This is a genomic window from Lysobacter zhanggongensis (genome assembly GCF_046638635.1).
Lineage (GTDB): Bacteria > Pseudomonadota > Gammaproteobacteria > Xanthomonadales > Xanthomonadaceae > Novilysobacter > Novilysobacter luteus.
On record NZ_JBJXHK010000015.1, the window covers coordinates 1 to 46,510 of the forward strand.

Sequence of the window (46,510 nt, forward strand, 5' to 3'; positions counted from 1 at the left end):
CGCGGCCGGCCGCACCGGCCGCCACCCGCGCCTCGCGCAGCAAGACCGCGGCCAATGGGCAGGACCAGCACTGGCAGGAGTTCTGATCCGGGCCGATGCAAACCACGGGGCGCGCCTTCGACGGCGCGCCCTTTTTGTTGGCAGGCCCGCCGGGACCGCCGCCCTCAAGCCCGGCCCATCGCCGCCGATATACAGGTGACCGGCAAGGTCGCGCGCCAGGCATCGGCGCGCGCCCCCGGGTAACCGCCCAAGGATCCCACATGGCGCAACCGCTGACGCCCGGAAAGAGATTTGCCGAACACGCGGGCGCGCCATGGAGCCGGATCGGCGACGACCTGCCACACGACCCCGGGCTCGGCGGCGAGGAGTTCGTCGACCTGCTGTCGCTGGCGGCCTCGCTGTTCGACGCCCCGATCGCGACGCTGGCGATCGGGCTGGGGGCGGAAGCGCGACTGGTCGCCAGACGTGGCATCGACGCCGCCGACGCCGACGCCAGCCTGTTGTTGCGCGAAGCCGGACCGTCGGTGCGGGTGGTCAATGACACCCACGCCGACCCGCTGCACCGGCAGGACCTGCTCGTGACCGGACCGGTCGGTATCCGCTTCGTGCTGACGCTGCCGGTCAACGGCGCGGACGGTCACGGACTGGGCGTGCTCGCGGTCGCCGATACCGTCGCGCGCGACCGCCTGCCGCCGGCCAGTGAACCGCTGCTGGGCCAGCTCGCACGGCTGGCGGCGCGACTGCTGGAGCGCCACCAGCTGCAGCGCCGCAACCGCATTGCCGCGCAGATCATGCAGGCCGATTTCAGTGCGGTGGTGGTGATCGACGCCAGCGGCGGCGTGGTGTTCGTCAACCACGCGGCCGAAACGCTGTTCGGTGGCCGCGCGCGCGGCATGCGCGGCATGCCGGTTGAGATGCTGTTCCCGCCGCACCTGCAGGCCGACCCCGACCTCGCGCACGCCTGGCTGCACGGCCGCGCGCAGGACACGGTCGAGCGCATGAACCTGCACATCCAGACCAGTGGCCAGCTGCATACGGTGGAAGCGGCGCGTTGTGCGTGGCAGCTCACCCGTGGCGAGGGCGTGGCGCTGGTGCTGCGCGACATCACCGAGCACCTGCGCCAGCGCGACCAGCTGCTGCGGGTGGCGCTATACGATCCGTTGACCGGCCTGCCCAACCGCACGGCACTGCTCGACATGCTTGCCGCGGAACTATCGGCCGGCAGCGATGTCGGCCTGGCGCTGGTCGGGCTGGACAACTTCAAGGCGGTCAACGACACCCTCGGCCACGGCACCGGTGACGCGGTACTGCAGGCCACGGCCGAGCGCCTGCAGGCGGCGTTGCCCGAAGGCGCCCTGCTGGCGCGCTTCGGTGGCGACGAATTCGCCGTGCTCTGCCCAGGCGCCGACGCCGCCGAGCTCGACACACGGCTGGCCGGCGTGCTGCTGCAGATCTCCGAACCCGGCGAGTTCGACGGCCATGCCGTGCACCTGGACGCGAGCATTGGTATCGCGATCGCGCAGGCGGACGAGGCCTGTGGCCCAAGCGAACTGATCGCCCGCGCAGACCTTGCGCTCTACAAAGCCAAGGCCGCTGGCGGCCGCCGCTGTTGCTGGTTCGATGCCGGCATGCGGCAGGAGATCAACAATCGCCGGATGCTCGACCTGGAGCTGCGCCGCGCGCACGCGCAGGGCGAGTTCGAGGTGCACTACCAGCCTCAGATCGACCTCGACACCGGCCGCACCTTCGGCGCCGAGGCGCTGTTGCGGTGGCGCCACCCCGAGCGTGGCCTGCTGCTGCCGGTCGACTTCATCGACGCGCTGGCGGCCAGCCCGGTTGCGGCGGACGTCGGCCGCTGGATCATCCGCCAGGCCTGCCACGACGCCACCCGCTGGCCCCGGATCGACGGCGAACAGCTCGCCATCAGCATCAACCTGTTCCCGGTGCAGGTGAACAACGGCCAGCTGCAGCGCGAGGTCGACCAGGCGCTGGAAGACAGTGGCCTGCCGGCCGAGCGGCTGGAACTGGAGATCACCGAGATCATCGCGCTCAACCCCGGCGACGCGGCGGCGCAGTCACTGGCCGGCCTGCGCAAGCGCGGCGTACGGCTGTCGTTCGACGACTTCGGAACCGGCTATGCCTCGCTGTCGCTGCTGCAGCGGCTGCCGGTGGACCGGGTGAAGATCGACCGCTCGTTCGTGCGCGACATGCTGGCCAACCTCAGCGACGCGGCCATCATCAAGTCGATCCTGCTGATCTCCTCCAACCTGGAGTTGCAGGTGACCGCCGAGGGCGTGGAGAACCACGCCCAGGCCGACCTGCTGCGCGGCCTGGGTTGCCATGGCGCGCAGGGCTTCCTGTACGCGCCAGCGCTTGCGGCCGATGCCTTCGGCGACTGGCTCGAGGCCCGCGTCGCCAGCGATGCGGCGAAGCCGACGGGAGCGGGCCGTGAGTGACGCCGCCGCCGTGGCCCGCGCACGCCAGGTCGACGACGCCGGCGTCCGCGACTTCGATTTCGATGACCGCGACTTCCAGCGGGTGTCGCGGCTGATCCACGCCCGCGCCGGCATCCACCTGAGCGCGCACAAGCGCGACATGGTCTACAGCCGCCTGGCGCGGCGCGTGCGCGCGCTCGGGCTGGAACGCTTCTGCGATTACCTCGACGCGCTGGAGGGCGATGACGGCCCCGAGTGGGAGGCGTTCACCAACGCGCTGACGACCAACCTCACCTCGTTCTTCCGCGAGGCGCATCACTTCGACGAGCTGGTCCGCCACCTGCGCGCGGCGCCGGCCGGGCCGGTCACCCTATGGTGCGCAGCCGCGTCGACCGGCGAGGAGCCGTACTCGATTGCGATCGCCGCATGCGAGGCGTACGACACGCCCACGCCGCCGGTGCGGATCCTCGCCACCGACATCGACACCAACGTGGTGCGCACCGCCGCGGCCGGGGTGTACCCGCTGGAGCGCATCGCAGCGGTATCCGAGCAGCGCCAGCGCGCGTTCTTCCAGCGCGGCAGTGGGCCCAACGCCGGCATGTGCCGGGTCAAGCCGGCGCTGCGCTCGCTGGTGACCTTCCGCCCGCTCAACCTGCTGGACGCCGACTACCGCCTGCGCGGGGGTTTCCAGGCGGTGTTCTGCCGCAACGTCATGATCTACTTCGACAAGCCGACCCAGTACGCGGTGCTGGCGCGGATGGCGCCGCTGCTGGCGCCGGGCGGACTGCTGTTCGCCGGCCACTCCGAGAGCTTCGCCCACGCGCAGGACATCGTCGTACCCTGCGGCCGCACGGTGTACCGCGCCGCGCCGCGCAGCGGGACACGCGCGTGAACGCGGTCGCCCCTGTCGTCGAGGCCGCCGGCGCCCGCTACTACGACCGCACCCTGCAGACCGAGGCGATCAAGCTGCTTCCGGCCGACTACGTCGCGACGGGTGACGCGGTCGCGCTGGTCACCCTTCTCGGATCGTGCGTGGCCGCCTGCCTGTACGACCCGGTGGTGAAGGTCGGAGGAATGAACCACTTCATGCTGCCCGGCGAGGACGGCAAGAGCGTGTGCGCGCGTTACGGCGCGCACGCGATGGAGTTGCTGATCAACGACCTGCTCAAGCGCGGTGCGCGACGCCAGCACTTGCTGGCCAAGGTGTTCGGCGGCGGCAACGTGCTGAGCGGCTTCCACGTCGACCCGATCGGGACGCGCAACGCACGCTTCGTGCTGGAGTACCTCGCGGCCGAACGCATCCCGGTGATGGCGCAGGACCTGGGTGACATCCACCCGCGCAAGGTCTGTTTCTTCGCCCAGACCGGCCGCACCCTGGTCAAGCGCCTGCCGGCGACGCGCGACGACGAGATCGCACGGGCCGAGCGCGCCTACCTGGGCAGCCTGCAGCGCGCGCCGGTCGCCGGCAGCGTCGAGCTGTTCTGACCGGTGGTGGTGGCCATGGAAGTACGGCATTCCCGGCCGGTGCGGGTGCTCGTCATCGACGACTCCGCGCTGGTGCGCAAGCTGATGACCGGGCTGCTGTCGTCCGACCCCCGGATCGAGGTGGTCGGCAGCGCAGCGGACCCCTTCATCGCACGCCAGAAGATCAAGCAGTTGGCGCCCGACGTGCTGACACTCGATGTCGAGATGCCGCGCATGGACGGGCTCACGTTCCTGCAGAACCTCATGCGCCTGCGGCCGATGCCGGTGGTCATGGTGTCGTCGCTGACCGAACGTGGCGCCCAGGTCACCCTGGATGCACTGGCGTTGGGCGCGGTCGACTTCGTGGCCAAGCCCCGCATCGACGTCGCCCGCGGCCTGGCCGGGCACGCCGAGCTGCTGTGCGCCAAGGTGCGCGACGCCGCCGGCGCTCAGGTCAACCGGCTGGTCCCCGGCCATACGCCGGCGCCACGGCCGGGGCCGATCGGCTACCGCACCACCGACCGCCTGTTCGCGATCGGCGCTTCCACCGGCGGCACCGAAGCGATCCGGCTGGTACTGGCCGGCATGCCCGCCGATGCGCCGGCGACGGTGATCGCACAACACATCCCCGCCGCCTTCAGCGGTCCGTTCGCGCAGCGCCTGGACCGCCACAGCCGGATGACGGTGCGCGAAGCCAGCGATGGCGAACAACTGCTGGCCGGCCATGCCTACGTCGCCCCCGGCGGCCGCCACCTGCGGGTACGCCGCAGCGGTGCGCGCTGGTATTGCGAGCTGGGTGACGACGACGCGGTGCGCGGCCACCGGCCCAGCGTCGACGTACTGTTCGAATCGGTGGCCCGCCATGCCGGCGCCAACGCGTCGGCCGCACTGCTGACCGGCATGGGCGATGACGGCGCGCGCGGACTGCTCGCGCTGCGCGAGGCCGGCGCAGCGACCCTGGCGCAGGACCGCGCAAGTAGCGTGATCTGGGGCATGCCCGGCGCCGCGGTGGCATTGGGCGCGGCGCAACGGCAGGTGCCGCTCGAGCAGGTCGCCGAGGCATTGCTGGAAGTCCCGGCGCGCGAATCGGTGGTTCGATAGACGCGACACCGGTCGCGAAATGGTCGCTTGGCGACTCAAGCAACCGCCACCTCCGCCGATACCGGGAGAGACCACCCCGAGAGAGCTCTGATGGACTCCCGCGCAATGATCCGACTGGCAGCACCATTGGTGCTCACCGCCGTCCTGCTGTGTGCCGAACTGATCGGCTGGCCCGCCGCCGTGCGCCTCGGCGCGCTGGTGGCGATGACCGCCGCTTGGCTTGGCTTCGCCTGGTTCACTCTCCGTCCTGGCCAGGCCACGGCCGCGATGCGCGAACAGAGCCGGCTGCTCGAGGAGTTGCGCACCTTCGTCGGTTCCGAGGTCAACGGTTCGCGCACCGAGATCGAGCGCACCCGCGAACTGATCCGCGAGGCGGTCGCCAAGCTCGGCAGCAGTTTCGACGCGGTCAACCGCAAGTCGCGCGAACAGGGCGAGGTGGTCGCCCGGATCATCGACCGCACTGGCAGCGACAACGGCGCCGGCGTGGACATCCAGCAGTTCGCGTTGCAGGCCAGCCAGAAGATGGAACAACTGGTCGAGGCACTCGAAGCCGTCGCCGGCCAGAGCGGCACCACCGTCACCCACATCGACGCGATGGCCGAGCACCTGGACGGCATCTTCGCGCTGCTGGAGGACGTCAAGTCGATCGCCGACCAGACCAACCTGCTGGCCCTCAACGCGGCAATCGAGGCCGCGCGCGCGGGCGAGGCCGGCCGCGGGTTCGCGGTGGTCGCCGACGAGGTACGCAACCTGTCGGAGCGTTCGACCGCCTTCAACGAGCAGATCCGCAAGCTCGCCCACAGCTCCAAGGACGCGATCGCCAAGGTGCGCGACACCGTCACCACGATGGCCTCGCGCGACCTCGACCGCTCGCGCGGTGCGCGCCAGGAGGCGGCGGCCATGCTGGAGCGCGTCGACGGCATCAACCGCGGGCTGGGCAATGGCATGCGCGAAATCGCCGATTGCGGCCGCGCGATCGACGGTTCGGTCGCCGAGGCGGTCCGCTCGCTGCAGTTCGAGGACATCGCCACCCAGGCACTCGGCGCGGCCAACCTGCACCTGGAGCGCCTGAGCGCGATCAACACCGAAGCGACGACCCTGCACGAGCTGCTGCACCGCGACCACCACGACGACGAGGTGCAGGCGGCGCTGAAGCGGCTGGTCCAGCGCATCGGCCAGATGCGTGGCGAGTGGGAGCGCCCGCCGCACAAGCCGGTGATGCAGCAGTCGATGGATGCGGGCAGCGTCGAACTGTTCTGATTGCACCGGGTCGAAGATTCCAATAGCTCCCCGCCCCGTGGCGGGGAGCTGCGTTTCCGGGGGCCGATCATGCGCTTTTGCTTTCCCGGTTTTAGCCGGGGCACACTGGCCCCATGCCAATCGCCTCGTCGTTGCTGTTGATGGTCCTGGTCGCCATGGGCTCGGCGCTGGTGGGCGCGGCGATCTGTTACGAACTGCTGTGTCGACGGACCGTGCGGGGCAACGAAGGCACCGTACGGCGCCAGCGCGCCGAACTGCAGGCACTCACCCGCCGCATCATCACGCTGCAGGAAGACGAGCGGAGCGCGCTGTCGCGCGAGCTGCACGACGACATCGGCCAGGCCATCACCGCGATCAAGCTGTGCGCCCAGGCAGTGGATGACGAGGACGACGATCGTCGTGCCGCGACCGTCGCCGAGATCTCGCAGATCGCCGACCAGACGGTCATGAAGCTGCGCAACCTGTCGCTGCTGCTGCGGCCGCCGCAGCTCGACGCCCTCGGGCTGGAGGCCGCGTTGCGCTGGCAGTCCGGCGCGCTGTTCCGCGGCAAGGCGTCGGAGCTCGTGCTGTCGCTGCAGCCGCTGCCCCGGCGGCCGGCGCCCGAGGTCGAACTGGCGTGTTTCCGGATCGCCCAGGAAGCGCTGACCAACGTGCTGCGCCACGCCGGGGCGACCCGCGTCGAAGTCACCCTGGCGATGGATGACACGCCGATCGACGGGCGACGCCCGGCCATCGACGGCGCGGCGGGCGATGACGTGCTGGAGCTGCTGGTGGAGGACGATGGCACCGGTTTCGATCCGCGCCGCAGCCACGGGCTCGGCCTGGTGACCATGCGTGAGCGTGCCGAACAACTCGGCGGCACGCTGGAGGTGCGGCCCGGTGCGCGTGGTGGCACCTGCGTGTGTGCACGGTTGCCGATGGATTCGGCGCCCGCCGCCTGATTCCCGCTTTGTCTCGCGGTGGCTAGCCGGCCCGGCTCCACCAGGCTGCCAGCAACACCGCCGTCGCCGCAGCCACGTTGAGGCTTTCCACGGCGCCGGTCCCGGGAATCGACACCTGCCGGTCGCACCGCGCGGCCAGGCCGCGGTCCATGCCCTCGCCTTCGGCGCCAAGCACGTACACGAGACGATCCGGCGGCGGCATCGCAAACACGCTGTCGCCACCCTCGACCACCGTCGCAACGGTCGCGAAGCCGGCCTCACCCAACTGGGCCAGCGACGTTGCGTCATCGCCCAGCCGCACCATCGGCACCGCTTCCGCACCGCCCTCGGCAACCCGCGCCGCGGCACCTGACAGCGCAAGGTTCGACGCCTGCGGGAGCAGGATCGCGGCCACCCCGAAGTGCGCGGCTGAGCGCAGGATGGCGCCAAGGTTGTGCGGATTGCCAACGCCATCCAGCCAGATCGCGCACTGCGGGCCGGCCGGCAGGGCGGCCAGCCAGGCATCGAGGGCGACCGGCGGTTCGCGCTGCAGGTCGGCGACGACCCCTTCGTGGTGCGCACTGGCGGCCAGCTTGCGCAGGTCGTCCTCGCCGACCACGCGGTAGCCGACCCGGTTCGCGACGCACCACTTCAGCAGCGGCTGCAATGCCGGAATCCGCGCTTCGGCCAGGTACAGCTTGCGCAGCGCCTCGGGGCGTCGCGCAAAAGCCGCCCGCACCGCGTTGAGCCCGTACAGGCGCAGCTCGCGCGGCGTCTCCTCGCCCGCCGGCGGGCGCCGCGTACCGCGGAAGCGGCCGTAGGGGTCAGCCGCCATGGGGCTTCAGCCTCATCGGCTCAGCGACCATCGGTCGGGTCGGGGGCGCGAGTGGGGTCCGGCAGCACCGGCTCCAGGCCATCCTGCTTGCGCTCCCAGAACTTCGCATTGCGGATGCCGAGCGCCTCCGGATCGAAGGTGAATGCGGTGGTTCCCGCCTTCTTCTGCGCCTCGTAGTCCCGAAGCGCCTTCAGGGCCGGCTTCTGCAGGATCAGGATCGCGACGAGGTTGAGCCATGCCATCAGGCCGACACCGATGTCGCCCAGGGTCCAGGCCATCCCGGCACTGCGCACCGCACCGAACGTCACCGCCGCCAGCAACGCGATGCGCAGCACGAACACCAGCCACGGCCGGTGCACCTTGCGGTTGATGTAGGTGACGTTGGTCTCGGCCATGTAGTAGTAGGCGACGATGGTGGTGAAGGCGAAGAACAGCAGCGCCAGCGCCACGAAGCCGGCGCCGTACCCTGGAAGCACCGACTCGACTGCGCTCTGGGCGAACCCTGGCCCCGCGGCGATCCCGGGCAGCGCCTCCACCAGCATCCCGCCGCCCGCGCCGACCACGTTGTACATGCCGGTGGAGAGGATCATGAAGGCGGTCGCGCTGCATACCAGCAGCGTGTCGACATAGACCGAGAACGCCTGCACGTAGCCCTGCTGCGCAGGATGTTCGACTTCCGCCGCGGCCGCGGCGTGCGGGCCGGTGCCCTGCCCCGCCTCGTTGGAATAGATGCCGCGCTTGACGCCCCACTCCACCGCCAGGCCCAACATCGCGCCGAAGCCGGCGTGCATGCCGAACGCGCTCTCGAACACCAGCGTGAACATCGCCGGCACGCGCTCGATGTTGAGGAACAGGATCACCAGCGCGACCAGCATGTAGGCCAGTGCCATGAAGGGCACCACCAGCTCGGCGAACTTCGCGATCCGCTTGACGCCGCCGAAGATGATGAAGCCCAGCGCGACCACCACTACCGCCGCGGTGACCGCCGGCGGCAGCCCGAACGCGTTGGTCATGCCCTCGGCGATGCCGTTGGCCTGCACGCCCGGCAGCAGGAAGCCGGTGGCGATGATGGTCACCGCGGCGAAGATCCACGCATACCAGCGCTGGCCCATCGCCTTCTCGATGTAATACGCCGGGCCGCCGCGGAAGCGCCCCTGGTCGTCCTTTTCCTTGTAGATCTGCGCCAGGGTCGACTCGACGTAGGCGGTGGAGGCGCCAAGGAAGGCCATCACCCACATCCAGAACACCGCGCCGGGGCCGCCGAACGCGATCGCGGTGGCGACGCCGGCGATGTTGCCGATGCCCACCCGTCCCGACAGCGACATCGCCAATGCCTGGAACGAGGACACGCCCGCCGCGGAGGACTTGTTGGTGAGCATGAGCCGGATCATTTCCGGCACGCCGCGCACCTGCATGAAGCGCGTGCGGATCGAGAAGTACAGGCCGGCGCCGAGGCACAGCACGATCAGCGCGCGGCTCCAGATGATGCCGTTGAGGGAGTTGATCAGGTCTTCCACGTGGCGGTGATCCTTGGGGCGGACAAGCTCCGCACCTTAACCGGATTTGGCGGCGGACCGCAGCCCGCCGCCACCGCCTTACGCGTGGCCGCCCACTTCGGGGGTTTCGGCCTCGAGCCGGTCCAGCTCGTTGCCCACCGCATGCGGGGAGCGGGTGAACCGCGCCAGCAGCACGTAGAACGCCGGGACCACGAACAGCGACAGCAGGGTCGAGAACGCGACACCGGAAATCACCACCACGCCGATGGTCCCGCGACTGGCCGAGCCCGGGCCACCGGCGAGCACCAGCGGCAGGGCGCCGAACGCGGTCGCGACCGAGGTCATCAGGATCGGCCGCAAGCGCACGCCTGCCGACTCGACGATCGCCCGGTGGATGTCGCGGCCCTCGTCGCGCAGCTGGTTGGCGAACTCGACGATCAGGATGCCGTTCTTGGCGGCCAGCCCGACCAGCATGACGATGCCGATCTGGCTGAACAGGTTGAGCGTGCCGCCCGTTGCCGCCAGCCCCACCAGTGCGCCGAACACCGCCAGCGGCACCGTCAGCATGATGATGAACGGGTGCACGAAGCTCTCGAACTGCGCCGCCAGCACCAGGAACACCACCAGCAGCGCCAGGGTGAAGGTGAGCAGCACCGCGCCACCGGCCTTCTGGAACTCGCGAGACTCGCCCTTCCAGTCAAGCTGGGCGTACTCGGGCAACTGCTCGCGGGCGGTGGTCTCGAGGAACTCCAACGCCACGCCCATGCTGTAACCCGGCGTCAGGCCCGCGGTGATGGTGATCGCGCGCAGCCGGTTGAAGCGGTTGAGGCTGCCCGCCTCGGCCAGCTCGGTCAGGGTGACCAGGTTGGACAGCGGCACCAGCTCACCGCTGCCGGCGCGGACACGGATCGCCGCGAGGTCGGCGGGGTCGGCGCGGTCGCCGCGCTCGGCCTGCACGATCACGTCGTACTCCTCGCCGTCCTGCACGAACGTGGTCACCCGGCGGCTGCCCATCATGGTCTCCAGCGCCTGGCCGATGCTCGACACGCTGACGCCGAGGTCGGCGGCGCGCTGGCGGTCGATCTCCACCCGCATCTGCGGGCGGGTCTCCTTGTAGTCGGAGTCGACCGAGAAAAAGCCGGGGTTGGCTTCCATGCGCTCCATCATGATGTCGCGCCAGCCGGCGATCTCGGCGTACTCCGGGCCGCCGAGCACGATCTGGATCGGCTGCCCGCGGCCACCGACCAGGCCGCCACCCACGCGCGGCTGCGCACGGACGCCCGGCAGCGTGGACAGCTCGCGACGCAGCTCCTCGGCCACCTCGGCGGTACTGCGCTCGCGCTGGTCCCAGTCCTGCAGGAAGACGATCACGTTGCCGGTGTGCATTTCCTCGCTGGCGCCCCAGCCGCCGGGCACGCGGGTGTTGTAGCGGCGGATCGCGGTGCCCTCGCCGGTGTTGTCGTCAAAGATCTGTTCGACCTGGCGCATCTGCCCGACCGTGTAGTCGAAGCCCGCCCCTTCCGGCCCGGTCACCGAGACGAAGAAGGACCCGCGGTCTTCGGCCGGGGCCAGCTCGGACGGGACGAAGCGGATCAGGCCGTAGCTCAGCGCGAGCGCGCCCAGCATCACCGCCGCCAGCAGCCAGCGCTTGCCGACGTTGCGTTGCAGCCAGCGCCGGTAGCCGCCGGACAGCGCCTCCAAGCGGCGGTTGATCCACAGATTGAAGCGGTTGGACGTTTCTTCGTTGTGCGGGCGGACCAGCTTGGACGACATCATCGGCGTCAGGGTCAGCGCGACGAAGGCCGACAGCGCCACCGCACCGGCCAGGGCGACCGACAGCTCGCGGAACAGTCGGCCGGTGTTGCCTTCCATGAAGCCCACGGGCAGGAACACCGCCACCAGCACGGTGGTAGTGGCGATGACCGCAAACGCGACCTGCTTGGTCCCGCGCGATGCCGCCACCAGCCGCGGCTCGCCGAGGTCGGCGCGGCGCTGGATGTTCTCCAGCACCACGATCGCGTCGTCCACCACCAGGCCAATCGCCAGCACCAGCGCGAGCAGCGTCAGCAGGTTGATCGAGTAGCCAAACAGGTACAGCGGGATGAACGCCGCGACCAGGCACACCGGCACCGTCACTGCCGGGATCAGCGCGGCGCGGAAGCTGCCCAGGAACGCCCAGATCACGATCAGCACCAGCGCCATCGCCTCGGCCAGCGTCCAGTACACGCGCTTGATCGAGGCGTCGATGAAGACGGTGTCGTCGTAGGCGACGAAGATGTTGGTGCCTTCCGGCAGGGTCTTCTGGATCTCCTCGGCCTGCGCGCGCGCGGCCTTCACCACGTCCAGCGCGTTGGCGGTGGACGTCTTGACGATGCCCAGGCCGACGTTGGTCTCGCCGTTGCTGCGGTAGTACGCGCGGCGCTCGGCCGAGGCCAGCTCGACCCGGGCGATGTCGCCGATGCGCACCACGTAGCCGTCGGCGCCTTCGGTCACCGGGATCTGGGCGAACTGCGCCGGCTCCTGGTACTGGCGCGCCACGCGCAGGGTGAAGTCGCGGTCGGCCGACTCGATGCGCCCGGCCGGCAACTCCACGTTCTCCGCGCGCAGGGCCGATTCGATGTCGCCCGGAGTGATGCCGCGCGCGGCCATTGCCGCGCTGTCGAGCCAGATCCGCATTGCGTACCGCTGGCGGCCGCCGATGCGCACCTGCGCGACGCCATCGAGGCTGGACAGGCGATCGACGATGTAGCGCTCGGCGTAGTCGGACAGTTGCAGCGTGTCCATCGTGGCCGAGCTCATGTTGAGCCACACCACGGTGTCGGAATCGCTGTCGGCCTTCTCCACCTCGGGCGCGTCGGCCTCGTCGGGCAGGCGGTCGGCGACACCGCTGATAGCGTCACGTACATCGTTGGCGGCGGCCTCGATGTCACGTTCGAGGGTGAACTCCAGGGTCACGGCCGAGCGCCCGTTGACGCTGCGCGACTGGATCGTCTCGATGCCCTCGATGCCCGACAACGCGCTCTCCAGCACCTGGGTCACGCGGGTTTCCACCACGGCGGCGGACGCGCCGGGGTAATTGACGTCGACCGACACGATCGGTGGGTCGATCGCGGGCAGCTCGCGCAGGGTCAGCCGCGAGAATGCCATCACGCCCAGCACCATCAGCAGCAGGCTCACCACGGTGGCGAACACCGGGCGGCGGATCGAGAGCTCGGAAATGCCCATGCTCAGCCCGCCGGATCCGCGGCGGCTTCGGACGGTTCGCCCGGCGCTTTGGCGGGGGCTTCGGGTGCCGGGTCGTCGGCCGCACCGTCACTCGCCTCGGCATCGGGTGCGGCGCCCGCAGGCGCGCTTTCGATCTTCATGCCCGGGCGCAGCTTGCCGGTGCCATCGACCACGATCCGCTCACCGCTGGCGAGGCCGGACAGGACCTCGGCCAGGCCATCGCGCCGGGCGCCAATTTCCACGTTGACGCGCTCGACGGTCTCGTCGGCCGTGACCCGGTAGACGAACGAGCTGTTGCCGACCTGCACCACCGCGATCTCCGGCACCAGCAGCGCCTCGCGCTCGGGCCGGATCAGGGTGACCTGCATCAGCATGCCCGGGCGCAACAGGCCGTCCGGGTTGGGGAAGTCGCCGCGTACGGTGACCGCGCGGGTGGCCGGGTCGATCCTGGAGGCGACCGTCGCGACGGTGCCGGTGAACTCGCGTCCCGGGTAGGCCGCACTGGTCGCGGTGAGCGGGCGGCCCGCGGCGACCTGCGCCAGGGCAGTCTCCGGCACCGGGAAGTCGACGTGCACGCGCGCGAGGTCGTCGAGGGTCGCGATCGCGGTGCCGGGGGTCACCAGCGTGCCGGGGCTGACCTGGCGCAGGCCGAGCACGCCGGCGAACGGTGCGCGGATCACGCGGTCGCCGAGCTGGGCACGGATCTGCGCGACCCGCGCGTTGGCGGCATCCCGGGTGGCGCGCTGGGTGTCCAGCGTCGCGCGGGCGATGAGTTGCTGCTCGGCAAGATCGGCCTGGCGGCGGTACAGCCGGTCGGCCTCGTTGGCGGTGGCCTGTGCCTCGGCCAGGGCGGCGTGCTGCTGTCGGCCGCTGAGGGTAACCAGCGGCGCCCCGGCCGCGACCACGTCGCCACTGGCGAAGTGCACCTTCTCCACCGTCTCGCTGACCTTGGCGGTGACCGTCACCGACTCGCGTGCCTGGACCGTCCCCAGCGCGCGCAGCGTGTCGTTCCACGCCTGCATCCGGACCACATCGGTGGTGACCGTCTCGGCAGCGGCGGCGCCGCGTTCGGGCGCAGGGTCGCTGCAACCGGCCAGGGCGAGCGTCATCGCGAGGGCGCAGGCCGCGCCGAGTCGGGTTTTCAGTTGCATGCGGGTGGGATCACGTCGGGGACCGGTGAGTCTAGTCGTCGATGGATAACGGGGGCGTGGGCCGGAGGTTGACAGCAGAAGCGGCAAACCCGATCCGGCAAAGTTTCACCAATGGAATGCCGGCGTTGCGCCAACCGGCACGCCGACGGGCGGGCGCTGTGGCAGGCTGGGCCGACCTCCCCCAAGGACGCTCCCATGCTTTACGACAGCATCGTCGACACCATCGGCCGCACCCCCGTGGTGCGCCTGCACCGGCTCGCTCCCGATCACGTCACGCTCTACGCGAAGGTCGAGTCGTTCAACCCGGGCGGCTCGGTCAAGGACCGGCTGGCGCTGGCGATCATCCTCGACGCCGAGGCCCGCGGCGCGCTCAAGCCCGGCGACACCGTCGTCGAGGCGACCAGCGGCAACACCGGCGTGGCGCTGGCCATGGTCTGCGCGGCCCGCGGCTACCGGTTCGTCGCGGTGATGACCGAGACCTTCTCGATCGAGCGCCGCAAGCTGATGCGGGCCTACGGCGCCAGGGTCATCCTGACCGCCGCCGCCGAGCGCGGCACCGGCATGGTCCGCAAGGCCGAGGAACTGGCCGCCCGGCACGGCTGGTTCCTGGCCCGGCAGTTCCAGAACCCGGCCAACCCGGCCTACCACCGCAACACCACCGGCGCCGAGATCCTGCAGGACTTCGCCGGCCGGCGGCTCGACCATTTCGTCAGCGGCTGGGGGACCGGCGGCACCCTCACCGGGGTCGGTGAAATGCTCAAGCTCGCGCGTCCGGACGTCAGGATCACCGCCTGCGAGCCTGCGGGTGCCTCACTGCTCGCCGGCAAGGAGTGGCAGCCCCACAAGATCCAGGGCTGGACCCCCGACTTCGTGCCCGAGGTGCTCAACCGCGACACCGCCGACGCGGTGCTGCCGGTCGACGACGTGCTGGCCCGCGATACGGCGCGGCGCCTGGCTACCGAGGAAGGCATCTTCGTCGGCATTTCCGCCGGCGCGACCGTTGCCGCCGCGCTCGAGGTGGCCAGGGACGCCGATGCCGGCGCGGTGATCCTGGCCATGTTGCCCGATACCGGTGAGCGCTACCTCAGCACCTTCCTGCTGGAAGGCGTGAACGAGGGTTCCGACGACGAGTGGCTGGCCGGGCTGCCCTAGGCGTCTGCCAGGCTGCCCTTGGCGTCTGCCCGCCTGCGCAATCCCCACGACCACCCGCGGAACGCCCGTCACCCGTAGGAGCGACGTGAGTCGCGACATGTACACGGTTCCGAGCCTTCGACGGGTCGCGACTCACGTCGCTCCTACGGGAACAGGCCACCGGTGTGCGCTTACCATGCCAAAAAAAAACGCCGGCGCGAAGCCGGCGTTTTCTCATTCTGAAGCGGGTCGGAGGAGGCTTACGCCTTCCACTGCCCCAGTGCCGCCAGGCCGTTGTCGCGCGCGCGGGCGAACACGGTTTCCTGCGCCTTTCCGACGTTGCCGACCAGGTCCTGCGACCACAGCTTCAGCGCCGCCGACTGCATCGCGCGACCGTAGGAGAAGCTCAGCGGCCACGGGTTCGGGCCCATGCGGTTCATCGCGTCAAGGTGCGCGGTGGCGTCCTGGTCGGACTGGCCGCCGGACAGGAACACGATCCCCGGGAGGGTGGCCGGCACGGTCGACTTGAGGCACTGCAAGGTCGCCGCGGCGACTTCCTCGACGCTGGCCTTCTCGCCGCTGGTGGTGCCCGGCAGGACCATCGAGGCCTTCAGGATGGTGCCCTCGAGCATCACGTTCTGCTCGTACAGCGAGGCGAACAGCGAGCGCAGGGTGACCTCGGTGACCTGGTAGCACTCGTCGATGTCGTGGCCGCCGTCCATGATCACTTCCGGCTCGACCATCGGCACCAGGCCCTGCTCCTGGCAGAGCGCCGCATAGCGGGCCAGCGCGTGGGCGTTCGCGTCGATGCAGCTGCCCGAGGGGATCGTCTCCCCGATGTTGATCACCGCGCGCCACTTGGCGAAGCGGGCACCCAGCTTGTAGTACTCCTCCAGCCGCGCGCGCAGGCCGTCGAGGCCTTCGGTCACCACCTCGCCCGGGAAGCCGGCCAGGGCATGGGTGCCCTTGTCGACCTTGATGCCCGGGATGATGCCGTTGTCGGTCATGACCTTGGTGAACGGCACGCCGTCACGGGTCGACTGGCGCAGGGTCTCATCGAACAGGATCGCGCCGGAAATGTGCTCACCCAGCCGCGGGGTGGTCAGCAGCATCTCCCGGTAGGCGCGGCGGTTCTCCTCCGTGCACTCGATGCCGACGCCGTCGAAACGCTTCTTGATGGTGGCGTTGGACTCGTCGATCGCGATGATGCCCTTGCCCGGGGCGACCATGGCCTGGGCGGTTTCGGCAAGCTGTTCGATGCTCATTCGTGGACGTCCTGCAGGGAGCGGTGGGAAACCCGGGAGTATAGCCCCCGGGTCTCCGTCCCGCCCGCCGGGCCGCGGTCAGCGGCGAGGGCTGCTGCCCGTGTCGATCGCCACCTGCGGAGCCGGCTCGTAGCGGATATCGACGCGCGGACTGTGGATCGGCGACGCGCCGATGATTCGGTCACGCTCGCGCTCGGCGACGCGACGGCTGCGCTGCTGGTCGCCCCAGCTGGCCGCGACCAGCGCGTGGATATCGACCTGGCAGTGCTCGCGCAGCGCTTCGGGCGCGAGCGGGTCGCCGCCCTGGAACCCGAGCGTCGCCACCGTATAGGTGGTGCCGGCCACATCGACGCCGGGCCTGGGCTCGAACTGCCAGTGGCTGAGCGCGTTCGCACCAGCCTGCGCGAACGCACCCCAGTAACCGGGTACCGGCTCGACGTCGCCGGTGGCGCTGTTCCAGCTGCCGAGCAGGCTGAAATCGGACGTCGTGCCGTCGTCGTTGATGGCGTAGCCCATCGCCAGGCACACGTTGTCGCCGCGATCGGCGAACTCGGTGGGGTAGCCGAGCGGGGCATTGGAGGTGAGCTGGATCCACTGCGTTGCGATCTCGTCCTCACTGGCGACGCGTACGTCTTCGCCTGCGTATGCGGTTCCGATCCCGAGACACAGGGCAATGGCCGATAGAGCGATCGTGCGGGAGACTTCCATGCGAGTTTCTCCTCGGCAGGGGAGGACTGCCGTCGGGACAAACCTAACCCCGCGAGTACCCCATTGACAAATCCGGGAACTCGTCAATCCTGCCCGCTACAGCTCGCCCAGTCCCTCGGCCTCGCCCTGGCGGCCGACCTGCAACAGGCGCAGCACATTGGTGGCGCCGTGCTGTTCCATGTGGTCGCCGCTGGTAAAGATCACCCGCTCGCCCGCAGCCAGCCGGTCGGCGTCGAACAACTGCCGGATCGCGTTGCGCACCGCATCACGGGTGGCGAGGCCGCGGCTGTCGAAGGCTACCGGGACGACGCTGCGCATCAGCGCCATCTGCCGGCGCGCCCCTTCGTGCCGCGACAGCCCGAACACCGGCGCCGGCGAGCGGAAGCGCGACAGGAAGCGCGCGGTACCGCCGGACTCGGTCATCGCGACGATCGCGCGCACCCCGATGTGCTCGGACAGGAACATCGCGGCCATCGCGATCGCCTGGTCGGCGCGCTGCAGGTTGCGGGGCGCCTTCTCGAAGTCGGTGTCGTGGTCGAACTGGCGCTCGGCGCCCAGGCAGATGCGCGCCATGGCCTCGACCGCGCGGACCGGGTAGCGCCCGGCCGCGGACTCGGCCGACAGCATGACCGCATCGGTGCCGTCGATCACGGCGTTGGCCACGTCGAGTACCTCGGCACGCGTGGGGATCGGGCTCTCGACCATCGACTGCAGCATCTGGGTCGCGGTGATCACCACCCGACCGCGGGCGAGCGACTCGCGGATGATTTTCTTCTGCAGGCCCGGCAGCTCGGCATCGCCGATTTCCACCCCGAGGTCGCCACGGGCGACCATCACCACGTCGCTGGCCTCGACGATCTCGACCAGGTTCTCGATCGCCTCGGCACGCTCGATCTTCGAGACCAGCGCGGCGTCGCTGCCGGCCTCGCGGGCTATCCGCCGTGTCTCGTCCATGTCGGCGGCAGTACGGCAGAACGACACGGCGATGAAGTCGGCGCCCAGTTCGGCGGCCACCTTGATCAGCTCGCGGTCGCGTTCGGTCAGCGCGCCCAGCGACAGGCCACCGCCCTGCTTGTTGAGGCCCTTGCGGTCCGACAGCTCGCCGTCGTTGAGCACCCGGGTCGAGATGCGCTCGCCCTCGACCGACTCGACCTGCAACTGGACCATGCCGTCGTCGAGCAGCAGCACGTCGCCGGGCGCGACGTCACCTGGCAGACCGAGGTAGCTCACGCCGACCTCGCTGGCCGACCCCGGTCCGGCCGATGCGGAGGCGACCAGGTCGAAGCGCTCGCCTGCCTTGAGCTGGACCTTGCCATCGGCGAAGCGCTCGACCCGGATCTTCGGCCCCGGCAGGTCGGCAAGGATGCCGACCTCGCGCCCGACGCGGTGGCCGGCCTCGCGTACCGCCTCGGCCCGCGCGATCTGCGAGGCCGGGTCGCCGTGCGAGAAGTTCAGGCGGACCACGTCGACCCCGGCACGCAGGAGCGCGTCGAGCACGCCAGGCGCGTCGGTGGCCGGGCCGAGGGTGGCGAGGATCTTGGTGCGTCGCAGGGTCATCGGCATGGCGGAGTTCGCGGGTTTCAGCGAAGCTAGCACAGCCATTGCGCCCTACGGATTGCATACGAATGCAGGAGTCCGCGCCCCACTCGACCGCACAGCCGCCGCGGCTGCAAACGGCCCGGTTGTGCCTTCGCGGCTTCGTCGAATCCGATTTCGAAGGCCTTTACGCGCTGCACTCCAACCCTCGGGCGATGCGCTACTGGAGCTTCCCGGCCTGGACCGATGCCAGCCAGGCGCAGGGCTACTTCGTTTCGGCGCTGCAGGGGCGTGATCCCGGACGCATGCTGTGCTGGGCCATCACCTTGCGCGGCGCTGACGCCCTCATCGGAACCGCCACGCTGGCGTCGATCGACCGCGGCCAGGGGCGCGCGGAGATCGGCTATGCGCTGCATCCGGACCGGTGGGGCCAGGGGCTCGCACAGGAGGCCGTGCACGCCGTGCTGGGCCACGCGTTTGACGGACTTGGGCTGCGCCGGGTGGAAGCCGACATCGACCCGCGCAACGCGGCGTCGTGTCGGCTCGCCGAGCGGATGGGCTTCATCCGCGAAGGCCTGCTGCGCGAGCGCTGGTGCGTTGCCGGTGAGGTAACCGACAGCGCGATCTACGGAGTGCTGGCCGGCGACTGGCGCGCGGCGACGCGGTAGATTGCGCCGCCGCGTACAACACGGCGGCCTCGCCGGCTAGAACCGTTCGTGCTCAACATACCCCTGGCTCCCCTCGTAGAGCGCCAGGCGCTGCCTGAAGCCTTCCAGGGAGGCTGCGACGTCGTCGACGTCCGCATTGCCGTCGGCTGGCAACTGGACTGCGACCTGCTCGATCGCCAGGGACTGCAGTTCACGCGCACGCTCGAACTCGCCGGCAGCCGCGTGGCACGCCGCCACCGTGTCGACTTCCGCCGGCCCGAGCTCCAGCGGATCGCCCATCGCCATCGCGACTTCCAGACCACGTCGTGCATCGAGAACCTCCGGGTCCGGCGAGGTGCAGCGCGCCCACGCAAGGTTGTTCGACGCCAGCGTGATGCCTTTGGCGTGCGCGTCCTCCCACGTCCGGACGCCCTTCATGCGCGAGCCCGGCGCCTTGTCGACGTAGTACAGCCAGGCACCGTAGTCCACGTACGCCGATGGGGTGTCAGCCGCGATGGCCCGCTCCATCCAGCGGATACCTTCGGCCGTGTCGACGTCACCGAGCTCACCCTGCAAAATCAACGAACCCAGCAACGACTGCGACTCGTGGTCTCCCCGCTCGGCGTCGGCAAGCAGCCATGCGCGGGCCTTTACCGGATCCTTGGGCATGCCCCGTCCGGCAGCCGCCATCGCGGCCAGGCGACGGCGTGCTTCGGCACCCTGCTCACCCTCGTCATTATCGGCAATGGCGGTATAGGCAGCCACCGAGCGCTCCACCGTCCCGACCACACCGGGATAGCCCCACTCGTACACGCCAGCCAGGTCGAAGATTGCGGCGGGGTCGCCGTTCTGCGCCGCATCCAGCAGCCAACCCTCAACCTCCGACCAACGCCCCTGACGCGAGCTCTCATGGGCCAGGTAGCGTTGCGCGCCCGCATTGCCGCCATGGGCGGAGAGCACCATCAGCTCACGCACGCGTGCCCGTCCTGCGTCGGTCTTGTCATTCTCCATCAGTTCGACCGCGAGCAGGAACTGATCTTCGGGATATCCCGCCGCCGCGCCCTTTCTCCTCCACTCCAGGCTCAGGTCCGCCTCGCCGCGATCCTGGTAGTAGTCGGCAAGCAACGAGTACTCGAGCCCGGTCGTGTCCGGTCGCGGTTTTGACAGGTGGGCAATACTGTCCGCCGGAACCACATGGCTCTGGTCATCCGCCGCTCGCTTCAACTGCTCGAACACGAGCAGCGACCGCGCGTTGGGTTCTCCGTCGCGTTCGGCAGCAAGCAACCTGTCGACCAGCGGTGCCGGGATCGTCCCTTCGTTCGCGGTCCGCCACAGCTGCGCGTACTCAACCGATGCGAAACCCTGGTAGGACAGCTCGACGGCCGCATCGAGCAGTGCATCGGCCATGTCCGGATCGGGGCTGGTGCCGATGCCGTGCGCATACGCATACGAGAGCATCACCATTGGAAGCACGTGCTTCTGCTCTGCGTATGGCAACCAGGCATCGACGAACCCCTCGCCGCAGCCCTCCAGGACGTGGATCTCGCACGTCACCAGCCACGCGGCTCCGGAGAGGATCCCGCCCTCGCTGGAAGCCGTCCGCAGCAGGTCACGCTTGGCCTCGGGCGAACTGGCCAGACGGGCCTCCCCGATCGCACGGATGTCGGCCGCGATGGCCTCGCCGCCCTGCGCCTGGCCTTGGATGAAGGCTTCGGCGATCGCGGCGCGCTGGATCGGGTAACCGGAGAACTCGCTGTCCCGATCAAGCCGGTACCCGGTGTCGACGAAATCGAAGGAGAAACGCCTTTCCTTGCCCAACTCGGGATCCCACGCCGCCACGGTCATCGGCAGGTACCTCTCGGGACGATGCGACCCGTAATAGTCGTAGCGGAACTCCAGCCCACTGGCATGCAGCCACGCGTACGCATCGCTCGCCGCCAGTACCCGGATCGGGCGTGCGGCGTTCAGGACAGACACCTGCGACCACGCGTGCCGGGACAGAGCCGCCAGGACGGCCATCTCCACCTCGGCGGTGTCATCGCGTCCGGTCGCTTCCGCGCACAGCATCGCGGCCCGGCGCACCGCGATGCTGACCGGGGCCATTCGCACGGCCGCGTCGAGTTCGCTCGCATGCACTGCGCAAGCCGCAGCGTCCACGCCGTCCGCGTGGTATCCGACCGACGACAGGACGGCGTAGGCGCCGTAGGCGTTGGCATCCCCATGCTGCAGGAACGCCTCCCAGCTGGCGGCCGGGTCGGCAATCAACTGTTCGTCCGTTGGCAGGGTGGTTGTACCGCCCGGAACGGCAGCGATCGCCGGTATTGCCGGTATTGCGGGTGCCAGCAGACAGGCCATCGCGAGCGAGGCAATCCTGGGGTGGTTCATTTCGAGTCTCCGTTCGTCATGACGTCGCGCAACAGCGCTTTCAGCCGCGCGCTTCTTTCCTCCGCTCCCGACGACCCCGGCACGCGGAAGCGCAGCCGGGCGGACAGGCTGTCACGCGCGCGCGCCAGGTCGCGCAGGTGTGCCGGGAGTTGCTCGCCGGCGACATCCTCGACGTGGGTATCCAGCACGTAGTCGACCTCCACGCGTTGCCCGTCGACACGAATGTCCCGCCGGTAGTCGAACGTTGCGGACGCGTGGGCGACCGAATCGCTCCGGAACGTTGGCGACCATCCGTCCGGGGCATCCAACCGGATGCGGTGCTCGAACCGCGCCGGCCGCGAGAACGACACCGGGGCGACACGGCCCAGCCCGTTGGGGAGTTGCATCGCGACGTCGAGCGCCTGCCCGAACACGTCCAGCGCCTGCTGCTGCGGGCCCTCGCTGTCGAACGGCGAATCGAGGCGGTAGCGCTCGGTCACCGTGACGATGTTGCCCTTGCGGTCGTCCTCGACCGCCACGGGTTCCAGGATTGAAAGCTCGCCCAGGCGGCGCTGGTAGTAGTTGGCGAAACGCTGCGATATCTCATTGACCCGCGCATCGACCAGCCTTCCGCGCGCTTCGTCGGCCGAAGGGCCCCGGTAGACAGTGCCAACCTCGAATACCACGCTTCCATCGTCGGTAACGCTGTAGTGCTCGGTCACGCTGACCCCGGAGTCGAATGCGCGTGCGGGTGTGATCCTCTCCAGCGCCTTGACGCCCGCCACCACCGGGAGCGCCACGCCGTATGCCACCATGTCGCTGTCGCGCGGGTCGCCGCCCTGACCGCTGATGGTCGGATCCAGCCACATCACAGTGTCGCCGACGCGGGCGCGCACGATGACGTGGTTGAACGCCGACGCAGAAGGCACGAACTCCAGCAGCGCCCGTCCGCGCTCGGTGGAAACCAGTGCCGGCGCTGCTTCCACGCCCAGCCGTTCGAGGATGGTCACCAGCAGGTAGACCTTGTCCTTGCAGTCACCGTAGCGCCGATCCCAGGTCTCGGCCGGCGGGTGTGGGCGGTGCGTGTTCTCGCCCATTTCGGCACCGAAGTACCGGATCTCGTCCTGTACCGTCCGCAGGGCAGCGCGTATCCGGTCGAACGGATCGTCAAGGCGGGACCATTCAACCAGACGCGCGTCCAGCTCCGCCGGCAGGGTGTCGACCGTTGGATACAGGGGGGTGGCCCAGGCCACGACGTCGGCCCAGCCCTGCGCCCTTGCGACCTGCACGAGAGGATATGGCTGGTACCAGGCGGGATAACCGCCGTCATCCAGCACCGGGGCGGCGCCGTGGACGTGGAACGCCGCCTGGGTGGCGTCCGCCGTGCGGATGATCTGCGCGGCCGGCGCGCCGTTCTCGCGATGGATGGCGAAGTCCGTCCCCGGGTCGCCCAGTACCCGCAGGTGCACATCCAGCACCGGGCTGCCCCAGCCCATGTGGCTCCAGTCCGACATCTGGCCCGCGAGAATCGGGTTGCTGCCGGAGACGGTGTAGCTCACGCGGACCAGGTCGTTGACGCGAACGTCCTCGAGCACGATGAGCGCGGAAACTTCACCGTCGGCGAGGTTGCGCTCGAAATCGCTCTCCCGTCGGGCAAGGGAAATCTTGTCCGGCTGGAGCCGGTCCAGCCAGGCGCCATCCCGACGCACCTCGACCCGGTGTATCCGCAACTGCTGGTACCCGGGGTTGAATCCGACCTGGACGCGACCGGCATCGCCGAGCATCGACGGCGAGATGGGTTCGTAAACGAAGTCGACATGGCGCTCGCTGCGGTCCATTCGGCGGTCGACCTGCATGTCATACAGCCAGTAGCGCCAACGCCCGTCGGCCGCGCCCGGCGCGGCGGGATCCCACTGCGCCGGGATCTCACGTGGCTCGACGAACGCCGGAACCGGCGCAACCGAGAAACCGAACTCGCCGCGGCGGAATTCCACTTCGCCCGCGCGCGCCCACCCCGCTGCCAGCAAGGCCAGCATCCAGAACAGATGTCGTATCAACCCCGTACCCCCGTTTCCCCTGCGTCGCAGGCTACTACAGGGGGGACGTCTACCGCGACGGATCGGCGACGGGTATCACCCCCGCGCAGCAAGCGCGGCGACGGCCGGCAACTCCTTGCCCTCGAGGAACTCCAGGAACGCGCCGCCACCGGTGGAGATGTAGGACACGCCATCCTCGATGCCGTACTTGTCGACGGCGGCCAGGGTGTCGCCGCCACCGGCGATCGAGAAGGCATTGCTCGCCGCGATGGCGCGCGCCAGTGCCTCGGTGCCCTTGCCGAACGCATCGAACTCGAATACCCCGACCGGCCCGTTCCAGACGACGGTCCCCGCTACGGCGATCATCGCGGCGTAGCGCGCCGCGGTATCGGGGCCGATGTCGAGGATCATGTCGTCGGCGCCAACGGCATCGACCGGCTTGACCGTTGCCGGCGCATCGGCGGCAAATGCCGGGGCGACGACGACGTCGGTCGGCACCGGGATCTCCGCCCCACGCGCCTTGGCGTTGGCCATGATCTCCCGCGCGGTCTGGACCAGGTCGGCCTCCACCAGCGATCTGCCGACACCGTGGCCGAGCGCGGCGATGAAGGTGTTGGCGATGCCACCGCCGACGATCAGCTGGTCGACCTTGGACACCAGCGACGACAGCAGCTCGAGCTTGGTGCTGACCTTGGAGCCGGCGACGATGGCCAGCAGCGGCCGCGCCGGCTCGTCGAGCGCCTTGCCCAGCGCATCCAGTTCGGCCATCAGCAGCGGCCCGCCGGCGGCAACGGCCGCGTGGCGGATCACGCCGTGGGTGGACGCCTGCGCGCGGTGGGCGGTGCCGAAAGCGTCCATGACGAACACGTCGCACAGTGCCGCGTAAGCCTTCGCCAGCGCCTCATCGTCCTTCTTCTCGCCGACGTTGACCCGGCAGTTCTCCAGCAACACAAGCTGGCCCGGTTCGACCGGCACGCCGCCGACCCAGTCGCGCACCAGCGGCACCTCGATGCCGAGCAACTCGGACAGCCGCGCCGCCACCGGCGCCAGCGAGTCCTCCGGGCGCCACTCGCCTTCGGTCGGACGGCCGCGGTGCGACATCACCATCACCGCCGCGCCCTTTTCCAGCGCCAGCTTGAGCGTCGGCAGGGCCGCGGTGATGCGCTGCTCCGAGGTGATCCGGCCGTTTGCGTCGATCGGCACGTTCAGGTCCTCGCGGATGAGGACGCGCTTGCCGGAGAGGTCGAGGTCGGTCATGCGGAGGATGGTCATGGTCGCTTCCGTGAGGTGGGTGCGCGTCGGGGAATGGACGGCGGTCAGCCGCCTATTGTCGGCGGGGGGGCATGGTGGGGCAAACCGGGGTGCACTCCTGGTGTGTTGTGGCGAGATGGTGTTCGCGGGGGGCGGGGGCGGGGGCGCGGTGTTGCCGCAAGTCGCTCCCCGATACTCGCTTGGTTGCGACAACACCGCGCCCCCGCCTTCGGATTCATCGCGACCGGAAGAGCAAGAGCAGACGCGTCGCCCGTGTTGGGGGCAATGCCGAAGCCTCAAGCACTGCCCTCGCTTGTTTTCACAAGCGCCCGTGTTCTTCCCAGGCGGCTGCCGGGTGGCCTGGACACCAAGCGAGTATCGGGGAGCGACTGTCCAGGCCACCCGGCAGCCGCCCCTCCGATCCATCCGCCCTTATGTCTGACCGGCCTAAACACCACAACATTTAGCGTTGACAAGCTCCGGTAACCCGATATGTTGTGCATCGTCGGTGTCGCCCTCGCAGGCGGCTGAAAAGGGAAGCCGGTCCAGACCTCGTGTCGACTCCGGCGCTGCCCCGCAGCGGTAGTGGAAACGAACCTCGCCATTGCACTGGGGCCCCGGCCCCGGGAAGCGGCGAACAGTAGGAGGACGGCTCGCCGTCCGCGTCCAGAGCCCGAAGACCTGCCGACAGCCGCGCGAAGCACACCGCGCGGTCACCGGCCAGGGAGTCTTCGGGGGAAGACGGTCGGTGTCGTGCGCTGGCCATCGGGCCGCTGCCGCCCGTCCGGACCGGCCACGACACCCCGTCCATCCGAACCACTCCAGCCCGCGGGGGCTTGGCCGCTCCGGTGCGCCGTCCGGCGCCGGCGCTGCGTGCCTCCGTGCGTCGCCCTCGAGGGAAGGGTGGCGAACCGTGCGCCATGCACCGGAGTCCACCCATGAGCACCGCCCCCGACACCGCGACCGAACCCGTCGTGCCCGATACCGTCGTCCGCGTCACCGCCACCCTGCCCGCCTCTCCCGCCCTCATCCTCACCCCACCCGCCGCCACGCTCGGGATGGGCGTGACCAAGCGCAACGGCGCGCACGAGCCGGTCGACCTCAACAAGATCGTCCGTGCGATCGGCCGCTGCTGCGAAGGCTTGCACGCCGTCGACCCGATGCGCGTCGCCACACGCACCATCTCGGGCCTGTATGACGGGGCCACGACCCGCGAGCTCGATGAACTGTCGATCCGCACCGCCGCACTGCTGACCGCCGAGGAACCCGAATACGGCCGCCTCGCCGCGCGCCTGCTGGCCGGCGTGATCGAAAAGGAAGTCGCCGCGATCGACATCAATGCGTTCTCGCAGTCGGTCCAGCGTGGGCACGAACTCGGGCTGATCAACGCGCGCCTGGTCGGCTTCGTCCAGGCCAATGCGCGCAAGCTCAATGACGCGATCGACGACAGCCTCAACCATCGCTTCGATTACTTCGGCATCCGCACCCTGTACGACCGCTACTTGCTGCGCCACCCGACAGCGCGCACGGTGATCGAAACCCCGCAGCAGTTCTTCCTGCGTGTCGCCTGTGCGCTCAGCGAGGACGTGCCGGAGGCGTTGGCGCTGTACCGGCGCATGGCGCAGCTGGACTACCTCCCGTCGTCGCCGACGCTGTTCAACGCCGGCACCACGCATGAGCAGTTGTCGTCGTGTTTCCTGCTCGACTCACCCGAGGACTCGCTGGAGGGCATCTACCAGCGCTACATGGATGTCGCGAAGCTGAGCAAGTTCAGCGGCGGCATCGGCCTGAGCTACACCCGCATCCGCTCGCGCGGCTCGCTGATCCGTTCGACCAATGGGTTGAGCAACGGCATCGTGCCGTGGCTGAAGACGCTCGACGCCTCGGTTGCGGCGGTCAACCAGGGCGGCAAGCGCAAGGGCGCGGCATGCGTGTACCTGGAGCCGTGGCATGCCGATGTCGAGGAGTTCCTGGAACTGCGCGACAACACCGGAGACGACGCCCGGCGCACCCATAATCTCAACCTCGCCAACTGGATCCCCGACGAGTTCATGCGCCGGGTCGAGGCAGACGCGATGTGGTCGTTGTTCGACCCGGCCACGCTGATGAAAGCCGGGGCACCGCAGCTGACCGATCTGTTCGGTGACGCCTTCGACCGCGCCTACGCCGCCGCCGAGGCCGCCGGGCTCGCCCACAAGCAGGTCAAGGCGCGCGAGCTGTACAGCCGGATGATCCGCACGCTGGCGCAAACCGGCAACGGCTGGATGAACTTCAAGGACAAGTCCAACCGCGCCTGCAACCAGACCGCAAAGGCCGGCAACGTCGTGCACCTGTCGAACCTGTGCACCGAGATCCTGGAGGTCACCTCGCAGGACGAGACCGCGGTGTGCAACCTCGGTTCGATCAACCTGGGCCACCATGTCGAGGTCTTCGCCGATGGCCCACTGCACGGTGAGGCGGGTCGCTTCGATTTCGAACGGTTGGCCGACACGGTTCGTCTCGCGGTGCGCCAGCTGGATCGCGTGATCGACCTGAACTTCTACCCGATCGAGACCGCGCGCCGCGCCAACCTCAAGTGGCGGCCGGTCGGGCTCGGCGCGATGGGGTTGCAGGACGTGTTCTTCAAGCTGCGCTTGCCGTTCGATTCCGAACCCGCGCGGGCACTGTCGAAGAAGATCGCCGAGGAAATCTATTTCCACGCGCTGTCGGCGTCCAACGAGCTGGCGCTCGAGCACGGTGGCCACCCCGCCTTCGCCGATACCCGCGCCGCGAACGGCGAACTGCAGTTCGAAGCCTGGGATGTGCAGCCCGACGATCCCGGGCGCTGGGCCGAGCTGCGTGCGCGTATCGGCAAGCATGGCCTGCGCAACTCACTGCTGGTCGCGATCGCGCCGACCGCGACGATCGCTTCGATCGCCGGTTGCTACGAGTGCATAGAGCCGCAGGTGTCCAACCTGTTCAAGCGCGAGACGCTGTCCGGCGACTTCATCGTGGTCAACCGCTACCTGGTCGAAGAGCTCAAGACGCTCGGCCTGTGGACGCCTGAGCTGCGCGACGCCATCAAGCGCGCCGACGGCTCGATCCAGGGCATCGACGCGATCCCCGAATCATTGCGGCAGGTCTACCGCACCGCCTGGGAACTGCCCATGCGCTCGTTGATCGACATGGCCGCCGACCGTGGCGCCTTCATCGACCAGAGCCAGTCGCTCAACCTGTTCATCGAGAACCCGAACATCGGGCAGCTGTCGTCGATGTACATGTACGCGTGGAAGAAAGGCCTGAAGACGACCTACTACCTGCGTTCGCGCCCGGCGACGCGGATCGCCAAGGCGACCGTCGGGGCCGCTGCGGTGGGTGCGCCGCCGTTGGATGAGGCGATTGCCTGCTCGCTGGAGAACCCGGAGAGCTGCGAAGCCTGTCAGTAACGCCCCGCTCTTGTAGGAGCGGCTTCGGCCGCGATCGGGAACCGGCGCGGGGCGAACCATTCCAGATCGCGGCTGAAGCCGCTCCTACATCCGCACACCCCCGCGTCGTCCAACCGAATCCCAAGGATCCACCATGTCCACCCACCTGCTCGACCCCGGCTTCGACCTCACCCTGCGGCCCATGCGCTACCCGCGCTTCTACGACATGTACCGCGACGCGATCCGCAACACGTGGACGGTCGAAGAAGTCGACTTCTCGCTCGACGTCAACGACCTGCGCGACAAGCTCGGCCCGGCGGAGCGGCACCTGGTCGAACGCCTGGTGGCATTCTTCGCCACCGGCGACTCGATCGTCGCCAACAACCTGGTGCTCAACCTCTACCAGCACATCAACGCTCCCGAGGCGCGCATGTACCTGTCGCGTCAGCTGTACGAGGAAGCCTTGCACGTGCAGTTCTACCTGACCCTGCTCGACACCTACCTGCCGGATCCAGTAGAGCGCGCGAGGGCCTTCGACGCGGTCGAGAACATCCCGTCCATCCGCGCCAAGGCGGAGTTCTGCTTCAGGTGGATCGATTCCATCCAGGGTCTCACGCGCATCGAGACCCGTGAGGCACGCCGCCAGTTCCTGCTCAACCTGGTCTGCTTCGCCTGCTGCATCGAAGGGCTGTTCTTCTTCGCCGCGTTCGCCTACGTCTATTACCTGCGCTCGCGTGGGCTGCTGCATGGCCTGGCGTCGGGCACCAACTGGGTGTTCCGCGACGAGAGCTGCCACATGGCCTTTGCGTTCGAAGTGATCGACACCGTTCGCAAGGAAGAACCGGGCCTGTTCGACAGCGCGTTCCAGGAAGACGTCGTGCGCATGCTCGGCGAAGCGGTCGACTGCGAAATGCGCTTTGCCGAGGACGTGCTGTCCGGGGGCGTTGCCGGATTGTCGCTCAAGGACATGCGCCAGTACCTGGAGTACTGCGCCGACCAGCGCCTGGGCCAGCTTGGATTGCCGCGGCATTTCGGCGCGACCAACCCGTTCGGCTTCATGGACCTGCAGGACGTGCAGGAGGTGACCAACTTCTTCGAGCGCCGGGTGTCGGCCTACCAGGTGGGTGTGTCGGGTGAGGTCGCGTTCGACGCGGCCTTCTGAGCCACGCGCAGCGAGGTCCACGCGAAGGCTGGCGCCGGTGCGGGCGGCGCGAGACTTGCGCCCGCCGCCGTCCTCCGTACAGGCCTGGCCACCGGCCGGAAACGAAGAGGCCCCGCACATGGCGGGGCCTCCGGTTCCGGGCGCGGCGACTTACTTCGCCGCGATCACCTTGGCCATCTCCAGGCACTTGTTGGAGTAGCCCCACTCGTTGTCGTACCAGCTGACCAGCTTGACGAAGCTGTCGTCGAGCGCGATGCCGGCCTCGGCATCGAACACCGACGTGCGGGTCTCGCCGCGGAAATCGGTGGCGACCACCTTGTCCTCGGTGTAGCCCAGCACGCCCTTCAGCGCGCCCTCGGACTGCGCCTTCATCTCCGCGCAGATCTCCTCGTAGGTCGCCGGCTTCTCGAGCTCGACCGTCAGGTCGACCACCGAGACGTCGCTGGTCGGCACGCGGAAGCTCATGCCGGTGAGCTTCTTGTTCAGCTCGGGGATGACCTTGCCGACGGCCTTGGCCGCACCGGTGCTGGACGGAATGATGTTCTCCAGGATGCCGCGGCCACCACGCCAGTCCTTGTTGGAAGGGCCATCGACGGTCTTCTGGGTCGCGGTGGCGGCGTGCACGGTGGTCATCAGGCCACGCTTGATGCCCCACTTGTCGTGGAGCACCTTGGCCACCGGCGCCAGGCAGTTGGTGGTGCAGCTGGCGTTGGAGATGATCGCCTCGCCGGCGTACTTGTCGTCGTTGACGCCGAACACGAACATCGGGGTGTCGTCCTTGGACGGCGCCGACATGATCACCTTCTTCGCACCCGCGTCGATATGCTTCTGCGCGGTTTCCTTGGTCAGGAACAGGCCGGTCGACTCGATCACGACTTCGGCGCCGATCTCGCCCCACTTCAGGTTGGCCGGGTCGCGTTCCTGGGTCAGGCGGATCTTGCGGCCATTGACGACCAGGTCGTTGCCATCGGTGGACACCTCGGCATCGAAGCGGCCGTGCACCGAGTCGTACTTCAGCATGTAGGCCAGGTACTCCGGCTCGAGCAGGTCGTTGATGCCGACGATCTCGATGTCGTTGCCGAAGTTCTGCACGGCCGAACGGAACACGTTGCGTCCGATGCGGCCGAAACCATTGATGCCAACCTTGATCGCCATTGCGAGGAGCTCCTGAGCGGGCGGAGTGAGGGGGAAAACCCCGCCATTTTAGCCCATTGGCCGAGCGGCCGGCCGATGCACGGACCTTTTGCGCGAATGGCCGGCAACGAGTGCGACCCACCCACTCTTTCCGGCCATCGCTATCCTTCCCGGAACCGCCCCACCGCTTCGGACCGCACGATGCCAGATACCCGCTGCTTTGCCCGCCGCTTCCGCGCCCTCCTGATCGGGCTGTTGCTGGTGCCGTCGCTTGCGGCGGCGTGGGGGCCACAGGGCCACCGGCTGGTGGCCGCGCTGGCGTGGGACGAGCTTGACCCGCAGGTGCGCGAACAGATCACCGCGCTGCTGGAAGGCGAAACCGACCCCACCCTACCCGGCATCGCCAACTGGGCCGATGATCTGCGAGGCAACGATCCCGACCTCGGCCGGCGCAGCGCGCGGTGGCACTACGTCAACATCGCCGGCGACGGTTGCGCCTACGATGCCGCTACCGCATGTGCCGGTGGCGATTGCGTGGTGGAGGCGATCCGCACGCAGGCGGCGATCCTTGGCGATCGCGACCAGCCCCTCGAGGCGCGTCGGCAGGCGCTCAAGTTCGTCGTGCACTTCGTCGGCGACGTGCACCAGCCGATGCACGCCGGCCACGGCCACGACAAGGGCGGCAACGACCTCCAGGTCCGCATGCCCGACGGCACCCCCGGCGGCAAGGGCAGCAACCTCCATCGTTTGTGGGACAGCGGCCTGCTCAACACCGCCGGCCTGGACGATGCCACCTACCTGGCGCAGCTGCGCGCGTTGCCGCTGGCAGTACCGGTCGGCACCGATGCCGCGGCCTGGGCCGAGGCGTCGTGCGACATCGTGGTGCGCCCCGGCCTGTACCCCGTGGCCGGTGCGCTGATCGACGATCGCTACGTGAGCGCCTGGCGCCCGGTGGCCGAAGCCCAGTTGCGCCGCGGTGGAGCCAACCTCGCGGCGCTGCTGAACGGCACGCTCGGCGGCTGATAACCGGCCGGCCCGGCCGCCTGGAATCAGCCTTGTGCCGCCGGCGCCTTCCCGTCGGCTTCGAACCGGATCGGAACGCGAACGCGACCCGGCACGTTCCTGCCGCCCTTCATCTCGGGTGTGAAGCGCCATTGCATCGCGGCGTCCATGGCGGCCTGGTCGAACACGCCAGCCGGCTCGGACTTCTCGACCACGACATCCAGCGGCTGCCCGCGCTCGTCGATGGAAACGATCAGCACCACGGTGCCGTCGATGCCCTGTTCGACCGCGCTCTTGGGATAGCGCGGCGGCGGCATGCGGTTGGCCGGTGGCGGAAGTGGTGACATCGGCGGCGGCGGGGGCGGCGGCGCCGCGTTCGGCGCTGGTGGCGGCGGAGGCGCCAGTGCCATCGTCGGTGCGGCCGGTGCTGGCGGTGCTGGCGGTGCATTGGGCGCAGGCGGAACCGGCGGGGCGGGCGGGGGCACCGGCAGCACCCCGTCCGGCGAAACGACCAGCACGGGTTGCTGGCTGGCCGGCTGGGCCGCCCATGCGCTGTAGCCGGTGACCAGAGTCAATGCCACCACTGCGGCGGCGCCAGCGAGCCGGCGGGTGAACGTGGGAACAGGTTGCCTGAGCATCGCGATTCTCTCCTTGAGTGGGTGGCCGTAGCCCCAGTGGCAGCCCAGCGGCAGCGGGATGGCTGCCAACTGCGCCTTGAACATCGCCTCGCCGTAGGCGCGGCGAGCATGCGGGTGGCACGCGATCACGCGCTGGTCGCAGGCCAGTTCCTGGTCGTGGCGGAACTGCCCGGCCGCCAGGTGAAGCAGCGGGTTGAACCAGAACACGCAGCGCGCCGCGACGAAGGCGGCATTGGCCAGCGGGTCGCCATGGCGGACGTGGCTGCGTTCGTGCGCCACCATCAGGACCCGCTGCTCGTCGGTGTAGTCGTGGTCAAACCCCGCCGGCACGACGACGCGGGGCGGCAGCAGCCCCACCGTCGCCGGCAGGCCGCACCGGGCCCCGGCCTGCAACAGCCCGTCGGCACGTGGCCGGACCTGCCCGATCGCGCGATGGAAGCGGCGCTGCTGCAGGGCGAACACGCCGCCGGCAACCGCTGCGCCAGTGCCCCACAGCAACAGCCAGGCAACCGCGTGCCCGTCGGGGGGCGTGGCACCGGATGCAAGCGCCTGCGGCACGGCGTTGCCGATCGCCAACACCATCGAGACCACCGGCGCGGGTGCCGGCGCCGCCGGCAGCAGCACCGCGAGCAGGGCAACCGGTACCAGCGCCCACGTCGCATAACCCACCCCGGCGCCGAACGATCGCCGTAGCAGTGTCCGCAACAGCAGCACCAGTGCGGTGGCGACCGCGCCGGCCACCGCCAGTTCCACCAGCACCTGCAGCAGGTCAGCGGGAACCATCGTCGATCTCCTCTAGCAGGCGCCGCAGCTCGGCGACATCGGAGTGGCTGAGCTTGCGGTGCTGGCTGAAATGCGCGACCAGCGGCGCCACGCGTCCGCCAAACAACCGGTCCAGCAGGCCTTCGCTCTCGTCCAGCAGCCACTCTTCGCGCCGCAGCACCGGCGTGTAGAGATAGCGGCGTCCGTCCTTTTCAGCGGCGATCGCGCCCTTGCGCAACAGCCGGTTGAGCAGGGTCTTGATGGTCGGTTCCTGCCAGTCACGCGCCTCTGCCAGCGCGGCGACCACGTCGTCGGCAGCCAACGGATGGCGCGACCACAGGACGTCCATGACGATCGATTCGGCTTCGCTGATCTGCATTCGTTTACACCTGTAACCGTAAGCTGAAATTACACCTGTAATTCCTGCTGTCAACCCCGACCGTAACGCCGGACGCACTCAAGGTGGGGAGGATGCCGCCGATATACCGGACACCTCCCCGCGACCCATCCGGATGACGTCGTTCCCCGCCCCAGCACACGCGGTACAGGACCCGGGCGAACCTGCCGGCCCGCGGGTGCTGCTGGTCGAGAACTCGCGCGCGTACGCCAACATGCTTGCGGCCGAACTGCGCGACCGCCTGCAACTGGAGGTCGTGGCGGTGTCCTCGCTGGCGGCCGCACGCGAGGCCCTGCAGGCCGGACCACCGTTTTTCCTGGCGCTGACCGGGCTGGTACTGCCCGACGCGGACCCGTCGCGGATCGCCCGGCTGCTGGTGGGACACGGACTGCCGATCGTGGTGGTCACCGGCGTGTACGACGAAGCGACCCGGGAGCAGATGGCCGAGCTGCCGATCATCGATTACGTGCTCAAGGAAGCGCCCGACACCATCGACTACCTGGTGTGGCTGGTACGGCGCGTGCTCAGCAACCGCGGGATCACCGCGCTGGTGGTCGAGCCGCCCGGGCCGGCGCGGGCGGAAACCAGCGCGCTGCTGGCGCTCTACGGCTTCCGCGTGCGCGAACTGGGAAGCGGCACCGACGGCCTGGAGGCGCTTGCAACCGATTCAACGATCCGGCTGGTGGTGGTCGAACATGACCTCCCCGACATGGACGGGGTGGAGTTCACCCGCCGTGCCCGGCAGAACCGGCCGCGCGACATCCTGTCGATCGTCGGCTCGGCCACCGGCGGCGGGGCGCCGCGCATCGCACGCTTCCTCAAGCACGGCGCCAACGACTTCATCGGCAAACCCTTCTCGCGCGAGGAGTTCATGTGCCGCATCTCGCAGAACGTCGACAACCTCGAGCTGATCGGCACGCTGCAGGACCTGGCCACCCGCGACTACCTCACCGGCCTGGCCAACCGGCGCCACTTCTTCGATGCCGGTCGCCGCGCCCTGGCGTCCTCCCGGGACGAGCCGGTCTCGATGGCGATGATTGATATCGACCACTTCAAGCACATCAACGACAGCCACGGCCATGACGCCGGTGACGCCGCGCTGGTGGCGGTGGCCAACCTGATCGGCGCGCACGCGCGTGAGGGCGACGTGGTCGCCCGCTTCGGCGGCGAAGAGTTCTGCGTGTTGGCGCGTGGGCTGGACGAAGACGAAGCGGTGGCGTACTTCCAGGCGCTGTGCGGAAGCATCGCCGCGCTCGAGATCCCGTTCCGGCAGCGCGTGCTCTCGCTCACGGTCAGCATCGGCATCTGCCACAGGGCCGGGCGCGACCTGTACGCGCTGCTGTCGGAGGCCGACCGCCAGCTTTACCTGGCCAAGGCCGCCGGGCGCAACCGCGTCGCCCTTCAGTCGCACGTGCCGGCATGACGGCGCGCTTCATCACGCGGCCATGCCGCGCAAGGCGATCAGCTGTCGGCCAACGTCCGGGCGTAGCACCGGCCCGCGTAGACATGCTATCGAATGTCGACATACCGGCAATGCCGCGATCGGCCATGCCGCGACCATTTACAGATCCCATCCGCCCATGAAGTTGCAGGAGCTGAAAATCAGTCCCGACCAGGTCCAGGCCGGCATGTACGTCTGCCGGCTCGACCGGCCGTGGGTGGAGGCGCCCTTTCCGCTACAGGGGTTCCTGGTGGAGGCGCACGACCAGGTCGCCTGGCTGCGCGCGCACTGCGGCACGGTGTGGATCGACGTGGAGCGCGGCCTGGCACCGCCGGATGCGCAGGTCTCGCGGCGCCCGCCGCCGAAACTCGCCGGCGACGAGCTGCTCGGTGGCAAGCGATATACGGACCAGGTCGACTTCGACGCCGAGCTTCCCGGTGCGCGCGAGGCGCACGCCACCGCCACCCGGCTGGCCGCCCGCATCCTGGAAGACGTGGAAGCCGGCCAGAAGTTGGCCGTCGCCGACGTCCGGGCGGCCGCCGAGCCGATCGTGCGGAGCGTGCTGCGCAATGCTGACACCCTGTTCTGGGTGAACACCCTGCAACAGCACAGTCGCTACGCCTACAGCCATGCGATCAACTGCTGCGCGCTTGCCGCGGCGTTCGGTCGCCACCTCGGGCTGCCCGAGTCGCTGCTGGTCGATCTCGCCAGTGGCGGACTGCTGCTCGACGTCGGCAAGGCAAAGCTGCCGGACGCGCTGCTGTCGCACGACGGGCCGATGGATGCCCGGGCGATGGGCGAGGTCCGGACCCATGTCGAGCTCGCCAGCCGGATTCTCGACGAGAGCGGCGACGACCATTCCGCCGAGGTCCGGGAAATGATCCGGACGCACCATGAGCGCTGGAACGGGTCGGGCTACCCGCGGCGGCTGGTCGGCCACCAGATCCCGTTGTCGGGCCGGATGGCGGCGATCATCGACAGCTTCGACGCGATGACCAGCGTGCGTCCGCACGCCGCGCCGCTGGCGCGGCACCAGGCGCTGCAGGAGCTGTACCGTGAACGCGACCGGCTGTACCAGGGAGAGCTGGTCGAACAGTTCACCGGCTGCCTCGGCGTCTACCCGACCGGTTCGCTGGTGGAACTCAGCACCGGCGAGGTCGCCGTGGTGATGACCCAGAACCCGAGCCGTCGCCTGCGGCCGCGGGTGATGCTGCTGACCGACGCGGACAAGCGCCTGCGCGACGAGTTCAGCCCACTGGACCTGATGCGGCAGACCGAGGGCATCCCGATCTCCCAGCAGGTCAACATCACCCGCCCGCTGCCGGTCGGCGCGCACGGGCTCGACCCGGCCGAGCTGTTCCTGTGACGCGGGAAGACCTGCTCGCGCGACTGGGCCAACTGTTGGCGGAGCGCCGCGCGGACGATGGTCCATTCGGCGTGATGCTGGTGCGGCTGCAGCGCCTGCGCGAGTTCCGGATTGCCCACGGGTTTGCCGCCAGCGAACGCATGGCGGCCGCGGTCCGCGAACTGATCGGCGAGGTGCTGCGTCCCGGCGACGAGCTCCACCAGATCGACGGCGGCGAGTTCGCGGTGTTGCTGCCGCGCCTGCGCGATCGCAACCACGCGCTGCTTGCCGGCAACCGGGTGCTGCGGATCTTCCAGTCGCCGGTCCGGCTCGGCCAGCGCGAGATGCCGGCGTCCGCGACCATCGGCGTCAGCGTCGCACCCGACCATGGCGACGATGCCGAAACCCTGCTGCGCCGGGCCGAAATCGCCCACGGTGTCGCGCTGCGCGGACAGGAGCGCTGCGCGATGTACGCCGACGGCACCGACACCGCCCTGATCCCGTACGAGCTGCTGCGCGACGCGATCACCGGCAACCGGCTCGAAGTCCACCTCCAACCGATCCTTCAACTGGACAGCGGCACGCTGTTCGGCGCCGAATCACTCGCCCGCTGGCACGACCCCGAGCGCGGGGCGATACCGCCCTGCGAGTTCATCCCTCTGGCCGAGGACACCGGGCTCATCACCGAGCTCACCCGATGGAGCCTGCACTCGAGCCTGCGCCACATCGCCCAGGCCCGCCGCCACGCACCCGACCTGGGCCTGTCGCTCAACCTGTCGCCGCGGGTGTTCGGCCAGCGCGACATCGTCCCGCAGATCCTGTCGTCGCTCGAGATCTGGGGCGTCCCGCCACAGGCGGTCACGCTGGAGGTCACCGAAACCGCGCTCATGGAAGACCCCGCGTTGAGCCTGCGGTTGCTGGAACGGCTCCGCTGGGAAGGCTTCCACATCTCGATCGACGACTTCGGCTCGGGGTATTCCTCGCTGGCGTACCTGAAGCAGTTCCCCGCGACCGAGCTGAAAATCGACCGGGCATTCGTCACCGACCTGCAGCGCGACCCGCGCTCGCAACAACTGGTGCAGTCGATCATCGACCTTGGCCACCACCTGCGAATGGGCGTGCTTGCCGAAGGCGTTGAAGACGAGCCCACGCTGGAGCTGCTAACCCGCATGGGCTGCGACCGCGCGCAGGGCTACTTCATCCAGAAGCCGCAGCCGGCCAGCGACTTCATCAGCACGTTGGACCGGCAGGTTGCCTGATCAACCGACGCTTGCCTGGCCGAGTGCGCGCGCCGCCTCGACCACGGCCTCGACGGTGAAACCGAAGTGCGGGAAGAGCTGGCTGGCCGGCGCACTCGCGCCAAAGCCGTCGATCCCGATCACCGCACCATCCAGCCCCACGTACTTGCCCCAGAAGCCGGACACGCCAGCCTCGATCGCGACGCGCCGGCGACACGCCCTTGGCAGCACCGACTCGCGGTAGGCCGCGTCCTGGCGGTCGAACACGTCCGTCGACGGCATCGACACCACGCGCACGCCGTCGCCCAGTTGCGCGGCGGCCTGCATCGCCAGGCCGACTTCCGAGCCGGTCGCGATCAGGATGGTCTCCGGCGCACCGGCCGAGTCCTTCAAGACGTAACCACCGCGCGCGATGTCGGCGACCTGTTGCTCGCTGCGCGGCTGGTGGTCCAGGTTCTGGCGCGAGAACACCAGGCAGCTCGGGCCGTCCTTGCGCTGGATCGCGGCACGCCACGACACCGCCGACTCGACCGCGTCGCACGGGCGCCAGACGTCGTTATGCGGGATGTAGCGCAGGCTCGCCAGGTGCTCGATCGGCTGGTGGGTCGGGCCGTCCTCGCCGAGGCCGATCGAGTCGTGGGTGTAGACGTGGATCGCATGCGCGCCCATCAGCGCGCTCATGCGTACCGCGTTGCGCGCGTAATCACTGAAGACCAGGAAGGTCGCGTCGTACGGGATGAACCCGCCATGCAGGTTCAGGCCGTTGCTGATCGCGGTCATGGCGAACTCGCGCACGCCGTAATAGACGTAGTTGGCGTCCGGGTCGGTGCTGTTGACCGACTTGCTGCCCTTCCACAGGGTCAGGTTGGAGTGGGCCAGGTCGGCCGAGCCGCCAATCAGCTCGGGCAACAGCGGCGCGAATGCCTCGATCGCCATCTGCGACGCCTTGCGCGAGGCCACTACCGGGCCGTCGGCCTGCAGCTTGGCGATGTAGGCGTCAGCCGCGGCGACGAAGCCATCCGGCAGTTCGGCGTGGCTGCGTCGGGTCAGTTCGGCCGCCAGCTCCGGGAAACGGGCGGCGTACCTGTCGAACGCACGGTTCCACTCGTCCTCGCGGACCCTGCCGACATCGCCCACGCGCCAGCCGTCGTAGATGGCCTGGGGGATCTGGAACGGTTCATGCTCCCAGCACAGGCCGGTGCGGCAGGCGGCGATTTCCTCCAGGCCCAGTGGGGCGCCGTGGCTGGATTCCTTGCCGGCCTTGTTCGGCGAGCCATAGCCGATGGTGGTGCGGCAGCAGACCAGGGTCGGCCGGTCGGTGCAGGCCAGCGCCTCCTCGATCGCGGCCTTGATCGAATCGGCATCATGGCCGTCGACGCCGCGCACCACGTTCCAGCCATAGGCTTCGAAGCGCGCGGGGGTGTCGTCGGTGAACCAGCCGGCGGTATCGCCGTCGATGCTGATGTGGTTGTCGTCCCAGAACGCGACCAGCTTGTTCAGCCCCCAGGTGCCGGCCAGCGAAGCGGCTTCGTGGCTGATGCCTTCCATCAGGCAGCCGTCGCCCATGAACACCCAGGTGCGATGGTCGACGACTTCGTGTTCGGGACGATTGAAGCGTTGTGCCAGCAGCTTTTCGGCAAGCGCCATGCCGACCGCATTGGCGAAGCCCTGGCCGAGCGGGCCGGTGGTGGTCTCCACGCCGGGAGTCATGAAGTTCTCCGGGTGGCCCGGGGTCCTCGACTCCAGCTGGCGGAAGTTCTTCAGGTCGTCGATCGACAGGTCGTAGCCGGCCAGGTGCAACAGCGCGTACTGCAGCATCGAGCCGTGGCCGTTGGACAGCACGAAGCGGTCGCGGTTGAACCAGGTCGGGTTGGCCGGGTTGTGGCTCAGGTAGTCGTTCCAGAGCACCTCGGCGATGTCGGCCATGCCCATCGGCATGCCCGGGTGGCCGGAGTTGGCCGCCTGCACCGCATCGATGGCGAGGAAGCGGATGGCGTTGGCGAGGTCGCGGCGGGTCGGCGTCGGCATGGGGGGGTCGGGGCTCGGGGAAGTGGACGGCGGGCGCACCTGGAGCGGCGGCGGCCTGGAGCCCGCTATTGTCCCACCCCCTGCCGGCCGTGTCGCGCCGCCCCTCCCGCGGCGGGGCGAACCGGCCACGGCATCGGGACCACGGCAGCGTCAATCGGCCAGCAGCTCCGCCGGCGGATCGATCTCGCCGCGCGACACCACCGCCGCGGCGGCCAGGTCGCCGGTCACGTTGAGCGTCGTGCGGCACATGTCGAGGAACCGGTCGACACCCAGGATCAGGCCGATGCCTTCCGGCGGCACCCCGACCATCCCGCAGATCAGCGCCACCACCGGCAGCGAGCCGGCCGGCACGCCGGCGGTGCCGATCCCGCCGAGGATGCAGACGAACATCACGGTCACCTGCTGGCCCAGGCTCAGGTCGACCCCGAAGAACTGCGCCAGGAACAGCACGGTCACGCCCTCGAACAGCGCGGTGCCGTTCTGGTTGGCCGTGGCGCCGACGGTCAGCACGAACCGCGAGACCTTGCGTGGCAGGCCAAGCTGCTCGTCGGCCACGCGCAGCGCGGTCGGCAGGGTCGCATTGGAAGAGGCGGTGGAGAACGCCATCACCATGGCTTCCTGCACGCCCTTGAAGAACTTCAGCGGCGAGTAGCCGCCGGCGAACTTCAACGCCGCCGAATAGACCACGAACATGTGGATGGCCAGTGCCAGCACCACCACGCCGACGTACGCCCCGAGCCGCGCGAGCAGGTCCCAGCCGAACAGCGCGGCCAGGTTGAACATGAAGCAGAACACGGCGTACGGGGCGAGCCGGATGACCAGCCCGATCAGGGTCATCGAGACCTCGAACAGGCCCTCGATGCCGCGCTGCAGGGTGTCGGCCGCCGGACTGCTGGTCATCACCAGGCCGATGCCGATCATCAGCGCGAAGAACATCACCGCGAGGATCGCGTTGTCGGCGGCGGCGGCGACGACGTTGTCGGGCACGATCGACAGCAGCATGTTGATGCCCTGCGGCTGGTTCGCGCTGGAACCGACGATCGCGGCGGCGCGGTCGGAACCTTCGGCCAGCATCTGCGCGGCCGCGGCGCGGTCGACCCCGACGCCCGGCTCCAGCCAGTTGACCAGCAGCAGCCCGATCACCACCGCGATGCCCGAGACGATCACGGTGTAGGCCAGCGTGCGCCACCCCACCCTTCCGAGCGACCGGACGTCGCCCATCTCGGCGATGCCGACCACCAGCGCCGAGAACAACAGCGGGATGACAAGCATGAAGATCAGCCGCAGGAACAGCGTGCCGGCCGGCTGGGTCACGTAGCTGGTCAGCCATTGCACCCAGGTTGCGTCGGGGCCGGACACGTAATGGGCGATGAGCCCGACCAGCAGGCCGGCGCCGAAACCGATCGCCATCTTCCAGTGCAGCGGCATCTTGCGTTCGGCCGCGGTTGCGCCGGTGTTGGGTTCGGTCATGGATCTGCTGCTCCCCTCGACAATCGGGCGAGCTTAACAAACCCGAATCGACGGTTCGGGCCCTCCGGCCGACCGCCCCAGGATGAACAGGCGCCGGCTCAGTCCGGTGGGTACAGGGGCGGCAGCGGACCGGTTTCCCGCGGCGGGGCTTCGTGCCAGCGCGGTCCGCGGGCGAACGCCTCGCGCAGTTGCGCGCGGGCCGCAACACCGTCGCCCCCGGCCCAGCGCGCGCGCTCCATCGCCTCCACCGCTTCGCGTTGGGCGGGGTCGGCGAGCCGTTCCAGCACCTGCGCCACGTCCCGTGCGGGCGGGCGGGCGAGCCCACGCAGCCGATCGGCGACGTCAGCGAAATCACCCGTGTCGAGTGCCTGGCGCAGTGCTTTCAGATCGGGGCGTGTAGAGGTGGGAGGCTGCGCGGGTGTCGGCGTCGCTGCTGTGGACCGTGCTGCCGGCGACCGCTGCACGGCCCAGACCAGGGTGAACAACCACAGCGCGGCGAACACCAGCGCGGCCAGCACCCAGGCGCGGTGCTCGCGCAGATTGGCGCGGGCGGTCGAAAGCGGCGTGCCCGTGGCCGCAACCGGGTCTCCGCCCGATGCCACCGGCGCAGACGAAGGCGGCATCGTGGACGCCGGCGCGCTACCCGACACCTCCCAGTCGAGCGCCGGCAGCCGCGTAGTCCGTGCCTTGCCGGCATTGACGTCCCACCATTCCATGCCGAACCCGCCCATCGTGACGGCGCCGCCGCGCGTAGGCACCAGCGAGAACCGCCGCGTCAGGGTCACCCGCGGCCGGCCGTCGACGAAGCGCTCGTCGGCCTGGACGGGCTCGGCGAAGACCTGCACGCCATCGATCGGCGGCAGCTGCAGTTCGGGCATCTGCGCGGCGCTGGCGCCGTCGGCCACCGCCTCGATGGTCAGCGTGGCCGCGCTGCCCACGCTGAGGTCCTGTGGCACGGACTGGTAGCGCAGTTGCAGGTCGTGCAACGGCAACCAGGGTTGCGCCGCGTCGTCAGGCACCGGACGCACTTCCAGGAACCGCGGTTGTGCCCGTGCGCTCAGCTCCCCGCTGCGCCCGAGGAAGTCATCGAAGAAGCCGACCGTCCCGCGGCCCTCGAACACCGCACCGGGGATCTGCAGGGTGCCGCTGCGTTCGGGGATCAACAGGTAGCGGCGTTCGATCACGGTGTAGCGCCGGCCGTCGATCTCGCGGGTGTACTGGGCGTCGTCGCCCACCTGCCGCAGCGAAGCGCCGTCCGGCTGCGCCTGGTCCAGCTGGCCGGAGACCAGCGGCACGGCCGAGTACAACCTGACCACCCAGCCCACCGCCTGCTGCACGTACGGGTCGCGGTCGTCGGCCTCGCTCTCCATGAACACGTCGTCGCCCGCGCGCGCCGGCACGGCGGCGCTGGATGGGGTGACCACCAGCGACAGCGGCGGGGTGGTGGCGGTGCCGACCGTGAGCGCCGGGATGGTGATGACGCCGTCGCTGCGTGGCTTGAGGGCGACCGCATGCAGGGTGCGGGTCTGCATGCCGCCGCTGCCGAGCGAAACCTGCCGACTGCTGCTGCGGCCACTGATCTGGAAGGCGGACTGCAGCGGCGTGTAGTCCGGCGTGGCCGAACCGTCGGTCTCGATGTTGAGGGTTACCGTTTCACCCAGGGCGATGCGGTCGCGGTCCAGCCATGCGCGGGTCTGCGCCAGTACGCTGCTGGCGGCCATGCACAGCAGGAGCAACGACAGGGCCTGCAACCAGGCGCGGTATCGATGTGCCGAAGGAATGGATGCGTGCTTCATCGGGGCTCCCAGCCTTGTTGCATCTGCCGGCGCTGGTGCTCGAGCCGGAACTTCTCGCGCAGCAGCCCGCCGGGATCATCGGGAATGCGCCGCAACCAGGCTTCATTGGCGAGGCGGCGCTCGCGTTGTTCCGGGGTCTCGATCGCCTCGGCGGGGGTTTCGCCCTCTTCTGCCGGTGGCTGCGTGGCGTCCTGCAGGGCCTTTCGCATCTGTTCGCGCTGCGCCTCATCGGCCGCCGACTGGGCTTCGGCGTCGGGGGGCGGGGTGTCGCTGTCGCGTTCGGACGGTTTGTCGGCACCGGCGTCGTCGCGCCGGCCTTCGGGCGGGGGCGCCCCGTCGTCCGCGTCGCTGTCCCCGCCCGCGCCCGACGGCTGGCCCGCACCGGGCGAACCCTGGCCGTCACCCGGTTGCTGGCTGTCGTCGTCCCCGTCCTGCTGGCCGGACTGGGGGCCTTGCGGGGGTTGCCGGTTCATCGCCGCCTCGACCGCTCGCTTGTTGGCGATGGCGTCCTCCNCCGGGCGAACCCTGGCCGTCACCCGGTTGCTGGCTGTCGTCGTCCCCGTCCTGCTGGCCGGACTGGGGGCCTTGCGGGGGTTGCCGGTTCATCGCCGCCTCGACCGCTCGCTTGTTGGCGATGGCGTCCTCCATGCCGGGATCCTGGCGAAGCGCCTCCTCGTAGGCCTCGATCGCCTGCGGGTAATGGCCCGCCTTGGCGAGTGCGTTGCCACGGTTGTAGTCCGCGTCCGCACCCTCGACCTGGGCGTAACGCTCGGCCGCATCGTCGAAGTCGCCATTCCGGTACGCCTCGGCGGCTTGCTGCATCTGCTGGTAGGCACGCTGGTCGGGCCGTTGCCAGAGGTCGCTGGCCGCCACCCGTCCCGGCCACCACAGCACCAGCACGAGCATCACCGCCGGCGCGCCGCGGCGGAACGCGAGCAACGCCAGCAGCATCAGCGGCGGCAACAGCCAGAATCCGCCGTCCTGCCAGCTGCGTCCGCGCTCCCCGGGCTGGTGGGTACCATCGCCGGAGCGCGGTTCGAGTACGCCGAGCGCATCCAGGTCACCGAGGTCGCTGGTGATCGTCGCGTAGCGGCCACCACCGGCCGCTGCCAACTCCCGCAGCGAACCGGGATCGAGCCGCACCGTGGCAAACCCACCGCTTGCAAGCCGGTAGGGGGCACCGGCGGTGCTGCCCACACCGAGGGCCGACACGCGGTACCCCTGCGCCGCTGCGTTGGCCGCCGCGTCACGCGCGGCTGCATCTGCGTCGTCGGTCAGCACCAGGATGTCTCCGCTGTCGAAGCCAGCCTGGCGCAACAGCCCCGTCGACCAAGCGATCGCACGATCCAGCCGCTGGCCGTCCACCGGCATCACGCCCGGATGCAGCGCATCGAGGAACAGCGCGACGTTGGCGGCATCCGGCGTGAGCGGCGCGACGGTGAAGGCATCGTCGGCAAACGCGACCAGCCCAACCTGGCCACCATCGCGTTCGGCCAGCAGTGTCGCCACCTTGGCGCGCGCCTGGGCGAGCCGGCTGGGAGGCACGTCGGCGGCCATCACGGTGCCGGACAGGTCCAGCGCAATCACCAGCGGCGAGGCGCTCTGCCACAGCGGTTGCTCGACCTGGCGCCAGCTGGGGCCGGCCAGTGCCACCACCGCGAGGGTCCAGCCCAGTGCGGCGATGAGCGCGGGAGCGCTCTGGGCACGGCCGCCGGTCTTGCCCAGCAGCGCCTGCAGGAGGTGCGGGTCGACCGCCTCGCGCCAGATGCTTGCCCGCCGCCTGCGCGACCGCCACCACATCGCCAGCAGCGGCAGCGCGAGCAACGCCCACAGCCACGCCGGGCGGAGAAAGTGAAGCGCCGCCAGGTCCGCGGCGAGCCCGGAGGCGTTCATGCGCGCCTCCATCGGGGCCTTACGAACGCCAGCAGCGCAAGCGCCAGTGCGCCGCCGAGTGGCCACGCATAGCGCTCGATCCGGGGCCGGACCGCCTCGCCAGGACGCTCGACCGGCTCGAGCCGGTCGATCTCGGCATAGATGCCGGCCAGCTCGGCGGTGTCTCGTGCCCGGAAGAAGCGTCCGCCGGTCGCCTCGGCGATGCGGCGCAACGTCGTTTCGTCGATCTCGTCGCCGGCTCCGGGCATCGGCAGCTGGAAGCCGAACAGCGACATCGATCCCTCGCCGCCGAACGCGATCGTGTGGACGCGCACACCCGCGTCGGCCGCGAGTTCGGCCGCCTTCAGCGGATCAAGCAGCCCGGCCGTATTGACGCCATCGGTCAGCAGCACCAGCACGCGGGGCTGGCCGTCGGTCGCGGCCACGTCGGTGCGCTGCCTCAGGCGCTTCACCGCAAGGCCGATCGCATCGCCAATCGCGGTCTCCTGTCCGGCCAACCCGACCACGCTGTCGACCAGTTGTTGGCGGACGGTCTCGCGATCCAGGGTCAGCGGCGTGAGCACGTAGGCACGCCGCCCGAACACCAGCAGGCCGACCCGGTCGCCGGCGCGGCGATCGAGGAAGTCGGCGAGCACGGCCTTGGCCGCAGTGAGCCGATCGACTGGACGGCCACCCAACTGCATGTCGGGTTCACTCATGCTCCCCGACAGGTCGAGCGCCAGCATCAGTTCGCGCCCGGCCTGCGGGGGCTGCACCGCCTCGCCCAGCACCTGCGGGCGGGCCGCAGCCACACACAGCAGCGCCCAGGCGAGCCAGGGCAACCACCGCATCCCGCCAGTGGCACGGGCGGAAGCGTCTGCCGTCACCCGCCCCAGCCGGTCGCCGAACGGGACCTCAAGCACGGGGGCCGTGCTGCGGCGCGCAGGCAACAGCCACCGTGCGAGCCAGGGCAGCGGCACCGCCAGCAGCAGCCACGGCCAAGCGAAACCGTCCACGCCCGGGAGCGCGGCGGCGAACTGCTGCAGCCACTCGCTCGCGCTCATTTGGCCGACATCCAATGCAGGAACAGCGCGCGCGCGACCGGTCGCAGCGCGGCCACCTCAGCGGCATCCACCTGGCGTTGATAACCGCCCTCCAGCAGCAGTCGTCCCGCGCCGTTGCTGAAGGTGCCAGGAGGCCGTGGGGGCAAGCCGCCATCAAGGAACGCAAGCCACGCGTCGCCCTGCAGCCGGTCCGCCGCGGGATTACGGCGACGAGCCGCGCGCCGCAACAGGTCGGACATCGCAGCGACCTCGGCCGACGGTGTCGCGGCTGAACGCACCGCCCGGTCGAACACCTCGGCGATCGTGGCCCGGCGCCGGCGACGGCGCAGTGCCCATGCGATGCAGCTCGCGACGACGATGACGACCGCCGCGATCACCAGCCACCACCCCGGTGCCGGCGGCCACCAGGAAGGGGCCGGCATCTGGTGGATATCGCGCAGTACGAGGTCCGCGCCCGCCATCACGCCACCATCGGTCGCGCCCGGCCGAGCAACGGCAACCATGATTCGCTGGGCGCATCGGTCGACAGCGCCATCGCGCGGACTCCACGCGATGGCAGCGAGTCGAGCAGGTGCTGCACCGGAGCGGCGAACTCGGCATGCCAGCGCTGGCGCTGGCCCTGAGGCTCAAGGTCGACCTCGACCCGCTTGCCGCCGCTGTAGAACGGCAACACCGCCGCCGGCGGTGCGAGCTCGAGGGGATCGGTCATCAGCAGCACCAAGACTTCATGGTGCTGAGCCAGCACTGGCCAGGCACGTTCGGGGAGCTCGGCCACGCTTTGTGGTTCGGCGAGTACGACCAGCCGAGAACCCGGCCGCAGGAGCCGGCGTGCATGGTCGAGCGCGACGCCCAGGCCGTCGTCGTCGGCCGGCGGCGCGGTGTACCAGTGGGTCAATGCGTCGAGCACCCGCAGGGCGCCGCGCTGGCCGCCG

Annotated in this window: 34 protein-coding genes, 1 pseudogene and 1 riboswitch; of the genes and pseudogenes, 14 read left to right on the forward strand and 21 right to left on the reverse strand. The window is 69.5% G+C overall.

The features are described 5' to 3' along the window. Positions 1-260 precede the first annotated feature (260 nt). The 6 genes from ACKVMH_RS04350 to ACKVMH_RS04375 all read left to right on the forward strand — a co-directional run bounded on the left by ACKVMH_RS04350 (position 261) and on the right by ACKVMH_RS04375 (position 7,201). On the forward strand, positions 261-2,456 hold the full coding sequence (locus tag ACKVMH_RS04350; protein ID WP_412699378.1) for a putative bifunctional diguanylate cyclase/phosphodiesterase: 2,196 nt from the start codon (positions 261-263) through the stop codon (positions 2,454-2,456). A gap of 10 nt (positions 2,457-2,466) precedes the next feature. Beyond that, complete coding sequence (locus ACKVMH_RS04355) at positions 2,467-3,327, forward strand: CheR family methyltransferase (protein WP_412699405.1); 861 nt, start codon at positions 2,467-2,469, stop codon at positions 3,325-3,327. Continuing rightward, positions 3,324-3,920 carry a chemoreceptor glutamine deamidase CheD gene (cheD, locus tag ACKVMH_RS04360; RefSeq protein ID WP_412699379.1) on the forward strand — a complete coding sequence of 199 codons (597 nt, stop codon included), beginning with the start codon at positions 3,324-3,326 and terminating at the stop codon, positions 3,918-3,920. The genes ACKVMH_RS04355 and cheD overlap by 4 nt, the downstream gene beginning before the upstream one ends. 15 nt (positions 3,921-3,935) lie before the next feature. Continuing rightward, a complete protein-coding gene (locus ACKVMH_RS04365; RefSeq protein WP_412699380.1) occupies positions 3,936-5,000 on the forward strand; it encodes a protein-glutamate methylesterase/protein-glutamine glutaminase in 1,065 nt (354 codons plus the stop codon). Positions 5,001-5,090: 90 nt separating this feature from the next. Then, a complete protein-coding gene (locus tag ACKVMH_RS04370) occupies positions 5,091-6,260 on the forward strand; it encodes a methyl-accepting chemotaxis protein (RefSeq protein WP_412699381.1) in 1,170 nt (389 codons plus the stop codon). Positions 6,261-6,373: 113 nt separating this feature from the next. Continuing rightward, a complete protein-coding gene (locus ACKVMH_RS04375) occupies positions 6,374-7,201 on the forward strand; it encodes a sensor histidine kinase (protein ID WP_412699382.1) in 828 nt (275 codons plus the stop codon). A gap of 22 nt (positions 7,202-7,223) precedes the next feature. Here ACKVMH_RS04375 and ACKVMH_RS04380 read toward each other — a convergent pair whose 3' ends face one another. The 4 genes from ACKVMH_RS04380 to ACKVMH_RS04395 all read right to left on the reverse strand — a co-directional run bounded on the left by ACKVMH_RS04380 (position 7,224) and on the right by ACKVMH_RS04395 (position 13,887). After that, on the reverse strand, positions 7,224-8,015 hold the full coding sequence (locus ACKVMH_RS04380; protein WP_412699383.1) for a TrmH family RNA methyltransferase: 792 nt from the start codon (positions 8,013-8,015) through the stop codon (positions 7,224-7,226). A 20-nt stretch (positions 8,016-8,035) separates the two neighbouring features. Continuing rightward, a complete protein-coding gene (locus tag ACKVMH_RS04385) occupies positions 8,036-9,532 on the reverse strand; it encodes an alanine/glycine:cation symporter family protein (RefSeq protein WP_412699384.1) in 1,497 nt (498 codons plus the stop codon). A gap of 78 nt (positions 9,533-9,610) precedes the next feature. Next, entirely contained in the window at positions 9,611-12,736 is a 3,126-nt protein-coding gene (locus ACKVMH_RS04390) for an efflux RND transporter permease subunit (RefSeq protein WP_412699385.1), read from the reverse strand. Positions 12,737-12,738: 2 nt separating this feature from the next. Continuing rightward, positions 12,739-13,887: an efflux RND transporter periplasmic adaptor subunit gene (locus ACKVMH_RS04395; protein ID WP_412699386.1), complete on the reverse strand. Its 1,149-nt coding sequence runs from the start codon at positions 13,885-13,887 to the stop codon at positions 12,739-12,741. A gap of 195 nt (positions 13,888-14,082) precedes the next feature. Between ACKVMH_RS04395 and cysK the strand changes: the two genes are divergently transcribed. Next, on the forward strand, positions 14,083-15,039 hold the full coding sequence (gene cysK, locus ACKVMH_RS04400; RefSeq protein ID WP_412699387.1) for a cysteine synthase A: 957 nt from the start codon (positions 14,083-14,085) through the stop codon (positions 15,037-15,039). 239 nt (positions 15,040-15,278) lie between these two features. Here the strand turns inward: cysK and ACKVMH_RS04405 are convergent, their stop codons facing one another. From ACKVMH_RS04405 to pyk, 3 genes are all read right to left on the reverse strand, one after another. Then, positions 15,279-16,283 (reverse strand): class I fructose-bisphosphate aldolase, encoded by a 1,005-nt coding sequence (locus ACKVMH_RS04405; RefSeq protein ID WP_412699388.1) that lies wholly within the window; start codon positions 16,281-16,283, stop codon positions 15,279-15,281. Positions 16,284-16,361: 78 nt separating this feature from the next. After that, positions 16,362-16,991, reverse strand: a complete 630-nt coding sequence (locus ACKVMH_RS04410; RefSeq protein WP_412699389.1) for a hypothetical protein — start codon at positions 16,989-16,991, stop codon at positions 16,362-16,364. Between the two features lie 96 nt (positions 16,992-17,087). Then, positions 17,088-18,554, reverse strand: coding sequence for a pyruvate kinase (pyk, locus tag ACKVMH_RS04415; protein ID WP_412699390.1), 1,467 nt, complete (start codon positions 18,552-18,554; stop codon positions 17,088-17,090). A 62-nt stretch (positions 18,555-18,616) separates the two neighbouring features. On the opposite strand from pyk, the gene ACKVMH_RS04420 reads away from it, so the two are divergent. Continuing rightward, positions 18,617-19,195: a GNAT family N-acetyltransferase gene (locus ACKVMH_RS04420; protein ID WP_412699391.1), complete on the forward strand. Its 579-nt coding sequence runs from the start codon at positions 18,617-18,619 to the stop codon at positions 19,193-19,195. A gap of 36 nt (positions 19,196-19,231) precedes the next feature. Here ACKVMH_RS04420 and ACKVMH_RS04425 read toward each other — a convergent pair whose 3' ends face one another. From ACKVMH_RS04425 to ACKVMH_RS04435, 3 genes are all read right to left on the reverse strand, one after another. Continuing rightward, positions 19,232-21,439: a tetratricopeptide repeat protein gene (locus ACKVMH_RS04425; protein ID WP_412699392.1), complete on the reverse strand. Its 2,208-nt coding sequence runs from the start codon at positions 21,437-21,439 to the stop codon at positions 19,232-19,234. A 116-nt stretch (positions 21,440-21,555) separates the two neighbouring features. Then, the gene (locus tag ACKVMH_RS04430; RefSeq protein ID WP_412699393.1) at positions 21,556-23,574 is read right to left on the reverse strand and encodes a DUF3857 domain-containing transglutaminase family protein; all 2,019 of its coding nucleotides are present in this window, start codon (positions 23,572-23,574) and stop codon (positions 21,556-21,558) included. A 96-nt stretch (positions 23,575-23,670) separates the two neighbouring features. Then, the gene (locus ACKVMH_RS04435) at positions 23,671-24,846 is read right to left on the reverse strand and encodes a phosphoglycerate kinase (RefSeq protein ID WP_412699394.1); all 1,176 of its coding nucleotides are present in this window, start codon (positions 24,844-24,846) and stop codon (positions 23,671-23,673) included. A 468-nt stretch (positions 24,847-25,314) separates the two neighbouring features. Next, positions 25,315-25,529, forward strand: a riboswitch (cobalamin riboswitch). Positions 25,530-25,883: 354 nt separating this feature from the next. On the opposite strand from ACKVMH_RS04435, the gene ACKVMH_RS04440 reads away from it, so the two are divergent. Next, complete coding sequence (locus ACKVMH_RS04440) at positions 25,884-28,250, forward strand: ribonucleoside-diphosphate reductase subunit alpha (RefSeq protein ID WP_412699406.1); 2,367 nt, start codon at positions 25,884-25,886, stop codon at positions 28,248-28,250. A gap of 133 nt (positions 28,251-28,383) precedes the next feature. Continuing rightward, positions 28,384-29,391: a ribonucleotide-diphosphate reductase subunit beta gene (locus tag ACKVMH_RS04445; RefSeq protein ID WP_412699395.1), complete on the forward strand. Its 1,008-nt coding sequence runs from the start codon at positions 28,384-28,386 to the stop codon at positions 29,389-29,391. A gap of 150 nt (positions 29,392-29,541) precedes the next feature. Here the strand turns inward: ACKVMH_RS04445 and gap are convergent, their stop codons facing one another. Next, positions 29,542-30,546 (reverse strand): type I glyceraldehyde-3-phosphate dehydrogenase, encoded by a 1,005-nt coding sequence (gap, locus tag ACKVMH_RS04450; protein WP_412699396.1) that lies wholly within the window; start codon positions 30,544-30,546, stop codon positions 29,542-29,544. Between the two features lie 180 nt (positions 30,547-30,726). On the opposite strand from gap, the gene ACKVMH_RS04455 reads away from it, so the two are divergent. Further along, positions 30,727-31,548: a S1/P1 nuclease gene (locus ACKVMH_RS04455; RefSeq protein ID WP_412699397.1), complete on the forward strand. Its 822-nt coding sequence runs from the start codon at positions 30,727-30,729 to the stop codon at positions 31,546-31,548. Between the two features lie 26 nt (positions 31,549-31,574). Here the strand turns inward: ACKVMH_RS04455 and ACKVMH_RS04460 are convergent, their stop codons facing one another. Further along, positions 31,575-32,948 carry a TonB family protein gene (locus tag ACKVMH_RS04460; RefSeq protein ID WP_412699398.1) on the reverse strand — a complete coding sequence of 458 codons (1,374 nt, stop codon included), beginning with the start codon at positions 32,946-32,948 and terminating at the stop codon, positions 31,575-31,577. After that, positions 32,935-33,306 (reverse strand): BlaI/MecI/CopY family transcriptional regulator, encoded by a 372-nt coding sequence (locus ACKVMH_RS04465; RefSeq protein ID WP_215219602.1) that lies wholly within the window; start codon positions 33,304-33,306, stop codon positions 32,935-32,937. Before ACKVMH_RS04465 ends, ACKVMH_RS04460 begins: the two co-directional genes overlap by 14 nt. A gap of 133 nt (positions 33,307-33,439) precedes the next feature. Here ACKVMH_RS04465 and ACKVMH_RS04470 point away from each other — a divergent pair, with 133 nt between their 5' ends. The 3 genes from ACKVMH_RS04470 (at position 33,440) to ACKVMH_RS04480 (ending at position 37,369) form a co-directional block, all read left to right on the forward strand. Next, on the forward strand, positions 33,440-34,747 hold the full coding sequence (locus tag ACKVMH_RS04470) for a GGDEF domain-containing protein (protein ID WP_412699399.1): 1,308 nt from the start codon (positions 33,440-33,442) through the stop codon (positions 34,745-34,747). A gap of 157 nt (positions 34,748-34,904) precedes the next feature. Then, entirely contained in the window at positions 34,905-36,131 is a 1,227-nt protein-coding gene (locus ACKVMH_RS04475; RefSeq protein ID WP_215219600.1) for an HD-GYP domain-containing protein, read from the forward strand. Then, positions 36,128-37,369 (forward strand): putative bifunctional diguanylate cyclase/phosphodiesterase, encoded by a 1,242-nt coding sequence (locus ACKVMH_RS04480; protein WP_412699400.1) that lies wholly within the window; start codon positions 36,128-36,130, stop codon positions 37,367-37,369. The genes ACKVMH_RS04475 and ACKVMH_RS04480 overlap by 4 nt, the downstream gene beginning before the upstream one ends. On the opposite strand, the gene tkt is transcribed toward ACKVMH_RS04480, so the two are convergent. The 8 genes and pseudogenes from tkt to ACKVMH_RS04515 all read right to left on the reverse strand — a co-directional run. Continuing rightward, a complete protein-coding gene (gene tkt, locus ACKVMH_RS04485; protein ID WP_412699401.1) occupies positions 37,370-39,376 on the reverse strand; it encodes a transketolase in 2,007 nt (668 codons plus the stop codon). Between the two features lie 150 nt (positions 39,377-39,526). Next, positions 39,527-40,846, reverse strand: coding sequence for a dicarboxylate/amino acid:cation symporter (locus ACKVMH_RS04490; RefSeq protein WP_215219597.1), 1,320 nt, complete (start codon positions 40,844-40,846; stop codon positions 39,527-39,529). A 98-nt stretch (positions 40,847-40,944) separates the two neighbouring features. Continuing rightward, the gene (locus tag ACKVMH_RS04495) at positions 40,945-42,642 is read right to left on the reverse strand and encodes a BatD family protein (protein WP_412699402.1); all 1,698 of its coding nucleotides are present in this window, start codon (positions 42,640-42,642) and stop codon (positions 40,945-40,947) included. After that, on the reverse strand, positions 42,639-43,115 hold the full coding sequence (locus ACKVMH_RS13655; RefSeq protein ID WP_413840366.1) for a hypothetical protein: 477 nt from the start codon (positions 43,113-43,115) through the stop codon (positions 42,639-42,641). Before ACKVMH_RS13655 ends, ACKVMH_RS04495 begins: the two co-directional genes overlap by 4 nt. Then, the gene (locus ACKVMH_RS04500; RefSeq protein WP_459167099.1) at positions 43,042-44,547 is read right to left on the reverse strand and encodes a VWA domain-containing protein; all 1,506 of its coding nucleotides are present in this window, start codon (positions 44,545-44,547) and stop codon (positions 43,042-43,044) included. The genes ACKVMH_RS13655 and ACKVMH_RS04500 overlap by 74 nt, the downstream gene beginning before the upstream one ends. After that, on the reverse strand, positions 44,532-45,578 hold the full coding sequence (locus ACKVMH_RS04505) for a vWA domain-containing protein (protein ID WP_412699403.1): 1,047 nt from the start codon (positions 45,576-45,578) through the stop codon (positions 44,532-44,534). Before ACKVMH_RS04505 ends, ACKVMH_RS04500 begins: the two co-directional genes overlap by 16 nt. After that, on the reverse strand, positions 45,575-46,039 hold the full coding sequence (locus tag ACKVMH_RS04510; RefSeq protein ID WP_412699404.1) for a DUF4381 family protein: 465 nt from the start codon (positions 46,037-46,039) through the stop codon (positions 45,575-45,577). The genes ACKVMH_RS04505 and ACKVMH_RS04510 overlap by 4 nt, the downstream gene beginning before the upstream one ends. After that, positions 46,039-46,510, reverse strand: a pseudogene (locus ACKVMH_RS04515) (DUF58 domain-containing protein); the annotation flags it as partial. The gene ACKVMH_RS04510 and the pseudogene ACKVMH_RS04515, both read right to left, overlap by 1 nt.

What these genes read in the sequence shown, in the direction of transcription:
- ACKVMH_RS04445 (WP_412699395.1), top strand. Translation starts at nt 28,384, where the DNA reads ATGTCCACCCACCTGCTCGACCCCGGCTTCGACCTCACCCTGCGGCCC.
- ACKVMH_RS04460 (WP_412699398.1), bottom strand. Translation starts at nt 32,948, where the DNA reads ATGGTTCCCGCTGACCTGCTGCAGGTGCTGGTGGAACTGGCGGTGGCC.
- ACKVMH_RS04510 (WP_412699404.1), bottom strand. Translation starts at nt 46,039, where the DNA reads ATGGCGGGCGCGGACCTCGTACTGCGCGATATCCACCAGATGCCGGCC.
- gap (WP_412699396.1), bottom strand. Translation starts at nt 30,546, where the DNA reads ATGGCGATCAAGGTTGGCATCAATGGTTTCGGCCGCATCGGACGCAAC.
- ACKVMH_RS04380 (WP_412699383.1), bottom strand. Translation starts at nt 8,015, where the DNA reads ATGGCGGCTGACCCCTACGGCCGCTTCCGCGGTACGCGGCGCCCGCCG.
- cysK (WP_412699387.1), top strand. Translation starts at nt 14,083, where the DNA reads ATGCTTTACGACAGCATCGTCGACACCATCGGCCGCACCCCCGTGGTG.
- ACKVMH_RS04420 (WP_412699391.1), top strand. Translation starts at nt 18,617, where the DNA reads ATGCAGGAGTCCGCGCCCCACTCGACCGCACAGCCGCCGCGGCTGCAA.
- ACKVMH_RS04405 (WP_412699388.1), bottom strand. Translation starts at nt 16,283, where the DNA reads ATGAGCATCGAACAGCTTGCCGAAACCGCCCAGGCCATGGTCGCCCCG.
- ACKVMH_RS04410 (WP_412699389.1), bottom strand. Translation starts at nt 16,991, where the DNA reads ATGGAAGTCTCCCGCACGATCGCTCTATCGGCCATTGCCCTGTGTCTC.
- ACKVMH_RS04475 (WP_215219600.1), top strand. Translation starts at nt 34,905, where the DNA reads ATGAAGTTGCAGGAGCTGAAAATCAGTCCCGACCAGGTCCAGGCCGGC.
- ACKVMH_RS04440 (WP_412699406.1), top strand. Translation starts at nt 25,884, where the DNA reads ATGGGCGTGACCAAGCGCAACGGCGCGCACGAGCCGGTCGACCTCAAC.
- ACKVMH_RS04455 (WP_412699397.1), top strand. Translation starts at nt 30,727, where the DNA reads ATGCCAGATACCCGCTGCTTTGCCCGCCGCTTCCGCGCCCTCCTGATC.
- ACKVMH_RS13655 (WP_413840366.1), bottom strand. Translation starts at nt 43,115, where the DNA reads ATGAACCGGCAACCCCCGCAAGGCCCCCAGTCCGGCCAGCAGGACGGG.
- ACKVMH_RS04375 (WP_412699382.1), top strand. Translation starts at nt 6,374, where the DNA reads ATGCCAATCGCCTCGTCGTTGCTGTTGATGGTCCTGGTCGCCATGGGC.
- ACKVMH_RS04490 (WP_215219597.1), bottom strand. Translation starts at nt 40,846, where the DNA reads ATGACCGAACCCAACACCGGCGCAACCGCGGCCGAACGCAAGATGCCG.
- ACKVMH_RS04435 (WP_412699394.1), bottom strand. Translation starts at nt 24,846, where the DNA reads ATGACCATCCTCCGCATGACCGACCTCGACCTCTCCGGCAAGCGCGTC.
- ACKVMH_RS04390 (WP_412699385.1), bottom strand. Translation starts at nt 12,736, where the DNA reads ATGGGCATTTCCGAGCTCTCGATCCGCCGCCCGGTGTTCGCCACCGTG.
- ACKVMH_RS04430 (WP_412699393.1), bottom strand. Translation starts at nt 23,574, where the DNA reads ATGCTGGCCTTGCTGGCAGCGGGGTGGGCGCGCGCGGGCGAAGTGGAA.
- tkt (WP_412699401.1), bottom strand. Translation starts at nt 39,376, where the DNA reads ATGCCGACGCCGACCCGCCGCGACCTCGCCAACGCCATCCGCTTCCTC.
- ACKVMH_RS04470 (WP_412699399.1), top strand. Translation starts at nt 33,440, where the DNA reads ATGACGTCGTTCCCCGCCCCAGCACACGCGGTACAGGACCCGGGCGAA.
- ACKVMH_RS04370 (WP_412699381.1), top strand. Translation starts at nt 5,091, where the DNA reads ATGGACTCCCGCGCAATGATCCGACTGGCAGCACCATTGGTGCTCACC.
- ACKVMH_RS04350 (WP_412699378.1), top strand. Translation starts at nt 261, where the DNA reads ATGGCGCAACCGCTGACGCCCGGAAAGAGATTTGCCGAACACGCGGGC.
- ACKVMH_RS04365 (WP_412699380.1), top strand. Translation starts at nt 3,936, where the DNA reads ATGGAAGTACGGCATTCCCGGCCGGTGCGGGTGCTCGTCATCGACGAC.
- ACKVMH_RS04495 (WP_412699402.1), bottom strand. Translation starts at nt 42,642, where the DNA reads ATGAAGCACGCATCCATTCCTTCGGCACATCGATACCGCGCCTGGTTG.
- pyk (WP_412699390.1), bottom strand. Translation starts at nt 18,554, where the DNA reads ATGCCGATGACCCTGCGACGCACCAAGATCCTCGCCACCCTCGGCCCG.
- ACKVMH_RS04465 (WP_215219602.1), bottom strand. Translation starts at nt 33,306, where the DNA reads ATGCAGATCAGCGAAGCCGAATCGATCGTCATGGACGTCCTGTGGTCG.
- ACKVMH_RS04505 (WP_412699403.1), bottom strand. Translation starts at nt 45,578, where the DNA reads ATGAGCGCGAGCGAGTGGCTGCAGCAGTTCGCCGCCGCGCTCCCGGGC.
- ACKVMH_RS04395 (WP_412699386.1), bottom strand. Translation starts at nt 13,887, where the DNA reads ATGCAACTGAAAACCCGACTCGGCGCGGCCTGCGCCCTCGCGATGACG.